The organism is Pontibacterium sinense, from assembly GCF_015209595.1.
In the GTDB taxonomy this organism is placed as follows: Bacteria; Pseudomonadota; Gammaproteobacteria; order Pseudomonadales; family Balneatricaceae; genus Pontibacterium; species Pontibacterium sinense.
Map to the genome: position 1 here is coordinate 57672 of NZ_JADEYS010000010.1, position 57671 is coordinate 115342.

Sequence of the window (57671 nt, forward strand, 5' to 3'; positions counted from 1 at the left end):
TCGCGAGTCTATCGCCAATGAACTGCGGGGGCTGACTGAGTATGTCGCCGGTTTGATGAACACCCAGACCGCCAGTGGCGAATATATCTTTGCCGGTTCGCAGGGGCATACTCAGCCGTTTGTACAGGATGGAAATGGTCACTATCCGTATCAGGGCGATGACGGACAGCGGCAGATTCAGGCGGGAGCCAGTTTTCTGGTGACCACCGGTGACCCCGGTTCAGAGGTGTTTATGGCGGTGCCGGGCACGCTGGATGTGAGTTTACTGGGAGTTGATACCGACGCCCTTGCCGTTGTCGTAACCGACGAAACTTCAGCAGATGCCATGTTCAGTGATGCGGGCGATCTTCATCTTAGTATTGCTGAAGATGCGTTAGGTCATTTCAGTTACAGCCTGAATGATAGTTCAGGCAATGCATTGGGTGATCCCGCTCTGAGCAATGTAGCGTTTACACCCCCGGACACCCTCGAATATGAGGGCCTGTGTCTGACCCTGAATCCAACCGGAGCTGCGGATATAACCTTGCGTGGTGAAACCCCACAGCAGTCGATTCTGGATGTAGCGCTGGATTTGGCTGATGCCCTGGAGCAACCGGTGACGGGCAGTGACGATCAGCAGAGGGTCAGTGATGCCGTGGCACAGGCACTGTCTGATATTGATAGCGCACAGGAACAACTGTTGTCGGTCCAGACGGCAATTGGAGCCCGTAGCGGTGCGCTGGAGCGGCAACTGGACAGCAATCAGGAGCTGCAACTCATCACGAAATCCACCTTGTCGAGTATCGAAGATACCGACCTCACCACCGCCATTACTGACTTGCAACTGGAGCAAATCTTGCTGGAGGCCTCACAGGTGGTGTTTGGTCAGGTCACCGGTATGAGTCTGTTTGATTACATCCGCTGATAAACCACCGTAAGCGGGAGGTACCTAAATGAGCACTATCGTGAATAGTCTGGGCGCCGGTTCCGGTATCGATATCACCGGGCTGGTGAACGGTCTGGTTGAAGCGGAACGTGCGCCAGCTGATCAGCGGTTGGATAACCAGCAACAGGAACTGGAAGCCGATATCTCGGCCTATGGCACGTTCAAGAGCAGCCTGTCTGAGTTTGAGTCGGTGATTGAACCGCTCTCATCGGCCGATACCTACAACGCCCGCAGCGTGTCCTTTTCTGATACCGATGCACTGACGCCAACCGAATTGGATTCCGGGGCTGCAACCGGTAGTTATCAGCTCGAAGTTGTCAGTATTGCCACTTCCCAGACATTAACCAGCGGCAGCTATGCCACGGAAAGTGATCCGGTGGGTGAAGGAACCATGACCATCCGTTTTGGTGAATGGACAGAAGATGGCAGCAGTTTTACCCATGATGGTGACAGCGATACGCTGCAGATTAAGATCGACGAGAGTAACAACACACTGGAAGGTTTACGTGATGCGATTAATGCCGCAGGGGAGGGGGGGCAGGCGTCAATAGTGTATGACGGTGGCAGCTATCGATTGATGCTCAGCTCTGAGAGTGGTTTGCGTAATAGTATGGAGATCAGCGTCGAGGAAGCAGGTGATAGCCCGAGTAATACCGATTCTGCAGGTCTGTCAGCGTTAGCCTTTAGTGACAGCAGCCAGAATTTGCAGCAAACCCAAAGTGCCAGTGACGCAGAACTGGTACTGAATGGGCTGGAGCTGACACGCGAAACCAATATGGTGGACGATGTAATCACCGGCCTGACCTTTGAGCTGAATAAGTCCAGCGAAGGGGAGATGATCAACTTTTCGATCAATCAGGATGACTCTATTGCTGAGCAGGCGATCCGGGATTTTGTCGAAGCTTACAACCTGTTCTATGAAACCACGGGAAATCTGACCGGCATTGATCCGGAGACCGGCGAAAAAGCAGCTCTGGCCAACGAAGCGACGGCTAAAACTGCAGTCAGCCAGATTCGTGCGACTACCACGGCGCAGGTAAGTGGATTAGTCAATGATTTCAACACGTTGGCCCAGCTTGGTATTGAGACGGAACTGGACGGCACCTTATCGATTGATGAAGAGCTGTTTCAGGATGCTCTGAGTAATAATTTTGATCAGATCGAAGCCCTGTTCGCCCCCACGATGACCTCCAGTAGCAGTGATGTTGAGGTAGGACTGGGCAGTTACGCAGCCAGTGCCCAGCCGGGCCAGTATGAGATTGAGATCACCCAGCAACCCAGCAAGGGCGGTTTTTCCGGTGAGGGTGTGGACAGCAACCTGACGAGCAGCGACACGTTTTCGCTTGATACGGGTAACGATAGTTTTAGCTTTGAAGTGACGGTTGATGGCGTCAGTTCGTCGGTGATCAATTTACCGGCGGATACCGACTATGAGTCAGGCGATGAGCTGGCGTCTGAACTGCAAAGTCTGATCAACGGAGATGATAGTCTCTCTGCTGCTAACGTTCGGGTGGTGGTGAGTTACGACGAAGGCAGTGAGTCTTTCCGCTTTGACTCTGAAACCTACGGAAGCAACTCTAATGTCTCTTTTTCCTCAACCAGTGCAGCCTTGAATACATTGGGCATTAGCGATGGCGGTGGAAATGCGGGTACGGATGTTGGGGGCACCATTAATGGCAAGGCGGGGTTTGGCGCGGGTGATATTCTGTTGCCGGATGTGAACGCTGATGCCTATGGATTGGTCTTCAACATATCACCTGGCGCAACCTCCGCCACGGTGGATTTTTCGGTGGGTGTAGCGGGTCAGCTGGTGCGTCAGGTCGAGTATCAGCTTGATGACAGCGGGCCGATTGAATATCGCGAAGATAATATCAACACGCAATTGGATGGCATTGCAGAGGACCGGGAGGAGCTGGACCGGAAGATGGCACTGTACGAAGAACGCCTACTCAACGAATATCTGGCGATGGAAGCAATCCTTAACTCTTTGAGTTCCTCCGCCTCTGAAATTGACGGTTTGTTGGCATCGCTGAACGCTGAGTAGTGATGTTGGGTGACGCCGTGATACAGCTTATCTAACCTATATCCCCCATGTAAAACCTTGCTACTTGTAGGCTGAATCGAGCGAGATGGTATACCGCGTGAGGTACCCTTTTAGAAACTCGAAATAGCGGGTTGTCTGAGCTGCAAGTGCCGTGGTGTCTGAGGTGTGTCAAATCTGCAGACGTTTCTATTCATAGTGTAAAAGGGCTGGTACGGGTCCAATTCAGGAGGTTTTTAGTTCCAAAGTACCATACTGGTTACCCCCTCCCGTTTCTATTATCAATCAGGTACCACTTCCATAGTAATAACAATCAGAGGGTATTGAGCAATGTGGACTAAACCTGCTTACACAGATCTGCGTATCGGCTTCGAAGTTACCATGTACTTTGCAAACCGCTAAGCACTGAAGCAAAAGCTGCGGGTCTCCAGCGATGCGTTTGCGTTCGCTCGTAGCTTTTGCATCCCCGTAAGGGGCATCTTCTACTCTCCGGCAGGAGCCGGGCCTGCAACATACAGGTACCGCATGACGCGGATCTGACGGTCAAAAGCAAAAAAATAATAATGAAAATACAAGTATTAGGCTCAGCTGCAGGCGGCGGTTTTCCTCAGTGGAACTGCAACTGTCGTAACTGCAAAGGCGTACGCGAGGGCACCATCAATGCGCAGCCCCGTACTCAATCTTCTATTGCCGTGAGCGCCGATGGCGAGCACTGGATTTTGTTTAACACTTCGCCGGATATCCGTGCCCAGCTGGAAAGCTTTGGCCCGATGCAACCGGCCCGTCAGATCCGTGATACGGGTATCTCCGCCATCGTCTTTATGGACAGCCAGATCGACCATACCACCGGTCTGCTGATGCTGCGTGAAGGTTGTCCGCACGATGTCTGGTGTACTGATATGGTGCATCAGGACCTGACCTCCGGTTTCCCGACGTTCAATATGCTCAAGCACTGGAACGGTGGCATTAACTGGAACCGTATTCCGATCGCCGAAGGCGATAACACATTTATTATCCCACAGGTACCGGAGCTGAAACTGACGGCGATTCCGCTGCTGAGCAGTGCGCCGCCATACTCTCCGCACCGCAATGATCCGCATCCGGGTGACAATATCGGTATCAAAATCGAAGATACCCGGACCGGTAAAACGATGTTCTATGCACCTGGCCTCGGCCAGATTGAACCCCATCTGCGTCCTGTGATGGAAAGCGCCGACTGCGTTCTGGTCGATGGCACTATCTGGCAGGAAGACGAGCTGATTGTGACCGGTGTCGGTGACAAGCTTGGCGTCGCGATGGGACACCTTCCGCAGTCCGGCGAAGGTGGCATGATCGAGTACCTGGATACGCTGGAAAAACCGCGCAAGGTACTCATTCATATCAACAACACCAACCCGATCCTCGATGAAGACTCTGCCGAGCGCGCCGAAGTACTGGCCCACGGTATCGAGATCTCCTACGACGGCATGAGCCTCGAGCTCTAATCGGGACCTGATCGATAACAGGAGCGTGCATATGAACACACAGGTCACAGACAACACCTTGCCGATGTCCCGCGATGAGTTCGAACAGGCATTGCGTGCCAAAGGCGATCTCTACCACATTCACCACCCGTATCATGTGGCGATGTACAACGGCAGCTGCACTAAACAGCAGATTCAGGGCTGGGTGGCGAACCGTTACTACTACCAGATCATGATCCCGATGAAAGATGCGGCGATCATGGCGAACTGTCCGGACCGTGATACCCGCCGTCAGTGGGTGCAGCGTATTCTTGACCATGATGGGTATGAGGAGTCTGAAGGCGGTATCGAAGCCTGGTTGCGTCTGGGCGAATCGGTAGGCCTGACCCGCGAAGAGATTATTTCGCAGGAACATGTATTGCCGGGTGTACGTTTCGCCGTGGATGCCTACGTGAACTTTGCCCGCCGGGCGACCTGGGAAGAAGCTGCCAGCTCCTCGCTGACCGAACTTTTTGCACCCCAGATCCATCAGTCCCGCCTGGATGCTTGGCCGGATCATTACCCGTGGATCGACGAGAACGGGTACCAGTATTTCCGTAATCGCCTGACCGAAGCGCGCCGCGATGTGGTACATGGCCTGGAGATCACACTGGATCATTACACCACCCGTCCTGAACAGGACCGGATGCTGGAGATCCTGCAGTTTAAGCTGGATGTACTCTGGAGCATGCTCGATGCCATGACTATGGCCTACGAACTGGATCGTCCGCCATACCATACGGTGACCGATGAACAGGTCTACCACAAAGGGCTGTTCCGATGATCACCACGGAGACGATTCCGACGCTGAATACCATGTTCCGCTTCCAGTGGGAGCAGGCACAGAACAGCTATGTGCTGCTGTATCCGGAAGGGATGATTCAGCTGAATGGTCCGGCCGGTGAGATTTTGTCACTGGTGGACGGTAAACGCAGTGTCTCGGCCATCGTGGGTGAGTTAGAAACCAAGTTTCCTGACGCCGAAGGTATCGGCGGCGATGTGCTGGAGTTTTTGCTGGAAGCTCAGAACCAGCGCTGGATTGCTGAGTAGACGTTTGCAGCCAACCGGCCCTTTGATTCGATGCAATACATCGTTTTTAGGGACAAGCTGGATGGCACAAAGGTTCTTTTAGCTCTGGGTTTCGCCCTGGTTGGGCGAGGTAAGGGGAAATATCGATTTCCCCTTACCAATCCCCTACGACCCCTAATACTTGCCGGACTTCGTCCGGTGCCCTGTGCGCTTCGTAAACAATCGGCGCTGCGGAACTCGGCCTAAGGCCTCAGACAGTCCTCGCGCTTTTCGATTGTGTACTCCAGTGCTCGGCTGCGTAGAAGGGGCTGAATATCCGTGCGAAATTTGGATTAGGGTGTTTTTTTGTACTATCAGATTGGCACGGTGCCTAATCCCTTCAGTGCAGCCGAGCATTGCAGAAATAAAACGATTAAAAGCAAATTCTGTTTGAGGCCAAAGGCCGAGTTTATTTGCTTCGTATTATATCGAAACGCGCAGGGATGTTGGCGTAGCCAACCAAACTGTAGGGCTGATGGGGATTGATAAGGGGAGTTCAGCGACTCCCCTTGTCTCGCCCAAAAAGGGCGAAACCAAAACAAAAACAGCGCTGTAATTGCCACATAACAACAAGAAAGAGGTATCTCATGTCCTCCTCATCCTGCAACGGTTCCCCCTCCCTCAATGCCGTCCCGACCCACGGCCAACCTCTATGGTTGCTGGCAGAGCTGACTTACAAGTGTCCGTTGCAGTGCCCGTACTGCGCTAACCCGCTCGACTTTGCCAACCGCACGACCGAACTGACCACTGCTGAGTGGATCAAGGTGTTTGAAGAGGGACGTAAACTGGGGGCGGTACAACTCGGCTTTTCCGGTGGCGAACCGCTGGTACGTCAGGATCTGGTTACGCTGATTAAAGAGGCCCGTCAGATGGGCTATTACAGCAACCTGATCACCTCAGGTGTTGGCCTGAATGAACGCAAAGTGGGTGAGTTCCGTGAAGCCGGTCTGGATCATATTCAGGTCAGCTTTCAGGCCGCCGATGAAAGTGTCAATAATATGCTCGCCGGTTCGAAAAAAGCCTTCGAGCAGAAGCTGAAAATGGCACGGGAAGTGAAAGCGCAGGGGTATCCGATGGTGCTCAACTTCGTTACCCACCGTCACAATATTGATCAGATCGATCGTATCATCGAACTCTGCGTTGAGCTGGAAGCGGATTACGTCGAGCTGGCCACTTGTCAGTATTACGGTTGGGCGTATGAGAACCGCGAGAATCTGTTGCCCACCCGTGCGCAATTGGAACGCGCGGAGCGTATCACCAACGAATACCGCCAGAAGCTGGAAGCCGCAGGCAACCCGATCAAGCTGATCTTTGTAACCCCGGATTACTACGAAGAGCGCCCAAAAGGCTGCATGAACGGTTGGGGGCAGGTGTTTCTGACGGTCACGCCGGATGGCACCGCATTGCCATGTCACAGTGCCAAAATGTTGCCAATAGAGTTCCCGAATGTGCGGGATCATACGCTGGATCATATCTGGAATGAGAGCTTTGGCTTTAACCATTACCGGGGGTATGACTGGATGAAAGAGCCGTGTCGCTCCTGTGATGATAAAGAGAAGGACTTTGGCGGCTGTCGCTGTCAGGCGTACATGATGACGGGTGATGCCACCAACGCCGATCCGGTGTGCAGTAAATCGGAACACCATCATCTGATTACGGATGCTCGGGCCGTCGCCGAGCAACCACTGCTGCACGAGGAGATGCTGTTTCGCAACGAAAAGAACTCAAAGGTGTTCTTCCGCTCATGAGAGCAGGTTATCTATCCTGAAAAAACCTTCTAAATGAAGTAGCTGCATGACTGAAACCTGAGCTACCCTCATAGCTATCAACGGCTTATAAGAGTGTATCTCAGGTGACCCTTCCTACATCCTCCGTACAACCCGGTTTCTGGTCTTCTTCGTTCACCGCCGAACAGGCGCTGGCCGGTATGAAGGAATATGGCCAGCTTGTTGCCGGACCTAATCACAGCCTGTACTGGGTTGAATATCAGCCGGAAAATAATGGCCGTACGGCCATCTGCTGTTGGCGGGATGGCGCGATCCGTAATTTGACGCCCGAGGATATAACCATCCGCAGCCGCGTGCATGAATATGGCGGTCAGAGCTGGTGCCTGATGGAGCAACAACTGGCGTTTATCAATGGGGATGATCAGCAGCTCTGGCTGCAGTCACTGGATGATCTGAGCCTACAAAAATTGACGGATACACCCAGTTGTCGATACGGTGCACCGGTCTGGGATCAGCCCCGTAATCGTCTGATTGCCGTGCAGGAAGAGCATCTGCCGGGTGATAACCCGGTAGATGTAGTTAATCGTCTGGTCGCTGTTGATCTGAGCAATGGCGACGTGTCGGTCCTGCATGAAGGATTCGATTTCTATGATCAGGTTTCGCTGAGTGATACGCCTGTCAGCGGCCAAATTGCATGGATCAGCTGGCATCATCCCCATCAACCCTGGACAGAAACCCAGTTGGTATATAGCCCGTTTGATGAGCAGGGGGCATTGAGTGATCCTCAGGTGTTGATCAATGATGGCTATGCTTTGACACAGCCGCAGTTTGATCAGCAGGGGCGTTTGCATGTGATTAGCGATCATAACAACTGGTGGCAGATATGCAGGGTCATCCGGCAATCATCTGGTACTGAATTGCATCCGTTGGAGGCGCAGTCGGAGGCGGAGTACGCTGCTGCTTCGTGGCAGTTGGGGCAATGCAGCTACCTGTTGCTGGATGATCTCTGTGAGGGTGGTTGGGTTGCCTTATCCCATCGTGATGGAATGGGTTATCTGCAGCAGTATCGTGAAGGATCACTGCAGTCTCTGGCAACGGAATACAGTAGTTTTCGCAGCCTCACACAGTCAGGGACGTTCCTGTTCTGCGTGGCATCATCAACGACCTGCAATGCGGCGTTGATCGCCATCGATCTGATGAATGCGGATGTGGAGGTGATCACTGGCGGTGGAAAGATCTTGTCCGATGCGGATATCTCTGCGCCTCAACATCTGACGTTTCCCGTTCAGTCAGAAGACGCACATGCACTGTTTTATCCACCGGCCAACGATGCAGAATCCACAACGGATGCTTTACCGCCGCTGGTCGTGTTTCTGCATGGCGGTCCAACGTCAGCGGCGTACCCGACCTTCAGTCCCAAGGTTCAGTACTGGACGCAGCGTGGTTTTGCGGTAGCAGACCTGAACTACCGGGGCAGTACGGGATACGGTCGTGATTATCGTATGAAGCTGGGTAAGCAGTGGGGCATCGTGGATGTGGAAGACGCTGTGGCACTGGTGACATATCTTACGGCACAAAACGCGGTGAATCCTCAACAGGTCTTTATCCGCGGCGGCAGTGCCGGAGGGTACACGGCGTTGGCTGCACTGGCAGCGAGTGACTGTTTTGCGGCAGGTGCGAGTCTTTATGGCGTGTCTGATCTTCAGGCGTTGTGTGTATCCACCCATAAGTTTGAATCCCGCTATCTGGACTGGTTGATCGGGGACCCGACGCTTGATCATCAGACCTATGTGGCGCGCTCTCCCGTAACGAATGCTGCGCAGATCCAATGTCCGGTGATCTTCTTTCAGGGCTTACTGGATCGTGTGGTACCCCCTGAACAGACCGAACTGATGGCTCAGGCGTTGCGTGTCAACGGTGTGACCGTGGATGTACACCGTTATGCCGACGAATATCACGGCTTCCGTGACCCGGAAGTGCAGCAGGAAGTGCTGGAGCTGGAGTTAGCGTTTTACCAGCGTTGGTTATAAAGCGTGGATTATAAACAGGCATAATGTGCGCGCACCAACCTTGGGCGCGCAACTAAAGTATTATCTGAATTCGTGCTATTGCAGAAGATTCAGGGCAGAGGGAATTGGGCAAAATAGCACTATGTTCATGGCTGATATCAGGTCAGCCGGTTGTTTTGGACACCCATTCAGGAACGGCATCACTTGCAGGTGCCGAACAGGTTCCGACCCGTATGGCAGTGATGCCGGAACCTGTTATCTCCTGAGCTCTGACCGTCGTATTTATGCCCGCTCCCCAAGCGGGTTTTTTTTGCATGTTTGTCCGCGTCTTAATAACGGATGCAATTTCGGCCTGCACTTTTTGCTTCGTAAAGCTTCTCATCCGCCGCATTGATCAGGTGTAAAAAGTCCGGATGTCCCTGGAAGACAGCAATACCAAATGAAACGGTGATGTTGATTCCTTGTTCATTGCCCAGCTGGATATGTTGCTGCTCGACTGAACGACGAATACGTTCGGCCATGTCGGCAGCCCCCTGAAGATCCAGTTCAGGTGTCAGAATCAGCACCTCTTCACCGCCATAACGGAACGCGTAATCGGTCAGCCGTATTTTTTCCTTGATCGTTTTACTGACGGTACTGAGCACCTGATCACCAACCTGATGACCGTATTGATCGTTTACCTGCTTAAAGTTATCGATATCAGCCATGATAATGGCGTAGGAGCTTCCGCTTTGAATCGCCAGCTTGGTTTCTTGTTGCAATATGGGATTGAGGAAGCGTCTTTCCAGTAGATGGGTGAGCGCATCCTGTTTTGATTCTTTGGCCAGGCTGGAATCGGCTTCGTCCGTGAGCAACCAGATCACTTCATTCAGGGTTTCGGTAAAGTCGCTCATCTCTTTGCGACCTTCCTCGCCGGTTTTACGCTCATTCAGCCGTTCTCTCAAGATATCGGCCCGATCGAGGCAATTGATCACTTTCTCATAACGTTCTGGCTTAGAGCAGATCAGTGGAAATTTATGTTTAATCCACAGGCCAAAATCGTTGGCGTATACCGAGTTTGTGAAGATCTCCTCGCCAGAGAAATAACACACCATTTTTCGTGTCATCCAGTTATAGAGACTGGTTTTGACCCGTTCGATCTCCAGCGCTAGCTCATGGGCTGATGACGCGCCGCGATACTCTAATGTGGAGCGCTCATTTTGTACTTTGCCACGCAGATAAGAGTCATTGATCAGGCTGACGGCACCGTCCAGAATTCGGTTGATCAGGACCACCGATCTGACCTTTTCCCGGTCGGTTAGATCGGATGACACCATCGTTTTGAACATCTCCTCTTTGATGATGGTCATCGCGGAATTAACCAGTGACATTGGTATCTCTACGCGTGCATGCACCTCACCGATACGTTGCTGAAAACGCAGGGACTCGACCATCTCTTCTGCTGTTTTAGGCGCAAAAGTTTGTGCCAGCCATTTTGCTAATTCGGTGGTGAGACGATGTTCCACTAGCTCGTTGCTGAGGAAGCGCGCGGTGGATTCGTCATCCATCAATTCTGAGTAAAACGTATGAACGTAGTGAGGCATAGCAGGCGTAAGAATCGGTAGCATAATCGCCAGCAGTGCGTTGGTTTCTGGAGTGAAGAGGTTACCGTAGTAATACTTGGTCAATTTTTTCATTGTGAAACGTCTCAAATGCTAATGTTCAGCGCTGAACTATCTGCTCATAAAGTTCTTCGGAGTGCAGTACATCCATGACCAGCAAGCAAAATTATGTACGGTAGGGCCGGACCGATGATCGCCCTTAGTGATTAGGGGGAAATAGTTTCTCAAACGCTTCGGCGGCGACAGGTTCTGAATACAGATAACCTTGTCCATAGTCGCAACCGGCATCATGCAAGATCAGCTCCTGTTCAGCCGTTTCGATACCCTCAGCGATGACTTTCATACGAAGTTTGTGGGCCATCACAATGATGGCTTCACACAGAGCAAGGTCATCGGAGTCCGTTGTCAGGTTTTGTACAAATGAGCGGTCGATCTTAATAAAATCAATCGCGTACTTTTTCAGGTAAGCCAGCGATGAGTATCCGGTACCGAAATCGTCGAGTGAAATTGAGATGCCTGCATCGTGCAATGCTCTGAGTTTCTCCGGCGCGGTACTGATTTTGTCCATCAGCACGCCTTCGGTCACTTCAATCGATACCGCTTCCTGCGGTAGCTCTAATGTACGCAGATAATCCAGCCAGAGGCTCATTCGGGATGTTTTATCCAGATATTGCACTGGAGAGGAGTTGATACTGACATGGAAGTTCGGGCTTAATGTTTTACGCCACTCTGCGGTTTGCCATGCAGCCTGACGGAATACCCAGTCGCCAATCTCAGAGATCAGGCCGGTCTCTTCCGCCGCTGAGATAAATTGGTCCGGATTGATCATGCCGCGTGTTGGATGTTGCCAGCGAATCAACGCCTCGGCTTTGACCAGCTTACCGGTGGATAACTCAACAATAGGTTGATAATACAAGCAGAACTGCTGTTCGCTGATGGCGCGGCGCAGGTCCCGCACCAGGCGGGCATGCAGTAAAGCTTTGAGCTGCATCGACTGGGTAAACTGCTGATAGTTATTTCGGCCCTGCGCTTTGGCTTCATACATAGCCTGATCAGCCGCTTTAAATAGGGTTTCACCCGTCGTGCCATCCTCAGGATAAAAGGCGATGCCGATACTCATGGTAACGTACAGGCAGTCCTCATTAAGGTGGAAGGGTTCTTTAAAGGCATTGAGAACATTGATCGCCGTTTGCTCTGCAATGCGATAATCCTCCAGATCAGAGAGCAAAATGGTAAATTCGTCACCACCCAGCCGGGCCAGAGTATCGTTGGGACGAATGCAGCTTTTCAGGCGGCGTGTTGCTTCCAGCAACAACATATCGCCCTTACTGTGTCCCAATGTGTCGTTCACTTCCTTAAAGCGATCCAAATCCATATACAGAATGGCCAGATGGCTGCCCCGCGTATGTGCATTCTGGATCTCGTGTTCCAACCGGTTTTTTAGAAAACGTCGGTTGGGAAGGTCGGTCAAAGAATCGAAATTGGCTTGCTTGCGAATCAGCGCCTCGCTTTCAACACGGTGAGTGATATCCCGGACAACCGCAAATAGGTAGGCGTTGTTACCCTGTGTGATGTAACTGATACTGCCTTCAACCGGGAAAGAGGTACCGTCTTTACGGGTATTAATCCCTTCCCGCAGAATATTGCCCTGCTGTTTCACGCGAGAAGTGAACTCAACCCAGTCAGCGCCAGTCGGTATTGTCTTGTTGATATCAAATACTTTCAGCTGGAGCATTTCAGCTTTGCTGTAATTGAGCCGCTTGTGCGCGGGCTCATTGCAGTCGAGGACCTGCCCACTGTCCGGATCAATAACGACAACGGCATCGTTGGAGTGATTGAGCAGGGTGGTTAGAAACCAGAGTGACTCTTCTGCCTGGCGTCTTTCCGTCAGGTCGACAACCTGGGCGATGAAACGTTTTATGCCACCCCGGGCATCAGGCTCTGCCACCATCGTTAGTAAGCCGGGGATGACCCGACCGTCTTTATGCAGATAGCGTTTTTCTACGGTCACCGGTAAAAAGGGACTGCGGTGCAAGCGATCCCGTATCTGCCGGTTTACCGGCAGATCGTCTGGATGGGAGATAACCACGTCCGCGTCGTAGATATCGTTGTCGTACCCCAGCATCTGTTTCATCGCCGGGTTGACGTATTCGAAGCTGCCATCGGGTCGGGACAGAATCATCGCGACCGGGGTCGCATCAAACACCTGCTTGACCGCCGCATTTATATCCGCTCTGGTGTCTACTACTGGTTGATCCAGTTCGAACATGTGTTTGACCTTCTGTCCCTGAATAATGGTGTTTCGGGTAGGTAATTCAAACGGAATGTTACATTATTTGGCGTGAGGTTTCAGGTGATTAATGAATATTCGATCTCATATTTTATGAAAGAGTTTGTGACATCCACAGGTAAAACGACTAGTTTAGCGGCCTTCCCAAAATAGCGGTATGCAATGGAGATCAAATGGCACTTCCGGGAAAAGAGATTTATCGCGGCTATGACGAGTATGGCGTGGTATCGGTCGTGGAAGATGGCCATAAACGGTACCTGGCATTTGGTGATAACGATGAACAGAGTTGCTGGCTGAAACATGAGCCGCTGACACCCCAGCATGAGTATGTGCGGGCGATGTTGCTGGTGCTGTTGTTTAAAGATCCCAAGCAGAGCATCAGTCTGGGGTTGGGGGCGGGGAGTTTAAACAGTTGTCTGCACGGACACTATCCGTCACTGAAACAGCAGGTTGTTGAGCTGAGACCGGAGGTGGTGAAAGCCGCCTATAAATATTTTCAGCTGCCGCGGGGAAAACGTCTGGAGGTCCATACGATGGATGCCAACGAATATTTACAAACCGTAGAGAGCAAAAAAGCCGACATCCTGTTCAGCGATATTTATGGTGCGGATGGGCTGGATGAGCAACAGCTTGATCCCAGTTTTTTGATGAACTGTCATGATCGCCTGAAACAGGACGGCTGGCTGGTATTGAATTGTTGGCGAGAGCATCAGGGCGATGACTCCCTGCAGACCCTGATCGAAATCTTCGACGATGTACGCAGTTGTGCAACACAAAGCGGAAATTGGATTGTTTTTGCAGGAAAGCGCGCGAGTAACCGCACGGCCAAACAGTTAAAAAGCGACGCGCGGGAGCTGAGTCAAAAGCTGGGCTTTTCCCTCAGCGCTCACCTCGGTCGCTTGAAAGAGCACGTTTAGGTCAGAGTATTCTGTGTTTTTGTATCTGCTTGTTGGTGCCGCTTGAACTTGATACCGCTGGCAAGCAGTACTCCCGCCATAATGATCAATACACCCCCTAGGGTACTCAGTGTCAAATGTTCGCCGAGGAGTGGAATCGCTGCCATGGCCGCCAGAGCCGGGGTGAAGGAACCCAACGCGGCTGTTTTTTCAGCTCCCAGATTATTGATCGCAATACCGTATGTCACCCCACCCACAATTCCGGCGCCAATACCCTGAGTCAGCAAAAACGGCCACAGTTCAGTCCACGTGGTCTGGCTGATATTTGATTCCACCCAACCCATGCCTAACATGATGCCCAGTACCGCAGTCGCACTGGTACAGAGCAGTGCCGTTGCTTCCAGCGGGTTGATACCTGCAACCCTGAGTCCCAGCGTATAGAGTGCCCACAATAGTGTGGCTCCCAGAAACGCCAGATGACCGCGCCAATAACCCTGTTCAAAATTGATCAGCGCACTGCCCAGTAATAGCAGGATCCCCAACAGAATTGTAGCCAGCCCGAGCAGACGTCGACGAGGCAGTGGTTCACCAAACACCAGCACGGCCAAACCTGTCACAAACAGCGGTGCGCTACCCGGTACTAATGCTCCGGCGTGGGCAGCAGGTGCGTATGCGGTGCCGAGTGATACCAGATAGAAGAATGGCAACCCGCCCAACAGGATCATCACGCTGTGACGCCACGGCATCCGGCGTACTTTGTGCCAGCTCTTGAGTAACCAAGGTAGAAACACGATTGCTGGTAAGCCAAATCGCATCAATCCCAGATCGCTGGACGTGAGCGGGGAGTGATTTTCTGCCCGCAGCGAAAGCAGGAAACCCACCCAGATCAGCAGGGTGATCAGCATGGCCGCAAGGCCTTTCAGGTTAACGGCGGGTTCGCCTCGGTACTGGTTCATCGGATGACGTCCTGTTCGTGTTGTATTGGCGGCTATTATCCGAGAAAAGAGAAAGTCGAAAGTTGTTATTTGGGTTGTATGTGTTTCTATTTTTGGTTGATAGTTGCGTTAATGAGTTTTCTTTTGGCATTTAATGCTTTTGTTTGAGTGTGGCGTATGAAAGTAGATGAGATCGATCTTAAAATTCTGAAGATTCTGCAACAGGACGGACGATTGAGTAACGCAGAGATTGCTGAACGGGTGGCCCTCTCTCCATCACCCTGTCTGCGGCGTTTGCGCCGGTTGGAAACGGAAGGTGTGATTCAGGGCTACCGGCCACAGCTCAATCGTCAGGTGGTCGGGTTGGGTATGACGGTCTTTGTGCAGGTGAAACTGCATGATCACAGCGCAGAATCGGTGACCGGTTTTGAGGATGCGGTACGCGAGATGGATGCCGTGGTGAATGCTCATACGGTGTCCGGGTCGGCTGATTATTTGCTGGAAGTTGTGGCGGAGGATCTGATCGATTATGACCGCTTAGTGAAGCAGATGCAGCGGTTGAATATGGTTAGAGAAATTGAGAGTAATTTTGCGTTGCAGGCGGTGAAGACGGAGGCGCCTTTGCCGTTGAAGTTGTAGGGATTCAGGTGGTCTTTTTCCACTGTTTTTCGCCCTATTAGGGCGAGATAAGGGGAGTCGCTGAATTCCCCTTATCAATCCCCGTCAGCCCCACTACTTGTCCCGCTTTGCGGGATTCCCTGTGCGCTTCACACTCAATCGACGCTGCGGAACTCGGCTGAACGCCTCAAACAGTCCTCGCTTAAATTCGATTGCGTGCTCCAGTGCTCGGCTGCGTAGAGGGGAATTAAATACCTCAGAAACCTGAATGTCCGCTGCAGTAGAAAGCAATTTAATTCGAACCACGAAACATAACATTGGCACGGACTAAATGCCCCTCTACGCCGCCGAGCATTGCAGAACTAAAACGGTTAAAGCGAATTCTGTTTGAGGCCGTAGGCCGAGTTCATTCGCTTCGTTTTATTTCGAAACGCGCAGGGAACCGGACTCAGTCCGGCAAGTAGTGGGGGTGGCAGGGATTGGTAAGGGAGGGCCAATACCCTCCCTTACCTCGCCCGACAAAGGGCGATAAGTTTTGTCTGCCGTAACTGGCCCAGAGCAAAACTGCAGGCAAAAAAAAGCCCTCACGAAGAGGGCAAAAGGCATCTTGTCACGAATCAAGTGACGGGGGATGTGATCAGAAAATCCTGATCAGAACTGTTCGGTGTCTATTGCACAGGCACCGGAAAGACCTGACATTACCGTGTCGGCGTGGCGATTCGCCCGCGGCAGGTAGTTGTCGATGTAGAACTCAGCGGTAATCAGCTTAGTACGCAGGAAGTCATCCGCGTATTCGCCGTTACCCAGCTGTTCGTGAGCGGCCAGTGCGCTTTTCGCCAGCAACCAGCCACCGCACAGGAAGCCGTGCATCATCAGGAAATCGAAGCAAACGCTACCGGCCAGATCAGGATTGCTGGCTGACTTGTCCAGCAACCAGGTGCGTACCTGCATAGAACGTTCAACGGCCATGCGCAGTTCGCGATTCATCTTGGCGAAAGCCGGTGAATCAACCGCAGACAAAGCGTTGACGGTGATCATCATCTCGGTTTGCAGGCTTTCCAGCGCAGCGCCTTTGTCCATCAGCATTTTACGACCAATGAAGTCCAGCGCCTGAATGCCGGTAGTGCCTTCGTAGATCGGCAGAATACGGGCATCGCGGTAGTGCTGTGCTGCGCCGGTTTCTTCGATGAAACCCATACCGCCGTGGACCTGAACGTTCAGTGACGTCAGTTCCTGCGCGAATTCGGTCATCCAGCCCTTCACGATAGGGGTCAGCAAATCTACACGCGGTTTGTAGTGCTGTGTTTCTTCAGCATCATCGCTGTGGGCTTTATCCACATCAGAGGCGGCAACGTACGCCAGTGCACGCATCGCTTCAGTGCCGGACTTCATCGCCAGCAGCATACGGCGTACATCGGCGTGTTCGATGATCGGCATTTTGCTGCCGTCTTTGCGGGTGCCCTGAATACGCTCTTTGGCATATTCAACGGCCTGCTGATAGGCACGTTCAGAGATGGACAAACCCTGCAGGCCAACTGATTGACGAGCGTGGTTCATCATGGTGAACATGTACATCAGGCCTTTGTTGGCTTCACCCACCAGATAGCCTTCAGCACCACCGTTGTCACCAAAGCTCATGACGCAGGTTGGACTACCGTGGATACCCAGTTTGTGTTCCAGCGACACGCAAACTGCATCGTTCAGCTCACCCGGTGCGCCGTTGGCGTCCAGTTTGAACTTCGGCACGATAAACAGGGAGATCCCTTTGACACCGGCAGGTGCGTCGGGCAGGCGGGCTAAAACCAGATGAACCACGTTGGAGGTCATTTGATGATCGCCCCAGGTGATAAAGATCTTCTGGCCGGTAATTTTGTAGCTGTCACCGTCCGGGATCGCTTTAGAGGCAACCGCTGACAGATCAGAGCCTGCATTCGGTTCGGTCAGGTTCATGGTACCGGTCCATTCACCGCTGATCAGCTGGGGCAGGTATTGCGCTTTCAGCTCATCGCTACCGTGGGCGATCAGGGCTTCAACCGCACCCTGACTCAGCATCGGGCAGAGGGCAAACCCCATATTGGCGGAGTGCCAGAGTTCGTTGACGGCGGTACCCAGAACGTTAGGCAGCGCCTGACCACCAAACTCTTCAGGACCGGTCAGCGTTGCCCAGCCGTTGTCGACATACTGTTGATAGGCATCCGCAAACCCTTTGGTTTCCAGAACCTTGTTATCTTCCAGACGTGCACCGTTCTGGTCGCCAGTGCTGTTCAGCGGCGCCAGTACATCGGCGGCCAGTTTGCCCGCTTCTTCGATAATAACTGACGCCAGTTCGCTGTTAACTTCTTCCAGACCGGCATCGCTGCAGTACTGATCAAACTTGACCAGCTCTTTGATAACAAAGTTCGCATCCGCGTAAGGGGCGGTGTAAGTGCTCATAGACGTATCTCGTTCCTTGTAGCGTGGGTGACTACGGTATTCGTGCCTTTGTTGCCGTGGGTGTTGATAGCGGCTTGAGTAGCCATACCAAAGTTGACGCTGTCAGCCCCCACGGCGACAAAGATGGTTTTACTCTTCAGATTCAGGGTTGTTCGCGCGATCACGCAGCAGGAACTTCTGAATCTTGCCGGTGCTGGTTTTTGGCATATCACCGAACACGACAGTTTTAGGCGCTTTAAAGTGGGCCATGTTGTCGCGGCAGTAAGCGATGATCTCTTCTGCGCTGATCGCATCGGCGTTGTCTTTCAGGGAAACAAAGGCACATGGGGTTTCGCCCCATTTTTCATCCCGTTTCGCAACAACGGCGGCTTCCTGCACCATCGGGTGGCTGAACAACACATCTTCCACTTCGATACTGGAGATGTTTTCACCGCCGGAGATGATGATGTCTTTAGAGCGGTCTTTAATCTCGATGTAACCGTCTTCGTGCCATACCGCCAGATCACCGGAGTGGAACCAGCCACCTTCAAATGCATCTGCCGTGGTGGTTGGGTTTTTCAGGTAACCCTTCATCACCAGATTGCCGCGCATAAAGACTTCACCCATGGTTTTTCCGTCCTGTGGGACAGGTTCCATGGTGACCGGATCGGCGACCATCAGATCGTCCAGCATCGGTGCGCGCACACCCTGACGGGATTTCAGACGCGCCTGTTCTTCGGCGGTTTTGTCGTTCCATTCGTCGTGCCATGCGCAGACCACGGACGGACCGTAGGTTTCAGTCAGGCCGTACACGTGGGTTACTTTAATGCCCAGGTTTTCCATACCTTCGATGACGGAGGCTGGTGGCGCAGCACCCGCGGTCATCACTTTCACCTGATGGTTGATACCATCTTTCAATGCATCATCGGCGGAGTTCAGCATGTTCAGGACAATTGGTGCACCACAGAAGTAGCCCACTTTTTCCTTTTTGATCATGTTGAAGATATCTTCAGCACGTACATGGCGCAGGCAAACGCTGACACCGGCCATTGCAGCAATCGTCCATGGGAAACACCAGCCGTTGCAGTGGAACATCGGCAGGGTCCACAGGTAGACCGGATGGTGATCCATCGCCCATGACAGGGCGTTGCTGTTGGCGTTCAGGTACGCGCCACGGTGGTGGTAAACCACACCTTTAGGGTCACCAGTGGTGCCGGAGGTGTAGTTCAGGGTGATCGCTTCCCACTCATCAGCTGGCAGGGCGTAGGCGTAATCTTCGTCGCCATTCGCGATGAAGGCTTCGTAATCGGTATCACCGATCAGCTCGCCATCGGTCCAGTACGGATCGTCGATATCGATCACGTACGGTTTTTCATCCATCAGTTCAAGCGCGCCTTTCACAACGGTGCTCAGTTCTTTATCGGTGATCAGCACCTTAGAACCGGCGTGTTTCAGGATGAACGCAACGACTTCTGAATCGAGACGGGTATTGATGGAGTTCAGAACAGCGCCACACATCGGTACCGCAAAGTGCGCTTCGAAGTGTTCCGGCAGGTTCGGGGCCATGATGGACACAGCATCACCCTTTTCGACGCCGTGGGCGTTCAGGGCACTGGCCAGCTTCTTACAACGACTGAATGTTTCTGACCAGTTGCGGCGAATCTCTCCATGCACAACCGCAGGACGGTTTGGATACACCTGAGCCGCGCGTTCCAGAAATTTTATCGGGGTTAGCGCGGCAAAGTTTGCTGCGTTTTTGTCCAAATTCGTCTCGAAGGCTGATCTGTTATTCATTATTGTTTCCCTCGTTATCGTTGTTTTAAGTGGGCCTGTACTCAGGCGCCGGTAAATTGGGCTTTACGGCGCTCGGTGAACGCAGTCATTCCCTCAGTTTGATCTTCAGTTGCAAAACTCAGGCCGAAGAGATCACTCTCCATGCGGCAGCCGTTTTCGATGCTCTGATCGGCAGAAGCCTGTACCAGACGCTTGCAGTGATAGAGTGCCTGCGGTGCGTTTTTGGCGATGGTGATAGCCATATCGATACCACGTTCCTGCAGCTGCTGCGCCGGATAGACCTGATTGCAGAGTCCGATGTTCAGCGCTTGCTCCGCGTTGACCTTCTCGCCGGTTAGCAGCAACTGTGCAGCCATACCCGGACCGACACGGCGAGGCAGGCGCTGACTGCCGCCAAAGCCCGGTGGCACACCCAGAGTCACTTCCGGCTGACCGAATAGGGCATTGTCGGCGGCAAGAATAAAGTCACAGCTCATCGCCAGCTCACAGCCGCCTCCCAGACAAAAGCCATTGACCAGTGCGATCACGGGCAGACGGGAAGACTCGATACGATGCATGGTGGTCATGCCCACCTGAGAGAATTCACGCGCCTGCTGGGCATTCATATCTTTCATTTCGGCGATGTCGGCACCTGCCGCAAATGCTTTGTCACCGCTGCCGGTGATCAGCAATACGCGCGCGTCCGGTTGGTTTTCGATCCAGACGATGGCGCTGTGCAGCTGCTCCAGCACCTGACGGTTCAGTGCGTTCAGAGCTTTAGGTCGGTTCAGCGTAATCAGCCAGATGCCGGGCTGTTGTTCGGTGATAAACAGTTGGGTAAATGCGGCGACGTTCATATCGGTCTCCATCATGCTTCGGCTCTTATTTTTATGGATTGCTGTCGAAATCAGTACTCGTAGAAACCACGACCGGATTTGCGGCCGAGATAACCGGCGTCCACCATCTGGCGCAGGTAAGGAGCAGGGCGATATTTGCTGTCGCCAAAGTTTTCGTACAACACGTTCATGATGCTCAGGCAGGTATCCAGACCGATCAGGTCGGCCAGCGCGAGCGGGCCAATCGGGTGGCTGGCGCCGAGTTTCATGATGGAATCTATCTGTTCGACGTCGGCACAGCCTTCGTCCAAAGCAAAGATCGCTTCGTTAATCATCGGTAGCAGAATACGGTTGAGTACAAAGGCCGCTTTGTCTTTGACCGGGATCGGTTCTTTGCCGGCACGTTTGGCCGCTTCAACCACTTTTTCGGTGGTCTCTGCCGAGGTCCGCAGGCCGTTGATTACTTCAACCAGCGCGAGGACCGGAACCGGATTCATAAAGTGCATACCAATTACTTTGTCCGGGCGCGATGTTGTGGCCGCGAGACGGGTAATCGACAGGGAAGAGGTGTTACTCGCCAGAATCGCATCAGGTTTACAGAGTTCATCCAGCTGCTTGAAGATCTTGTTTTTGATCTCTTCATTTTCAGTGGCGGCTTCGATCACCAGATCGCAATCAGCCAGCACGTTCATTGAGGTTTCGCAGCGGATACGGCCCAGTACAGCGGATGGACGTTCTTCGATCAGACCTTTGTCCTGCAGCTTAGTGAGACTGCTTTCGATCACGGACAGTGCCATGTGCAGGGCATTTTCGCTCAGGTCGACCAGTACCAGCTCATAGCCAGCGGTTGCCATTACCTGTGCAATACCACGGCCCATCTGGCCAGCACCAATAACACCGATTTGCTGAAAGGACATGTTTAAACCTCGTAGTTACAACTGAGAGAAGCAGAGATCAGCCCGGACATATCTTCAGATATGCGGGGCGATAGACAGGGGAATAAGACCGGTGGTAACTGCATGGCGGACAGGGCAGTGCCTGCCGTTGTCGCAGCAACGGAAACAGAACGCTTGAAGATCGGGTTAAAGCCCCGGGAAATGAGAAACATCTGTTCGCAACCAGTCTTATTGTTATTCGGTTGCGAATTAAATTACGGGTAAATGGTTGCTCAACTATTTGGAAATTCTAACGAAATGTAACAGGGCCTAATCTGGCCTTTACTTTATGCTACATTCAGCTATTAGCATGTGCCTGACTGGGTTTCTCTGTGTACCGTTATTCCCCGATTACCTTCCGTTTATTCCTGATGTTATTGCTGCTGATCAGCGGTATTTTTGTGTCGATTTACTGGCTTACGGTGCCGATGATCAAGCAAAACGTGTTTGGACTGGAGCTACATTCCAACCGTCAGGTACTTAACATTGTTTACGATCTGGCGAATCGGATGTATTTCAGCACCGAGTCCTATGTGGAGCAGGCGCTGGATGCGGAGGAGCAGAAGCTCAAAGCAGTGGTGGATCTGGGGGAAAGTTATATCCGGACAGGATTGGCTGATTCTGCAGAGCCTCCGCTGGACAAAAACGCCCATTGGCAGAAACTGTATGCCGAGCTACGGCGACTGAAGTTTGATGGTGATAACTATCTCTGGATCTCTGACTTCAATAGGCGGCTGCTGTCCCATCCGGATGATAAGTTTCAGGGTAAAAACATCTCCGAACATATCGTCGCGGGTGAGCAGTCGGCACTGCCCGGCATCATCCAGCAGGTGTTGAAACAGGGTGAAGGGTTCTACAAGTACAAGTGGTACCGCCTGCAAGATACGGAAGTGATCGATAAATACTCCTACGTCCGCAGCTTTCCCGAATGGGGCATTGTGTTGGGGGCGGGTGTGTATGCTGATGATCTCTATAAAGAAGCTGAGGCTTATAAAACGCATTTGTTGGGCGAACTGAGTCAGGCGCTGGAGAGTGTGAAGATCGCCAGTAATGGCTATCTGTATATCTTTGATTCCAACGGGGACATGATCTTTCACCCCAACTCTAATATTCGGGGCACTAACTTTAAGTCGCTGCTTAACCCCGTCACCGGCAATCCGATCTATCAGGATCTGATCGCCGTGTCAGATACGGATGAAGAACTGTATTACAAGTGGGACACGCCCCACGACCCCGGCAATTATGCCTATGAAAAACTCTCACTGGTGCGCCACCTGTCTGGGTTTGACTGGTATATCAGCTCCTCTGTGTACCTGGATGATCTGAAAGCCAGTTCGGTACAGCTGAGTCAGCGTTTGCTGGCGATGGGCTTTTTTGGTTTGTTGGCAGCGATCGTTGCCGCGTTTCTGTTTGCTGAATACCTGACGTCCCCGATTAAACAGCTGTCGGCTACCGCGTATAAAATCAGTCGTGGTCAGTTTGGGGCCAAAACCGGTATTAATCGCCACGATGAACTGGGCACGCTGGCGGAGTCTTTTGATTTCATGGTCGATCAGCTGCGCGACAATATTCAGGGGCTGAATACCCGCGTCGCATCGCGTACGAAAGAGCTGTCCGAATCCAACCAGCAGTTATTGCAGGCGGTCAGCTCGCTGAAAACGACAAAGAGTGAACTGACCGCATCGGAGACCCGGCAGCGCCTGATTCTGGATGCGTTACCCGCGCAGATCGCCTATCTGGACGCGCAGGGACGCTATGTTTTTGTGAACCGCGAATACGCTGAGATGTTTAACCGGCATAAAAGCGAGCTGGTGGGTGAGCTGATGCAGGATGTGATGTCCACCGCGATGTATAAAAACACGCTGGACTATATCCGACAGGCCCTGCGCGGTGAAAAGGTGATGTATGAGTACAGCACCGAAGTGCAGGGCAAGACCATGGTGACACGGCGTATACTGCTGCCGTTCTATGGAGAGCAGCGCCAGACCGTGGAAGGTGTACTCAACCTGTCGATTGATATTACGGCGGAGCGTGAGTCTGAGCAGCGTCTGGCTGAAGCCAGCAAGATGAAAGCGGTTGGGCAGATGTCCGGTGGTCTGGCACATGACTTCAACAACCTGCTGACCATTATTCTGGGTAACTTGCTGGAAGCGCAGGGGCATCCCGATCTGCCGTTGGATCTGAACGGTAATCTGGTACCGGCGATTCGTGCGACCCGACGTGGTGCTGATCTGACCAAGCGTCTGTTGGCCTTTTCCCGTCGCCAGCCGCTTTCGCCTGATTGCATCAAACCCGATCACCTTATCGCCGATGTGATCAGCTTATTGTCTGGCCCGTTAGCGGAGAATATCCGTATTCAGACCCGTATCGATGACAGCGCGCCGGTCGTGTATGTTGATGAAGCGCAGATGGAAGATGCACTGGTGAATCTGGCGCTTAACGCCGCTGACTCGATGGAGAAGGGCGGTACCCTGAGCTTTGAGGTGCGGTCGTTCTATTGCGCTACCCGTGAAGGGTTTGATGAGTCCGTACCGGCCGGTGATTATGTGATGTTATCCGTAAAAGACACCGGCTCCGGCTTCAGCGACGAAGCCTTACAGAAAGCCTATGAACCGTTCTTTACCACGAAATCGACGGGTGCAGGTTCGGGGCTTGGCTTAAGTATGGTGTACGGTTTCGTGAAGCAATCGAAGGGCTATATCCGCATTCGAAACCGCCGTGCTGCGGGTGCTGCCATTGAAATATTGTTACCGGTGGGCACGGAACGTCAGTGCGAGACAACACTACAGGATCCGGAGCGCAACAGTTATGCGGCAACGGCGGATGCAAGCTCGCTGGTACTGCTGGTGGAAGATGATCCGGATGTACGTAAAGTTGTCAGACATCAGTTGGTCGATATCGGGTTTACCGTATTGGAAGCCGAGACTGCGGATGAAGCGGATACTCTGTTATTGAATTTGAATGAGTTGGCGGGCGTTGTGACGGATATCGTGATGCCCGGCGCCAAAGACGGTTACGCTGTGGCTCAGCGGGTTAAAGAGCGTTATCCAGCGGCGTTTATTGTATTGATGACAGGGTATAGCGAAGCTTACAGCGAACATGATGCAGAATTCTCTTTGTTGCAGAAGCCGTTCGATCAGGCCGCGCTGGCAAAAGTGATCTTCCCGGAAAGCAAATAACGATAACAATTAGAAGAGGCCACACCATGGCTCAGGAAGCAGCGATGAAAAGTAATAACCTGATCTACGTGATAGAAGATGAAGAAGATCTGGGGCAGCTGATGTGCAGGGCGCTGGAAAATTTTCGCTATCAGGTGCGTTATTTCACCAACGGTGTGGATGCGTTGACGGCTGCACCCAAAGACAACCCGGATATCTGTATTGTTGACCTGAATCTGCCTGATATGGATGGCCTGGAGCTGGTGAAACAGTTCGACAGCCAGCACCGTGGCGTGATCATCGTCTCCGGTCGGGATGACCTGACGGATCGAGTGTTGGGGCTGGAGTTTGGTGCTGATGATTACGTCACCAAACCGTTTGAACCCCGTGAGCTGGTCGCACGAGTGCAGAGTTTGCTCCGGCGGTTGCAGCGCAGTGTTGAAGCGGAAACCGTAGTGGCCAAAAAAGCAGAGTTTTCGGGCTGGGTCTTCCGTCCGGATTCACTGGAACTGAGCTATCAGGCTCAGGATAAACAGTCTCTCAGTCGCGCTGAAGGTGACATGCTGCTGTCGCTGCTCAAGCATCCCTTTCAGATCCTCTCCCGTGATCAACTGCTTGGGGATAACTGCACGCCGTATGACCGCAGTATTGATGTTCGTATGTCCCGCTTGCGTAAGAAACTGGAGAGCAGTGGGGATGGCAATGAGCTGATAAAAACGGTGTATGGCGCAGGGTATATGCTGACGACCGCGGTGGTGTGGAGTTAGTTGGGGCTGGATGTTGGGAATCGCTATCCTCGTCCCAACAAAACGTATGACAAACACTAAAAAGGGGAGCTAATCAGCTCCCCTTTTTTATACCTCAGAGACAGAGATCAGGCGGTCTCTTTCTCTTTTTTCGTCTCCTCTTCACCATCGGCAAAGATGATCTCATCCTCTGGACGGTGACGACCCATCAGCTTCGGACGTTCGATCAGGAAGTACAGCACCAGACCAATCACAACCGCATACACGGTGGATTTCGGATCTGGCATCGCCAGTGTCACGGCAACGATACCCGCAACACCACGCTCGGTTGGGTTCTTCAGCTGTTCCATGCCCACCATGATGCAGATGTAAGCGGTCAGGATCAGTGTCAGCGACAGCGCAATCGGCAGTACAGGTTTAAACAGGGTGACGAGTGGCAAGATGAACAGTGCTACCAGACCGGTGATCCAGAATGTACCGCCACCACTGTAGATGGAGTCCATCGCTTTACGGCCCATCGCATAACGTTCAGCAACGGTCGCGTGTGCAGCGGTCCACAGAGGACCGGCCAGACCCGGCCAAGGCGCCAGAAAAGCATGCATACCGTTACGCAGTGCGGTAACCAGGTGTACACGGTCAACGCTCTCTTCAATGGATTCATCTTTACGCAGGTGGTCAACACGTTTTACCAGTGTGAAACCAACAATGATGTCACCAAATGCAATGACGTACGCGATGATTGCAGTTGGGATCGCCAGCAGGAATACATCCCAGCCTGGGAAGCCAACAGTGAATGTCAGGTACTGGAACATCAGTGCGAAATCTGGCTGAGTGATACCCCATTCGATCTCTGGAACAGCGTATTCGCCGCTGGTCCAGCCAATGATCATCGCGATAATCATGCCCGGTACCATACCAAAGGTCGCGATACGTTTTGCCAGCGAACTTTCTTCCATAATGTTCTTGAATGACAGCGAGAACAGGATGTAAGCAGAGATGATGGAACCGACGATCAGGGAGATAGGTGTTGCGTCAACACGGCCACCCACTTTCAACTCACCCATCATTGCTGCGATACCCGCGCCGATGATAATGCCCGCTTTTAGTGAGTTCGGAATGACTTCAACCAGTTTAGAACCCCAGCGAGTGATGCCCAGAATAAAGAAGATAATGGTCACTTCCAGCTGCAGCGCAAACAGAGCTTTAATCGCTTCAGGCCCGGGTTCGAACCCTTTGAGATACAGCAACACCACCGGGATTGCGGGGGTGATCCAGCCCGGAACCAGAGGGACACCCATCAGTGCCGGTAGGCAGTAACCCAGGCCAGCAACGAAGGTGAAAGCCAGTGCCGCTTCGTACGGCATGCCAAGGTATTTTTGCAGAAGAGGAATCATCGCCAGACCAACCACAAACATGATCAGGCCTTGGATCATCTCTGGGGTTTCCCATTTGTAATGTACAAACGGCAGACGGATTTTAAACGGGCCTAACGGCCAGTAGGGTTGTTCCTCGCCGAAGGGGCGTTGGATCAAAGGCATTTTTTTTTCCTTATTAGTGGCTCGCTCTATCACAAGGGCCGTTTTGTCGGAGGGGCAATACATGCAAGGTGCACTTGCCACGGTCGAACAAAATGGTGATCCCGCGAGGCAGTAAACAGGAAAACTACAAATAGACTTTGTCGTAAATCTTACGAATTGTAACGGCGTGGATGAAGCGCCGATTGCGGATGGTACTTTTTTTACTTTGAGTGAATGCTCAATTGATGAATATCAAACACATCTTTTAGCCTCAGGCGTACTGTTCTCAATGTGACAAATTGTCGCAGTTTATATTCTTGTTATATGGAGTGTGTGTTGGTGAAGACGTTGACTAATCTATCTGTGGCGGTTGGGTTATCTGCTTGTTTTGCTCTCACTAGTTTTCAAGCCGTTGCGCAGGATTCCGGCGCTCACTCCATGCATCAGCATTCGGCAGCTACAGCAGAGACTCAGGTGGCTGAAGTCGTTACCTCTGGGGTTGTGAAAGGTATTTTGCCATCGACGAATCAGCTCAAAGTTCGGCATCAACCGATTCCTGAATGGTCGATGGGGGCGATGCAAATGAAGTTTTTTCTGGCTCCCTATCTAGAGATTACCGACTTTCATGAAGGTCAGAAGATCAAGTTCCGACTGCATCAGAAGAACATGATGAAGTACACCATTCTGGAAGTTCTGGAAAAGTAACACTAAGCGGTTAAATCACAGGGATGTCCCCGTTTGACAGCAAGTTTGGGGTCTGTGATTCAGCGAAGGGTTATCGCCCGTGAATCACCAACCGCAGTGAGGAGACTCACTGTTTATTTGCAAATCGTAGCGTGTTCATTTGGCTGATCGTTGATGAAACTACGCTTTAAGGTACCAAAATGGATCTGAACGTTCGTTTTCTCCGTCCCGTGTTTGTGTTTGTTGTCTTAGTGCTGGTATCACTGCTGACTTCAACTTTCGCTATGGCGATGGCCCCTGTGTCTGAAACTCAGAAACTGGAGACTATTCAGCAGGCGTTTCTACAAACCAGCACGATTCGCGAAAAGTCTCCTGTTGCCGAAGGAAAAATGTCGGCATGGACGGTCTACAACGGTGAAGACATTGCCGGGTACGCCTTCGAAACGAACGATGTTGTGAATATCCCCGCCTATTCTGGCAAGCCAATCAATACACTGGTCGTGATGGACGTTAGCGGGAAACTGTTGGCGACTCGCGTATTGGAACACCATGAGCCTATTTTGCTGGTGGGTATCCCCGAACAGAAACTGTTCGATTTTGCCGCAGCCTACGAAGGCCTGAACGTTACTGACAAGGTACGTGTCGGTGCGAGCAACAACCCCGATGTCGTTAACGTCGATGTGGTTTCCGGTGCGACCGTTACCGTTATGGTGGTGAATGAAGCGATCATGCGCTCGGCACGAAAAGTCGCGCAGGTGCTGGGGATTGCAGGCTTATCCGAACAGGCTAAAGTGCCACCGGCCACTATCAAACCGGATCTGTTCAAAAAGGCGAGCTGGACTGAACTGACCGGTGATGGATCGATCCGCCGGCTGAGTCTGGTTGAAGGTGATATCGACAAGGCCTTTGAAGGTACTGCGGCCGCGACAAAAGGCCGTCATGGTGAAGGCCGTAAGCAACGCCCCTTCATCGATATGTACTATGCACCGCTCAATATCCCCACCATTGGCCGTAACCTGCTTGGCGATGATCAGTTCAAATGGTTGATGAGTGAGCTGGAAGAGGGTGATCAGGCGGTAGCTGTGATGGGCAGCGGGCAGTATTCCTTCAAAGGGAATGGCTATGTACGTGGCGGTATCTTTGACCGCACCCAGTTGCAGCAGTCCGACAAAGTGATCAGTTTCCACGATACCGATTACTACCGTCTCGATGATGTGTACATCGACGGCTTCCCCGGTTTTAAAGAGATGGCGATCTTTATCGTGCGCAACCAGTACGAGTTTGATCCCGGTACTCCGTGGCAGATTGAGTTGCTGGTACGCCGCCAGGTTGGTGCACTGGACAGCGTATTCACCAGTTTCTACGGCGACTACCTGACCTTAGAGCAGTATATCGACCGTCCGGCTCCGGTGGTGGAGCCTGAACCTGAAGCGTTATGGGTCTCTATCTGGAAAGACCGCGCTTTTCAGATCGGTGTCCTGAGTGTCGCACTGGGTGTGCTCTTTATCGTGATCTTTATTCAGGATGTGTTGGTGCGTTATCCGCGTTTCCTGCATGCCTTCCGCCGTGGTTACCTGCTCTTCACTGTGTTCTTTATTGGCTGGTACACCCTCGGCCAGCTGTCGGTGGTGAATGTCTTTACCTTCGTGCATGCGCTGAAAGGTGATTTTCAGTGGGAGCTGTTCCTGCTTGATCCGGTGCTGTTCATTCTCTGGGGATTTGTGGCAATGACCATGTTGCTCTGGGGGCGCGGTATTTTCTGCGGTTGGTTATGCCCGTTTGGTGCCTTACAGGAGCTGATTAATGAGCTGGCCCGACGCTTTAAGGTGAAACAGTTTGAACCGCCGTTTGCTGTGCATGAACGCTTGTGGGCTGTGAAGTATGTGATTTTGCTGGGGCTGTTTGCGATCTCGCTGGAGTCGCTGGCCGAAGCGGAAAAATATGCCGAGGTCGAGCCTTTTAAAACTGCTTTCCTACTCAAGTTTCAGCGCGAATGGGGCTACGTGTTTTATGCCATATTCCTACTGCTGATCTCTATTTTTACCCGCAAAGTGTACTGCCGTTACATCTGCCCACTGGGGGCTGCATTGGCGATTCCAGCACGCTTGCGACTGTTTGACTGGCTGAAGCGTCGTAAAGAGTGCGGTCAGCCTTGTAAGGTTTGCGCTAATGAGTGCGAGATTCAGGCGATCCATCCGGACGGGTCGATCAATGGCAATGAATGCCACCAGTGTCTGGACTGCCAGATGACTTACTACCGCGACGACAAATGTCCGCCGTTGGTACAGAAAAAACGTAAGAAAGCGAAACACGATGCAGCTATGAAGAAAATTCCGGCCATGGAGATCACCGATCCGGCGTAATCGCTAGCTGCGAACAAAGACTCAATCGACGCCGACCGGAGAGGCCGGACGTTATTTTCACTGGAGATCGAAGACGATGATAGATCCAAACGACAAGAACCTCCCTAAGATTGATACCGAAGATCCAAAGGCTACGGAACATGTGAAGCTTAGCCGCCGTTTGTTCCTGGGTGGCTCTGCTGCGCTGGTCGGCGCTGTAGGCACCATGGGCGCAACCATGGGTTCGGCGCTGCTGCCGTCGACGGCACATGCATCGTCTGACAGCAAGCACACAGTTGGTCCAGGTGAATTGGATGAATATTACGGCTTCTGGAGTGGTGGTCACTCGGGTGAGGTACGTATTCTGGGTCTGCCATCCATGCGTGAGCTGATGCGTATTCCGGTGTTTAACGTGGACAGCGCCACCGGTTGGGGTATCACCAACGAAAGTAAGGCAGTGCTGGGTGAAAACGCGCCAATGAACGGCGACTCTCACCATCCGCATATGTCGATGACCGATGGTCAGTACGACGGTAAATACATCTTCATCAACGATAAGGCCAACACCCGTGTTGCCCGTATCCGCGGTGACATCATGAAGACTGATAAGATCACCACAGTGCCGAACTGTCAGGCGATCCACGGTCTGCGTGTACAGAAGGTACCGCACACCAAGTACGTCTTTGCTAACGCAGAGTTCCGTATGCCGCATCCGAATAACGGCCTGAATATGGATGACATCGAAGGCTACTACACTATGTTCTCTGCCATTAATGCAGAGACCATGGAAGTGGATTGGCAGGTGATTGTCGACGGTAACCTGGACAACACCGATGCGGATTACACCGGTAAGTATGCGTTCTCTACTTGTTACAACGCCGAAGGTGCCGTCGATCTGGCCGGTTCCATGCGTCTGGAACGTGACCACCTGGTTGTCTTCAACATCGCGCGTATTGAAGCCGCAGTGAAAGCGGGTAAGTTCAAGAATCTGGGTGATTCCAAAGTCCCTGTGGTTGATGGTCGCAAAGGTTCCGATCTGACCCGTTACATCCCAGTACCGAAAAACCCGCACGGTATCAATACCGCACCGGGTGGTAAGTACGCCGTAGCAAACGGCAAGTTATCGCCAACTGTGACTGTGCTGCAGCTGGATAAGTTTGACGCACTGTTCGAAGATAAGATCAAACCACGTGATGCAGTCGTCGCTGAAGTGGAGCTGGGTCTGGGGCCGTTGCACACTGCCTTTGATGGTCGTGGCAACGCATTCACCACTCTGTTTATCGATAGCCAGGTATGTAAGTGGGATGTGGAAAAAGCGATCCGAGCTTACAACGGTGAGAAAGTGGACTACATCCTGCAGAAACTGGACGTTCACTATCAGCCGGGTCACAACCACACCACGATGGGTGAAACCCGTGATGCTGATGGTAAGTACCTGGTTTCTTTGCAGAAGTTCTCTAAAGACCGCTTCCTGAAATGTGGTCCTCTGCATGCCGAGAACGATCAGTTGATCGATATCTCCGGTGATGAGATGAAGCTGATCCATGATGGCCCAACGTACGCAGAGCCGCACGATTGCATGATCGTTCACCGTTCTAAGGTGAAAACACGCAAGCTCTACGACCGTAAAGATCCAACCTTCGCTATGACTGTTGAAATGGCGAAGAAAGATGGCGTGACACTGGAAACCGACAACAAAATCATCCGTGAAGGCAATAAGGTCCGTGTTTACATGACCTCGGTTGCACCAAGTTTCGGTATGAACGAGTTCAAGGTAAAGCAGGGTGACGAGGTGACTGTGGTCATCACCAACCTTGACCAGATCGAAGATGTGACCCACGGTTTCTGTATGGTAAACCATGGCGCACAGATGGAGATCAGCCCACAGCAGACTGCATCTGTAACCTTTATGGCGGATCAGCCTGGCGTGCACTGGTACTACTGCAACTGGTTCTGTCACGCGCTGCACATGGAGATGCGTGGTCGAATGCTGGTTGAACCGGCGTAAATCACTGCAACAGGTATGACTGTGATTGAATAGTCACAGGTTGTTCGCTCAAACCCCGGCCCTGAATACGTTGTCCTCGTGATTCTGGGCCGGGTGTTTTTTCTCCACACCGGAGGCTGAATTGGAGGCTTATATGGGTGTGTGGTTTGCTCGGTTTGTTTCCGCGCTGAGCATCAGTGTGATGATTTCTGCTCAGGCGGAAACCATACATGTTTCCCCGACAGAAAATCTGCAGGCCGTGCTGGATAACAGTCAGGCTGGCGATCAGATTGTGCTGTCCAAAGGTATCTATCAGGGCAACTTTGTTCTTCCCCAATCTATCGAGCTGACGGGTGAAAAAGGTGCGGTATTAGATGGTCAGAACAAAGGCCATGCGCTGCAAATCAGTCAGCCATTAACCTACGTTCATCACCTGCGCATTCAAAACTGGGGTGATGATCTCACCGACATGAACGCCGGTATATTTGTCGCTAAATCGGCAGCAACGTCTCGTATCGAACACAACTATTTGCACGGCGGCGGTTTTGGTATCTGGGTTGATGCCACTCCGGATGTGCAGATTATTTCCAACAAGGTGGAAGGTGATCTGAATCTGCGCTCTTCCGACCGCGGTAATGGTATCCACCTGTTTAATGTTAAAGGGTTGCTGGCTCAGGATAATGAGGTCTGGCACACCCGTGATGGTATCTACATCGATACCAGTAATGGCAATAAGTTAATCGGTAACTATCTGCACGACCTGCGTTACGGTGTGCACTACATGTATTCCTATCACAATCTGGTGCAGGATAACTTTACTTATCAGACCCGCACCGGATACGCGCTGATGCAGTCCAAGTTTCTGACGGTCATTGGCAACCGCTCTAAGAATGATGCCAACTACGGCATCCTGATGAACTACATCACCAACTCGACGATCGAGAACAACCGGGTCGAGGGGATTCAGAATACGCGCAACCCCCATATGCAACAGAGCAGCAGCCAGGCTGGGCTGGAAGGCAAAGCCCTATTTATTTACAACTCGCTGTTCAACAAGATTCGCGACAACCTGTTTGCCGAAAGTGATATGGGTATCCATCTGACCGCGGGCTCTGAAGATAACGTCATCAGTGGCAATGCGTTTGTCAGCAACAAAGAGCAGGTGAAGTACGTCGCTACCCGCAAGCAGGATTGGTCCGATGAGGGCGTGGGTAATTTCTGGAGTGATTATCTGGGTTGGGATATGGACGGCGATGGCATTGGGGATGTGGAGTACGAACCCAACGACAGCGTAGACCGCTTGTTGTGGAAGTTCCCATCGGCCAAGTTATTGCTCAACAGTCCGGCCGTTGAAACCCTGCGTTGGGTGCAGCGCCAGTTTCCGGTGTTGAAGTCGCCCGGCGTGGTTGATAGTCATCCGTTGATGGCAGTTCCCGATTTGTTAGAACCTTCCGGCAGTGCCCTTGGCACAGCGGCAGGACAGGTAGCTGAGAATTAATATGAATATTGTTGAATTGCAGCAGGTTGAGAAATCCTACCAAGGCGTTACTGCTCTGCATCAGCTGGACCTTAAATTGCAGCAGGGTGAAGTGCTGGGCCTGTTTGGTCATAACGGTGCCGGTAAAACCACCACCATCAAGCTGATTTTGGGGTTGATCGGTGCGACCGCTGGACAGGTTAAAGTGTTTGGCGAAGACCCAACTCAATCTGAAGCGCGTAACCTGCGCCGTCAGTTGGGTTTTCTGCAGGAAAATGTCAGCTTTTACGATCAACTCACCGGTCTGGAAGTGTTGCAGTATTTTGCCCGTCTTAAGGGCGTTTCAAAAAAGAGCTGTTTGAGTCTGTTGGAGCAGGTCGGTTTGAGTCAGGCAGGTCATCGCCGGGTGAAAACCTATTCCAAAGGGATGCGTCAGCGTCTGGGGTTAGCACAGGCATTGTTGGGTGAACCCAAATTACTGCTGCTGGATGAGCCAACGGTGGGTTTGGACCCGATTGCGACACAAGATTTTTACCGTCGTATCGAGCAGTTGAAAGCACAGGGCTGTACAGCGATTCTCTGCTCCCATGTATTGCCAGGTGTTGAGAAGTATATCGACCGGGCGCTGATTTTGGGACGCGGTAAGCTACTGGCCGAAGGGAGTGTGAACGACCTTCGTCACCAGGCAGATCTGCCTGCGACCTTCCATCTGCAAGGCAATCTGACGTTGCCTGATCATCTGGTGCCTCATGCGCAACAGGATGAAACCGGGACCCGTATGGAGGTCGCTCTGCAGGACAAGATGAGTACCATGCAGCAGTTGATTGGTTTGCCAGGTCTGGAAAACATGGATGTGCATCTGCCCTCGCTGGAAGACCTCTACACCCACTTTATTGAGTCTCATGGTCAGCATGATGTGCGTCAGGAGGCCATCCGATGAGTGCTATTTTTACCGTTGCGAATAAAGAGTTTCACGATGGCTTGCGTAACCGCTGGGTGCTGTCGATCTGCATTATCTTCTCTGTACTGGCCATCGGGCTGGCCTATTTTGGCGCGGCTGCGGCCGGTAAAGTCGGTTTTACCTCACTGTCATCCACCATCGTCAGTCTCGCCAGTCTGGCGGTATTTATCATTCCGCTGATCGCCCTGATGCTGGCGTATGATGGCATTGTCGGAGAGGATGAAAACGGTACCTTGCTGTTGCTTATGACCTATCCGCTATCCCGCTGGCAACTCTTGCTGGGCAAAATGATGGGGCAGGGCGCGGTGATGGCGTTTTCTACGCTGGTTGGATTTGGTTCATCGGCGCTGATGATGGGGGCTTTCTCCGATACCACCAGTTGGAGCGAGCTGTTTGGTCCGTATGCGGTGTTTATCTTCTCTGCGATGTTGCTCGGCTGGATCTTTATCGCGATTGCGTATGTGATCAGTGCATCCGTCTCGGAAAAGTCCAAAGCTGCCGGAATCGCCCTGATTGTCTGGTTCCTCTTTGTACTGGTGTTTGATCTGGGCTTGTTGGGCATGCTGGTAGGGACGCAGGGTAACGTGGATGAAACTTTGTTCCCGTACCTGTTATTACTGAACCCAACGGATATTTTCCGTTTGGTGAATATCACCTATTTTGCGGACCAGAACCTGACGGGTTTGATGGCGATTGCCCAACAAACTCAATTCTCGACCGTATCACTGTTTGGTGGTTTGTTAGTGTGGCTGGCACTGCCCGTCACGCTGGCGATGGCGATCTTTAATCGCCGTGGCCTGTAATTAGAGGGATTTGTATGAAACGCCTATTTTGCATCTTATTTATGATATTGCCTCTGGGTCTGCTCTCAGGTTGCGGGGAGGACGATAAAAAGGCCGCGATGGTGCAGCAAGCGGTGGCGATCGAAAGCAGTGACGAATGCCATCTGTGTGGCATGATCATCACCAATTATCCCGGCCCTAAAGGTCAGCTATATTCGCGGGGAATACAGGGCAATATGAAGTTCTGCTCCACACGGGATATGTTTGCTTTTGTGGTTGACCCGGAAAACCAGCACAACATCCAGCAGGCGTTTGTTCACGATATGGCAGTAACCCCTTGGGGCCATCCTGAGGAAGATACCTATATCGATGCGAAAAAAGCCTTTTACGTGATCGGCCACGGCAAAAAAGGTGCGATGGGACCGACCTTAGCCAGCTTTGCTAAAAAGGCGGATGCGGATGCGTTTGCAGCATCGCAGGGTGGGCGGGTGCTCACGTTTGAAGAGATTACATTGGATGTGCTGGTGAGTATGAATAACGTCATGGGGCACTCAAAGTAACACTGCAATACAGGTGCTTGTTCAAGTGCTTGTCCAGGGGAGCTAAGCTCCCCCCATCATCTGATACCCCGAGCGGGCTAGCCCGATGACCGATACAGAGATCAGTAACACCAGCGCAAGGTTACGAAAGCTCTTTTGGCCTGACCGTTTGAACAGGAACCGACCCACACTCAGGCCTATAACCATCGGAACCAGAAAGACGATGCCCAGAGTGATCACTTCGTCCGTTAACAGGTTCTGATGACCGGTCCAGATCAACGCGTAGATGTCAGTGAATGCAAAAAAAGCAACCAGCGTTGCGCGTGTAGCAATCGGTGACATCTGGGTATAAAGCATCATCAACACAACCGGTAATCCACCGATAGCAGCCGCCCCGTTGGCTAATCCAGAGACAAAACCAGTGGCCATTGGCAGGCGTGGGTTCGCATTTTTCTGTTCAAATCCCAGCAGCAATAGAATCGCGCATGCCAGCACCATCAGGCAGATCATCAATCGGGTATGGGCTTCCGGTAGGTGGGTCAGCAGCCAGACGCCAATGGGTGTGCAGATGAGCGTTCCGACCAACAGTTGTCCTAACAGTTTACGGTCAACCTGACGAAATACGCCCGGCAACAAGTGGATACTGGCAGCGATCTCCAGCATAAAAATTGTTGGTACCACCATTTTTGGCGGCATAAACAGTGCAAGACTGGTCACGGTCAGTGAGGAAAAACCAAAACCGCTATAACCGCGTAGCACGGCGGCCCCAAGAATGATGGCGATGGCGGGTAACAGTTGCCAGAGGGGCAGATCCAGTTGCAGTCCAAACATAAGAGGTTCCAGCTCAAAAAGTGTGTGTTCTTGAGGCTAGGAGGATGGTTGAAGTGCCGTTAGCACCAACGTGCAGGGGGCTCTGAGGCCAGTATTATTTGGTTACGATAGTGTATTGCGGCCAGAATAAGAAAAGCCGTAGCTTCAAGGAAGGGGGACAGAAGCTACGGCAAGGGTGTGCTTTTTAAAAGGGCTGGATTACCAGCTCAGGGAAGCACCTACAGCGATCTGATCAGTTTCAGCGCCTGCTACGTCGTGCATATCGTATTCAACGATGAACTTCAGGTTGCTGTTTACATCGTAGAACCATGCAACGGAATCCAGTTCAGCGGTTGTTGTAACGTTAGTTGCGCTGGTGGTGTCAGTTTCGCCGTGGGACAGGACGAAGCGGTGTGCACCAGTGGTATAAGAGGCCTGAACAAGGTAGCCGTCACTGTCCAGTTCGCTGGTCAGCAGTCGATCTGCAAGTGCAGAGCTGATGCCTTCCTGGTCAAAACCTGATGCAGTCAACTGGAAGCCAGCCATGGATACGCGAGCACCGTACGCCAGGCCCGTTGCATCGACATTGTTGGCTTCATTTTCGCCGGAAGCACCACCGATCCATGCGTTAAATTTACCGCCATCGAACTCAGTTGCATACGTTGCTTCTGCTTCAAAACGTACAGAGTTGTTGGTGTTCGCATCCGCAGACTCACCGCTCTGTGGATCCAGAATGGATGCCGCTACCTGGAAGCCGCTCATGTTTGGCGTGCGGTAAGTGATCTGTGCTTTAGGCACTGCATATGGGTAACCGGTAGAGATGTTACCGAAGGTCACGCCGCCAGAGTTTGCCATAGGTACACCGGTACCCAGCAGCAGTTCGTCACTGAAGATATTGGTACGGGCGTAAATGCCGAAGTCTTTACCGAACAGAACCTGACCGAAGTCACCGTCTACAGTCGCGTAGAACTGACGAACATCAATCGCTGTATCAGTAACCTGGTTGCTACCGTCGTTGATGGTTACCCAGAAAGAGGAGCGACCGCCCACTTTCAGATCACCCATATCTTTATTGACGTTGAAGCCGATGTAGTTAGGCAGGAAGCCCATACGTACACGCTGTTGTTTTTCGTTGGTTGCTTCGTTGTCTGTAGCTGTGAAGAATGCGTTGAAATGACCATCAGCAGAGAAGTTAGTGCCGTCCTGATCGTAAAGGGTAATGCCTGCGTGTGCCTGTGTTGCCATAGCTACGGACAGTGCTACCGGGCAAAGCTTCAGCATCAATTTATTATTTTTCATGGTGTCCCCATTCGAAGGTAAAAGAATGTTGGTTTGCGATAGGCCGATTATTCGGAACGGGGGCGTTTCAAGGAATCGCGCTTTCGGGCTGATTTCCCGACACTTTGGGGGATGTTCCCAAGGGGGAGAGTATTAAGACTGATGGTGTGGGTCGGGAAGTAAGACCAGAGGCGCGCGACGCGAACTAGCGCTTTAGGTGGGTCGGTAGTAGTGCTTTTTTTTGCGAATGCACACAGAGTGGTTAACGCAAATTATCCCTGTCTAATGTTACGCACCCGTTGCAGAACAGGATAGTAAAGTTGGCCTGTCAGGGCGCTCGCTTTAGGTCAGAAACGAATGCAATGCAGTAACTTAGAAGTATTCGCATCTGAAGACTGGTGTATTATCCTTGTCTCTATAGAGAATTGTCCGTTATATAGAATTGTAGAGTGCGAAACAGCGCATATAAGTGTCTGTGGAAACAGACCATAACAATAAAAAGGAAGCCGGTATGCCACGGGATGGGCATTCTACCGGTTAAGAGTTAGCCTCGATGAGTAGTGACATTTCAAGTCTTCGAAAGTTCGTATCACCCGAGATCATCTTTGGTGAAGGCGCACGTAAAACTGTTGCCAATTATGCGCGTACCTTTGGTGCCCGCCGCGTGCTGCTGGTGTCTGATCCCGGTGTGGCTCAGGCGGGTTGGGTACGTGACGTTGAACTGTCGCTAGAAGAACAGGATATTGATTACGTCACCTTTACGGAAATCTCGCCGAACCCGCGTGCGGAAGAGGTGATGAAAGGTGCACACTTCTATAAAGAACACGACTGCAACGTCATTGTTGCTGTTGGTGGTGGTAGCCCGATGGATTGCGCCAAGGGCATTGGCATTATTTCCGCCAATGGTGGCGACATTCTCAGTTACGAGGGGGTGGACACGATTCATCTCCCAATCCCGCCACTGATCTTTATTCCGACGACGGCGGGTACCTCTGCCGATGTTTCCCAGTTTGCGATCATCTCCGATCAGCAGGAGAAGGTGAAAATCTCCATCGTCAGCAAGGCGGTTGTCCCTGATGTCGCGTTGATCGATCCGGAAACCACCATGACCATGGATCCGTTTCTCACCGCGTGTACGGGTGTCGATGCGCTGGTACATGCGATTGAAGCCTTTGTATCAACCGGTGCCGGTGCGCTCACCGATATGCATGCGCTGGATGCGATTCGTCTGATCAGTCACAACCTGAAACCGCTGGTGGCTGACCCTAGTAATCTGCAGTTGCGTGAACAGGTAATGCTGGGTGCGATGAAAGCAGGTCTGGCATTTTCCAATGCGATCTTAGGTGCCGTACACGCGATGTCGCACAGTCTGGGTGGCTGGCTCGATCTGCCGCATGGCTTGTGTAATGCCATGCTGTTGGAACACGTAATCGCCTATAACTATCCCAATGCGCAGGATCGTTTCAAGGTGGTTGCCGAAACCATGGGATTGGATACACGCGGTCTCGGCCCGACAGAGATCAAAGCACGCTTGATGAGTGCGGTAATTGAACTGAAGCGGGACGTCGGTTTAAGCCAGAAACTTGCAGAAAATGGCGTGGGTCTAAGTGATATCCCGGTATTGTCGGATAAAGCGATGAAAGACCCGTGCATCCTGACGAATCCGCGGAAGTCCAGTAAGCGTGACGTCGAGGTTGTCTATGAAGAAGCGCTCTGATCAGGCCACTGTTGATGACCTGATTGGTCTCGGTAACCAGTCTGCGCGTAAAAGTTACTACGCTGAACTGGTCACCAAGCTTGAAGAGCTGGAGACCGAGCGTAACCGTTACAAATGGCTGTTTGAGAATGCCCTGCACGGTATCTTTCAGGCCGACTTTTCGGGTGGCTTGCGGGCAGCCAATCCTGCTATTGCTAAAATTTGTGGCTATGACTCTGCCGAAGAGATTCTCGATCAGATTCAGCATATCGATGATCAGCTGTTTGTGTCCGTACGGGACTACGAATTTGTGACCAGTTACCTGAAAGCCAGTGGGCAGGTCTTCGGCTTTGAGACCCAGCTGCGCCGCAAAGATGGTAAGACTGTCAACGTCTCGCTCAACGTATTGCTGAAACAGGATGGCGATACACCGGTTATTGAAGCCTTTGTTCAGGACATTACCGAACGCAAGAAAGCGCAGGACAACCTGAAGCAGCTGAACGAAGAGCTGGAAGGACGGGTTGAAGAGCGCACCCATGAACTGGTTAGCCTGAACGACAAACTCTGGCGGGAGATCGCCGAGCGTGAATCCGCGCAGAAAGAACTGAAAGTCGCCAAAGAGATCGCGGAGCAGGCCAACACCAGTAAAGATAAGTATCTGGCCGCGGCCAGCCATGACTTGCTGCAACCGATGAATGCCGCCCGTTTGCTGGTATCAACATTACGCGAACGGGAACTGGCGGGTGAAGACGGGCATCTGGTCGAGCGTGTGCATATGGCGCTGGATAATGCTGAAGAGCTGCTAACCGACCTGCTGGATATCTCTAAACTGGATCAGAATGCAGTAAAACCTGACTTGGGTGAATACAGTATTCAGGCCCTGTTATCACCGTTGGTGTCCGAGTTTCAGACAGTGGCTCAGGATTCAGGCCTCGTGCTGGCATTTGTTCCTTCCAATTTAGTGGTCACCACCGATCCACGTTTGTTGATACGTATTCTGCGTAACTTCCTCTCCAATGCCATCCGCTACACCAACGAGGGCCGTGTCCTCATAGGGTGTCGCCGTAGTGGCGATAGGGTACAGATTCAGGTTTGGGATACCGGCATCGGGATTCCAGATGACCGTCTGAACGATGTTTTCAAAGAGTTTCACCAGTTACATCAGAAGAAAGCCAAGCGTGCAGGCGTTGGTTTAGGATTGGCGATAGTGGATCGGATCGCCCGGATGCTGGAGCATCCCGTGAAGGTCAGATCGGTGGTTGGTGCCGGATCAGTATTTTCGATCGACGTCCCGTTATCGACCAATCAATCCCGTCAGGTTCAGGTGTCGTCACAAATGGCCGTACCGATGGACCAGCTGGATCAGACGCGGGTGTTGGTGATCGACAATGAGGAAAATATTCTCGTCAGTATGGCCGCATTGCTGGGGCAATGGGGCTGCGAAGTGATGACGGCAACTGATGAGCTGGATGCGTTACAGCAGATCGAACGTACGGGTATCGTGCCGGAAGTGATGATGGCCGACTACCATTTGGATGATGATAAAACTGGTACGGATGCCATCGGTTATGTGCGTGATATGTTGGGCATTGAGATTCCGGCGATGGTGATCACTGCTGATCGCAGCGACGAATGCCGACAGCTGTTCCGAGAGTTGGGGCTGCCGGTGCTGAACAAACCCGTGAAGCCGGGTAAGTTACGGGCGTTGCTAACCCATCTGCTGCAGGCGTAAAACAACTGTCTGGCGCTGCGTGACATCTGAAAGATCGTCGAATAAAAACCAGTACTTAAGTACTGGTTTTTTTATGGGCGAATATTGGTAAATCTTTCTGAATCAACAGGTTGTCATATTTTTGGCGAGTAAGGAAAAACCCATATTCAGGTCACAAGTAGTATTCAGGTCGTTTTGGCTGCCCCCTACAATAGTTGTATTCAGGCTAAATCCCGGTGGTATCAGACGATGCGCTCTACATCCGTTTTTACTGCAGCTTCGTTCAGTCGGTCCCCCGATCAGGCTGCCGCAGAACTCCGACAGCAATTTCTGCATGATGAACTGGAGTTCATCCTATTTTTCTGTTCGGCAGAATACGATCTGGAGCAGCTTGCATCTGCCATGAACAGGGAGTTTGGCAGCATTCGCCTGGCGGGTTGCACCACTGCCGGGGAGATTACGCCGCAAGGTTACGGTCAGGGTTGTATCACCGCGATAGGCTTTCGGGCCGGGCGTTTTGCGGTGGCCGCTGCCGGTGTCCAGAAACTGGATAACGTCAGCCTCACAGATGCGCAATCGATGGTCGACAATCTGATTAGCGAGTGTCGTAAGAAAGAAGTTGCGCCGATCAAAGGCAACAGTTTTGCGCTAACCCTGTTTGACGGTCTCTCCATTCAGGAAGAGATGGTACTGGTGTCTTTGAACGCTGCGCTAGGCAGTATTCCAAGCTTTGGCGGTTCTGCCGGTGATGATATCCATCTGACAAACACCCATGTTTTTTTTGACGGTAAATTCCATACCGAAGCCGCTGTCGTCCTGCTGTTTAATACCGGTTGTGACTTTGAAGTATTCAGTACTCACCATATGCTCAATAGCAGCGAAAAGCTGGTGGTCACGGCTGCTGACCCGGATGGACGTTGTGTACTGGAACTGAATGCTGAACCCGCTGCGTTGGAATATGCCCGTGCGATTGGGCTTACGCTGGAAGACCTTAACCACGAAGTGTTTGCGCTGAACCCCATCGCGGTGAAACTGGGTGATGAATACTTCGTCCGCTCTATTCAGCAGGTCAACGATGACTTGAGCCTGACATTCTACTGTGCGGTGGAGAAGGGCATCGTTATGACGGTGATGGAGCCCGGACCGATTATTCCGAATCTGGAGAAAGAGCTGGCCGGGATCAAGGAGGAGGTCGGAGAGCCACAGATCATTATTGGCTGCGACTGCTTCCTGCGCCGTCTGGAGATTGAGCTGTCAGGTATTCGTGATGAAGTATCCGAGATCCTGCGGCGTAATAAGGTGGTCGGATTTAACACCTACGGCGAACAGAATGCCGGGATGCATGTAAACCAAACCTTTACCGGTGTGGCGATCGGTCAGTGCCCGCAGGGTGACGGCCATGAATGAATCTTTGAAGCAGGCTCAGCAACAGGAGCACGCGGCAGATCAGTTGCAGCAACGGCTGGCAGAGCTGGAACAGGAGAACGCCAAACTCAAACGGATCAACAAGGTGCTGATCGAGCGGGTTGAATCCGGTAGCTCTCAGGTGGCGAACCCTTACGCAGCCTTTGAACATTCCGTGGTACTGGCCGAGCAGGTACGAGAGCGGACCGAAGCTTTGAATGCCGCGCTTTCTGATCTGAAAGCCACTAACCGCAAACTGCAAGACGCCAACCAGCAAGCCGCCATCTCCCATCAACGCCTGATCGACGCTATCGACAGTATCTCTGATGCTTTTGTCCTGTTTGATGCCGAGCGACGGGTGGTGTTGTTTAACAATAAATTCAGCGATATCTGGCACGATGTGTGTGTCGAAATTCAGACGGGGATTACCATTCAGGACATCTGGGATCTGGGTCACGAGTCGGGCCTGATCGCAGAGACGTTTAGTGAAAGCAGCAGCTCCAGCAAGGTGTTCCGCCTGAGCAACGGTAAGTGGTTCCAGATGAGCCAGCGCAGCACGATGGATGGCGGCTTAGTGGTGCTTTATACCGATATTTCTGAGCTGAAAGCCCGTGAAACCGCAATCCGTGAGCGGGCGCTGGAGCAGAAGAGCAAGCTGCTACAGGCGACCGTGGACAACTTATCGCAGGGTGTGGCACTAGTAAATCATGAAGGTGTGCTGGAGGTCTGGAACGACCGCTTCCTGGAGCTGACCGGTGTGGAAGAATCAACCGCAGAAGAGCGTCCGCCGTATGCCGCTTTGATGGTGTCGCATAAGAACATTCTGCAGCATGCGTTATCGGCTGCGCAGCAGGGTGAAGTGGTGGCGTCGGAACAGCGTGAACACAATGGCAAAGTGATTGAGGTGCGCACCCATCCCATGCCATCCGGTGGTTTTGTGAATACCTACACCGATATCACCGAACGTCACCAGTATGCTGAAACCTTGCGCGAGAGTGAGCAGTGGATTCGCCTGATTACCGATAACGTGCCTGCGATGATCTGTTACGTGGGGCAGGATGGACGTTATCAGTTTACCAACAAAGTGTATGACGAATGGTATGGGCAACCGCGTGGGGCACTCAATGGTGCGCTGATCACCAAGGTGCATGATGCGGAACAGATGAGAACGCTGACGCCATATTTCCAACAGGCGATGACGGGTGAATGTGTCACCTTTGAAATGAGCGAACCCAATCTGCTTGGGGAAGAGCGTATCCTGCTGAAATCCTATGTGCCCAACCTGGATGCGGATGATAAGCCATTAGGGTGTTTCGTGATGATCCGCGATATCACCGAGCGTATCCGTACCGGGGAAGAGCTGCGTCAGGCGTATCAGATGATGGAGCAGAGGGTAAAAGAGCGAACCTCCGAACTGACCCACCTGAATCAGCAGTTACGTCTGGAGATTAACGAACGCTCACTGATTGAATCCCGTCTGCGTGAAGCCAGTCAGGAAGCGGAACGGGCCAATCTGTCGAAAACTAAGTTCCTTGCTGCGGTCAGTCACGATCTGTTGCAGCCACTCAACGCCGCGCGCTTGTTCACCAGCGCATTGATTGAGCAAGAGATGGAGCAGAAAACCCAGTCTCTGGTGCACTCCGTGTCTAACTCGCTGGAAGATGTGGAGTCGCTGCTCAGTACACTGGTGGATATCTCCAAGCTGGATGCGGGTGTGGTGGTGCCGGATGTGATCTCGTTTAAGGTCAGCGATCTGCTGGAAAACATCGCCAACGAGTACCGCCAGATTGCGCAAAGCGAAGGTCTGGATCTGCACTTTGTGCCTTGTGATGCGGTGATCAGCTCCGACTCGCAATTGCTGGCGCGGATTCTGCGCAACTTTCTTTCCAATGCCATTCGTTACACCGAATCCGGCCGGATTCTACTGGGGTGTCGTCGCCGTCGGCACGGATTGGAACTGCAAGTCTGGGATACCGGTGAAGGTATTCCTGCGACGAAGAAGCAGGAGATCTTTCAGGAGTTTAAGCGTCTTAAACATACCCATTGTGGACAGGATAAAGGTCTGGGTCTGGGATTGGCGATTGTGGATAAGATCTCCCGTGTATTGGGGCATCCTATCCATGTGGAATCTATCGAAGGGGCTGGTTCGGTCTTCTCTGTTGAAGTTCCGTATGGCAACAAACTTCCGTCAGCAGATGAGTTACATGGGCCGAATTTGCCTCAGCGTCTGGAGCGTTTACAGGATGCGCGCATCTGGATTATTGATAACGATCGGGCGATCTGTCAGGGGATGGAAACCCTGCTGACAGGCTGGGGCTGTCAGGTAACCACCGCCTTGTCGGTGGATGATCTGACCGCCAAAATCGACCCGGCGAGTACACCCGTCGATCTGTTGATTGCCGACTACCATCTGGATAATGGCGAAAATGGTATTGATGCCGCAGAAGAGATCTGCAGCATGCTCAGCTATAAGATTCCGGTGTTGATGATCACCGCCAACTACTGCAAAGAACTCAAAGAAGAGATCCGCGAACTGGGTTACATGCTGATGAATAAACCGGTGAAACCCCTGAAGTTAAAAACCACCCTGACCCACATGTTGGAGGTCAGGGAGGAAGACCCGGTTTAACCGCTGCTTACGGTTGCTGGCGGGTGGCGGCCAGCACAATCTCGCGAATACAGAGGTTTTGTGGCTGCTGATAGGCAAACAGCGTAGCACGGGCAATATCATCCGGTGTGATCGCGCCGCCCATACTCTCTTTCCAGCTTTCGTAACCTTCGATAATCTCATCGGAGGTGGTGTGTGACAGCAACTCGGTTTCTACCGCACCCGGTGCGATGGTAATGACCCGCACATTATCGTCGGCCACTTCTTCTCGAAGATTCTCGCTCATCGCATGGACCGCAAACTTAGTGCCGCAATAGGCTGCGTGACCTGGAAAGGTTTTGCGACCCGCCACCGAACTGATGTTGATAATCGTGCCACCACGTCGCGCTTTCATCGCCGGTAGTACGGCCTGAGTGCCATTCAGCAGACCCATCACATTCACATCAAACATCCGCTGCCACTCGCCCGGCTCCTGCTGATCCAGCTGGCCCAGCAGCATTACACCGGCATTATTGATCAGCGCATCAGTTGCACCGTATTGTGCTTCGGCTTGCTGGATAGCGGTGTTCATCGCTGCACGGTCAGTCACATCAACCTGGGTACACAAGGTGTTTGGTAGGTCCAGCGCTTCGAGTTTGTCGATACGGCGGGCCAGCAGTAGAAGAGGGTGTCCTGCCGCGCTAAATGCCTGAGCGGTCGCCGCGCCAATACCTGAGCTGGCGCCGGTAATCACGATCAATGGTTTGTTCATGGTGTCTCTCATGTGGCTTGAACTGGATACTTAAAACGGTGCTGAACGTTCAGCGATGTGGAGAGATTTTAAAGATTGGGTTATTTTGATAAATAAGCCTAATCTGAAATTACTGTTAGAAAATCATGAACAATATCCATTGGAGTGGTATACGCTCATTTATCGCGGTGGCTGAGCACGGCAGCTTTACGGCTGCGGCGGACGCACTGGGGATGTCCAAAGCGAGCCTCAGTCAGCAGGTCACGGCACTGGAAAAAGCGCTGGGTGTGCAGTTGCTCTATCGTACGACACGTATTCTGCGCCTGACCGAGATCGGGCAGGGGTATTACGAGCAGTGTCGCACGGGTGTGGATCAGTTGGATAACGCCCGAGAATGGGCAACCCAATCGACCCAGGCACTGAGCGGCAGTATTCATATGAACTCGGTGGGTGGTTTGATTGGTGAAGAACTGATTGCGCCCATGCTGATCGACTTCCAGCAGGCCTATCCACAGATCGATGTCAGTCTGGATTTCTCCAGTCAGCGCGTGGACCTGATCGAGAGTCAGTACGATCTGGTGATGCGCATGGGGGAACTGCCCGATTCCAGCCTGATCGCGCGTCGATTGCACGCCATTACCACACGGTATGTCGCCAGCCCCGCGTTTCTGGAAAATCAGGGGGCGATCCAGCATCCCAATGATCTGCGCGAGTTACCGCTGATCTATGGCAGTGTCAGTGAATGGTTGTTTGTAAAACCGGACGAACAGGTTCGCATTCAGGCCAGTCGAGGGTTTCAGATCGCCAACGGGCGGGTGATGTGTCGGGCCGCAGAGCAGGGGCTTGGCGTGGCGCGATTGGCCGACCCTTATGTGAATGTCGCCTTGCGCGAAGGCTCTTTGATAGAGGTGTTATCCGAATGGCGTCAGACCACACCGCTTTCACTCATCTGTCCGCCCGCCCGATACCAACTGAATCGGGTGCGGGCGTTGGCGGATTGGCTGATTGAGCATTTTCCAGCCCGGTATCAGCCGTTTGCATAAGGTTGATCAAAGGCGGTTTGCGGCCCGCGCAGCTTGTGTCTGGCCGTCGTAACCCCAGTTCACCGCCGGAATCTCGTCGATTACCACGTAGCAGGCTTCCTGTAAGACACCAATCTGTTCACGCAACATGACGATGGTTTGCTGGATCATCCGGTTTTTGTCCTCTGCGCTGTTGGTGCCCGCCGTGATTTTGATATCCACATAGGCGGCGGTGGGCGCCGATATGCTCAGGAATTCGGCATTCACTGCCCAGTGTTCAGGATGACTTTCTTCTATCTGTACCACGGTCACTTCACGACGTTTTCCCATCAGCTCATCCATCAGTTGAGTGGTGGATTTCTGCAGTGCCTGGCGTGTTTTCTGAGTCAGCGGTTGGTTCACACGAATGTTGATGTAAGGCATGGTCGAACTCCTTTCCGTTAGTGAGTTTTGTCATATAGTTGTATGTGCAACTATGTGGCCAAATAAAAGCTCAACTGTCGTCGAGCATCATTTGAACCTTGCGAATATCGGCCACCATTGAGGTCAGATCGTCAGTGCCAACCAGCGCTCGCATTTGGTGGGTCAGTTCGGCACCGGTGGCATCCAACTGTTGATGAATCGCCTGTGCTTGTTCGGTGGGGAATACCTGCAACTCACGGCCATCTGTACCCGCAGGTTTGCGGGTTAGTAGCTCCCGTTTTTCCAGGCTGTCCAGAAATCGAGTAATCGTGGAGCGGGATAAACTGAGCTCAGCCGCCAGCTCACGTGGGAGCAGCCCCGGCTTTGCTAACACCAGCCGTAACAGAAAGGCGTGCGGTGGTGACAGATCGTATACCTTGTAGGCATCCGTCCAGATTTTGGTCACCGCGCGGGCCAGCGCATTGCTATTAAAATACAGGCATTCTTCAAACATAAGCGCAGCTTAGAATAGGGTGGTTGTATATGCAACTAGTTTTATTGCTGTAGTTTATCTGTCCCCCGGTATCTTTTGTTCCCGCGCCTGTTGGATCAGGGTATCAATGGCTTTCATCGGTAAGCTGTTGCGGTGGTAGATCAGGGTGGTGGGGATGTTTGCCAGATGAGGGGCGATGGTCTCAATTTCAAGATCATCACAGTGGCGGTTGTTGGTCACAATCCAGCGCGGCATCAGCGTACATCCCAGCCCCATCGCTACGCAGCCCAGAATACCGTCCAGCGTGCCTAACTCCATCATGTCGCCTGTCTGGTATCCGGCTTCACGTTGCCATGCCAGTGAGCGTGCACGATAGGCACACCCTTCACGGAACAGAATCAGGGGTAATTTCTCTTGTCGGTTGTGTTTGGCACGCACCAATACCAACTCTTCCTGCAACACTTCAACCGCAATCAGATCAGGGTGATTCACCGGTCCGCCAACAAAGGCACAGTCCAGTTTATGGTTTGAAACCTGATCGACCAGCTCACCGGAACGATCGGTCTGTACAAACAGATCCACACCCTTATGAGCATCCCGCAGGGATTTCAGCAGGGGCGGTAAACGCAGGGCGGCAAAAGACTCCATCGAACCGATACGCAGCTCGCCGCTTTGTTCGCCCACCTGGCGTACGGCCGCGCCTGCACGTGATTCCAGCTGCAATAGTTGATGGGTGTATTCCAGCAATACTTTGCCAGAGGGGGCGAGTTCCAATCCCCGGCCTTTGCGGTAGAACAACTCAGAGCCGAGTTCTTCCTCCAGCCGTTTAATCCGGTTGGTGACGTTGGACTGAACTGTATTTAACTTGCGGGATGCTGACAGAATACCGCCTTCTTCAACGACGGCCTGAAAGGTACGCAGGGCGATAAATTCCATTATTTATTCCTATAAGGGAATGATTGATATGAAACGTATCTTAATATGAGAATGGAGTTATGTCTTTAAGGGTGCTGATCTACGCATCAAACGTTCAGTGCGTAGATCAGCTATTCAGTGATTATCGGCCTTTTTTACGGAGCGTGGCTTCACTTTGTACTGAGCGGTAAAAACGACCCAGTGAGCGGTCTTTCGCCCGTTTTTCAGCGAGGCTGGCACCGTTATGTGCCTGTTCACGCATCAGTTTCAGGTAATTGGATAAACGGCGTTGATCGATCTGCGATGCGTCCAATGCCATCTGGATGGCACAACCTGGTTCCGACTGGTGTTGGCAATCGCTGTACCGGCACTGTGTTGCCAGTGCACTGATATCAGAAAAAACCTCTTCCACTCCAGACTCACAATCTGCCAGTTGTAGCTCGCGCATTCCGGGTGTATCCAGTAAAACGCCACCGTTAGGTATCAAGTGTAATGAACGGGATGTGGTGGTGTGCCTGCCTTTATCATCGGCATCCCGTGCTGATCCAGTCTGCTGAGCAGCCTGTCCTAGCAGCCTGTCCTAGCAGCGTATTCACAAGGGTTGATTTACCCACCCCTGAAGAACCCAGTACAGCAACTGTGTTGCCCGCTTTGCACCAGGGTTGCAGTCCCGTCAGGGTATTGGCATCAAGTGCATTGATCGCTTCAACCATCAGCAGAGGATCAAGCGCCTGAACCTGACGGCGATAACTGTCCGGATCGTCACACAGGTCTGACTTTGTTAATACCACCACCGCTTCCGCACCCGCTTCTTTGGTCAATGCCAGATAGCGTTCGATACGATTCAGTGAGAAGTTGTGGTTTAACGAAGTGACCACGAAGACTGTATCGACGTTCGCGGCGATCAGCTGTTCAGAGACTTTACTGCCTGAGGCCTTGCGTGCAAAACGTGACAAGCGGTCCAGCAAACGCGAATAGGTGCCGTCATGGTGCAATAGAATCCAGTCACCCACAGTTAACGGGGGCAGCTTATGCGTAACGGGTAAGTCTTGTTTGCCGTGTTCGGTATACAGCTCAAGATGAGAGCGGTGCTGCGCAATGACTCTGGCAGGCACACACTGAGTGCACTCTTCAAGTGTGAGTTGTTGCTGGAAATAAGGTGTCCATCCCAGTTGGGACAGTGAGTAAATTGTAGTCATAGGAAGCCCTGACGCGTACGTAAGTCGCGTCCGATAGGTAATTCATCGGGGGGCTAAGATGCCCCGGCTTAAACACCGGGCAGAGAAATCAGATTAAGCTAATTTCAGCGTACTGCCCGGAAGGTTTTGACTACAATCATGTTTACCCTCCAGCGTGATTTGAGTTATTCAGTGTTTTAATTTATCAGAAGTTACCCCTGTGTGAAACATCCGCATTGCGAATGCGGGACGGGTCGTGACAGGGTGTTGAGCTTGAATTCCAGCAACCCGCTTCGAACCACGTCTTATGCCCGTAGCTCGAAACATTAGCATGAAGGGGGGCTAACTTTCGTCTGACGGTGGAATCAGGACAAACTTCCCCACATGCTTTTTCAAGAGAAATTCCTGCTGTGCTTCTGCAATAGAGGACAGCGGAAACGTCTTCGCCAATAATGGCTGGATTTCACCCTGTTCGATGTATCGTACAAGGTTGGGGAATACCGGTTCGTCCCACACCGTTGTGCCGATCAGCGTGATATCGTTGAGATACATATCACGCATATCCAGATCGACAATCGGTCCTGCAATCGCACCCGAGGATACCAGTCGGCCACCGCGTTTTAAGAGCTTGAGCATCGTAGGAAATTCGCTGCCAGCAACGTTATCCACCACCACATAAACGGATTGTTCGCCTAACACCTCCAGCAGATCTGCGGAGCGATCTAACAGGATATCAGCACCGATTTTGGCGACGGCTTCGAGCTTCTCTTTTCCCGCTACCGCAATCACTTTCGCGCCTCTGCGCTTCGCCAGTTGCACCGTTGCAGACCCGACTCCACCAGAGGCGCCAGTGACCAATACCGTTTCCCCTGCCTTTAGCTGTGCTCGGTGCAGCATGTTCTCGGACGTACCATAGGCACAAGGGATGGTGCCCAGTTCAGCATCCGTCCAGTCACAGGTAATTGGGAACACTTCACTGGCGCGGACTTTCACATATTGAGCGAACGCGCCGTCAAAGTCAGAACCCATCCAGATATTATCCAGCGAGTTGAAATCAGACTCACGGGTGCACGGGCGGACTAACACGCGTTTATTGAGGAGATCAGAATCTACGCCATCGGCGGCACCGACAACCTGACCACAGCAATCGGTCCCTTGAATAAAAGGGAAGGGGGTTTCTTTGTTCCAGCCACCGTCCGAGCTTTGAAGCGTGTCATCCTCATCTGCGGTTTCGTTTGTGGACTCAGTCACGGAGGAGGAATACCAGCCCAGTCGCGTATTGATCTCGGTATTGTTCACCCCGGCCGCAAGCACCTTAACCAGCACTTCACCTGGCTGAAGGGTAGGAATGGCAACATCTTTGTAGACCAGCTTTTCATATCCGCCATTACCAGTGGTAACAATGGCTTTCATTAAACTACGCGTCATATTTTCTGAGTCCTGCTGGCTTGGGTGTACCCATATTGCGTGCTTGGAAACGGTTGGGTTTGAAGGATTTCATCCTAAGAGCTTTAGGCGATGCAGGCAAACCCGTAAACATGATTAGAGCCTTAAGGTTTCCAGATAGATTGCGGGTTTAATATCGAGCAAGGGCGTGCTGTTCAGACAATCCAGTCCTCGAACGGTAATTCGTCCGGTTTCGATTTTCTCGATTGGTAGCGTTGCAGTGCCTATCGGGTTGGGCCGATCAGGGGTGCGCAGTGCAAATGTACCGAACTCTGCTGTATCCGCCGTCAGTTTGGGTGCGATTGATGTTTGCTCCGGTTTACCCAGCCAGTAAAGGATCAGAATATCCTGCCCTTCACAGAGGCCGGCCAGCTCATCCTGATACTCGGTGTTCAGATTGAGTTGGCAGAGCGGCCCATCAAACTGAGTATTATTGGGACAGTCTTCAAGCGTCCTGTAGGGCGTTGTGATATGCCCGATAAAATTAAGAGTGGCTGACATTGTCCGTTCCTTATTGGTCTTGTTTCGCTGTGGAGATCGCATACATCAGAATCGTTCCCAAAATGATCGCGCTGCCGATGATGCTGGCCATTGGAGGAACTTCACCAAAGAAGCCAAATGCCCATAAAGGCGCAATCACCGCTTCTATCATCAGAATCATGCCTACTTCGGGGGCGGTGATGTAACGCGTTGCAACCTGTGACAACACCCGACCAAACGGTGCAGTAAAAAGCCCCATAGCCGCCATGATGATCCAGGTACTGGTGCTGAAGGTTGAAGGTGTCGCAAGGAAGAACATGACCGTTGCCAGAAATAATCCACCCAAGCCCACACTGGCCATGCGGCTTACATCCTGATATTTGCGCAACAACGTTTGATTCAGCGACAGGCAGGTCACGGCAAAAACGGCGAGTCCATCACCCAGCCAGTTGCCGGTTTTGAATGAACCGGATACCACAATGGCGATGCCGATCATAACCGCAGCAATTGCGAACCAGGTTGAACGTTTTGTTATCTCTCCCAGAAAGATTCGACTGAATATCGCCGCCAATGCTGGTGCTGCGCTGAGAATGACAAAAGTGTTGGCGATGGAGGTGTTTTTGATGCTCAGCACCAGAGCAGACGCACTGCCGAGCATGAGCACTCCGGAAAAAATAACGGGCCAGCCACTGGCTTTCAGCGCGGTCACCAGTCCTCGTTCATCCCGTAGCTGGATAAAAACAGGCATAGAAATCGCGGTGAACAGACCGAAAAGAAAAGCTGTATCGAATCCACTAACACCCGAAAACCGGATGAAAATAGGGTCAAAGCTCATCAGTAATGCGCCAAGTAAGGCAATGAGAATACCGGTTGTCCGAGCGTTTTTTTGTGTCAGTGAGTGAGTGATGGAGTTGGTCATTTTTGTCTATATAAAATCATACTTGTCGGTATGATTTTATATCGTTGCGGCAATGTTAAGAAAATCATACTATTGGGTATGGTTTTTTTGTGGCGATAGCAATGAGCAAAATCGAGCAGAACAAAGCGAAAAAGAAGCGGGCGATTCTTCTGGCCGCGCAGAATGTGTTTTTATCTGAAGGGTATTTGCTCGCCAGTATGGACAAAATTGCGGTAGAAGCTCAGGTTACAAAACAGACGGTTTATCGGTATTACTCGTCAAAATCCGATCTGTTCAAGGCAATGTTGGAGCAGATGGGCGAGAACTCAGAGGTGGATTTTCTTGATCATCTACAACTACCGGATACAGAAGAAGCGCTCTATCAGTTTGCCAGAGGCTTTATTCAAGCCCATTTGTCGGATGATCACTTGGCAACATTCCGTCTTCTGGTAGCTGAAGGAGGCAAAGCGCCTGAAATGACCCGCAGTTTCTGTGCGGTGGGGCTCGATGACACCGATGTGAAGCTGACTGAGTTCTTTGCGGAAAGGCTGGGCATGAATAACGCTGAAACAACCGTACAGTTGTGGACGGCGATGTTACTGGCACATCGTGCGGCGGTGTTGATTGGTATGGAAAAACCCACTGAGCAGCAGATCGATCAGCACGCAAAAGACGCGACCGCTTTCCTATTGGCGGCGATTTCTGGACATTAACGATCTCGTTCCCACGCTGCCTCTTCCCACATTTATGCGTCGTAATGCAGACAGTGCTTAATTTCAGCATAGTATTGACCGGAACCTTTGATATGGATTCCCACGGAGGACCGTGGGAACCAGAGGTGTGCTTACGCTGTGTGAGGGGGGATCGCCCTCGTTCCCACGCTCCCGCGTGGGAATGCAGACAGCGCTTAATTTCAGCACCGTACTGACCGGAACTCTTGATATGGATTCCCACGGAGGACCGTGGGAACCAGAGATGTGCTTACACTGTGTGAGGGGGGATCGCCCTCGTTCCCATGCTCCCGCGTGGGAATGCAGACAGTGCTTAATTTCAGCACCGTACTGACCGGAACTCTCGATATGGATTCCCACGGAGGACCGTGGGAACCAGAGGTGTGCTTACACTGTGTGAGGGGGTATCACCCTCGTTCCCATGCTCCCGCGTGGGAATGCAGACAGCGCTTAACTTCAGCATCGTACTGACCGGAACTCTTGATATGGATTCCCACGGAGGACCGTGGGAACCAGAGGTGTGTTTGCTCAGTGTGGGCGCTTACCTCGTTCCCACGCTGCTTCTTCCCACATTTATGTGTGGGAATGCATATCAGCTAAGTAAGCGGTTACTCAGCGCTTAAGAGGCATCGCGGGGTTCGCGGGCCATGGTGTAAAACTCGCGGTTCGCCTGCATAGAGGTGATGATTGCCATACGGTTTGAAAGACCAAAGAATGCGGTGATACCGGCAATATCCCAGATATCTTCGTCGTCAAAACCGTGCATGTAGAGGGCTTCGTAATCGTCTTCACTGATCACTTCCGGTGACTGTGACAGCGACATCGCAAAATCCATCATCGCTTTCTGGCGTGGAGAGATCGGCGCGTGCAGGTAGTTGATCGCAATCTGGTCGGCCAGCAATGGCTCTTTCGCAAAGATACGCAGCAGCGCACCGTGGGCCACCACACAGTACTGGCAGCCATTCGCCGCGCTGGTCGCAACGATAATCATCTCTTTCTCAGCAGGCGTCAGGGTGCTTTCTTCACGCTCCATGATCGCATCGTGATACGCGAAAAAGGCGCGGAACTCTGCCGGGCGGTGGGCCAGTGTCAGGAAGACGTTAGGAATAAAACCGGCTTTTTCCTGTACTGCCAGAATACGACTCTGGATATCTTCAGGCAGGGTATTCAGTTCTGGTACCGGGTAACGGCTGATATCGGACTGGCTCATGCATTCACCTGTAATTCTGTTTAAACGGTTAGGTTCTTCAATCGAGAGATTGTTGAACGTTTTGATTTTGGAAACTATGAGTGCCATCCTAGCAAGTCAAAACGATCATAATCAGTCACCTGAACGCCAAATAACGCGCATATTCGGTCATCTATGAATAAAGTACTCGGATTAGTCTACGACGACTATCAGGCCTCCGGCATCGCCACCACGTTTGATGTATTTAACGTGATCAACACCATCTGGAAACAACGCGGCGGCGAAGAGCCGTTATACGAGTGTTTTCTGGTCTCCGCAGGGCAGGATGAAGTGCGGGCCTCCAACGGTTGCCGTATGCGAGTCGATTACACGCTGGATAACGCCCCCGAGGCCGATCTGATCTTTGTGCCGGGTATCCATCATGAAGATGGCAATGACCTGATCAATCACCTGACGGGCCTCAAGCGTGAGACCGAATGGCTGCGTAAACAGTATGCGGCAGGCCAGCAAATTGCCGCCAATTGCAGCGGTGTATTTCTGCTGGCGGAAACCGGACATCTCAAAGGGCAGTCCGCTGCGACTGCGTGGTGGCTGGGCGGGTTATTTCAGAAGCGTTATCCCGATGTCACCCTGCGCAAAGATACGCTGCTGGTGGAGAATGATCAGGGTTACTGCACCGGCGCAATGACCGCCAATCTGGGGGTGATGTTGCAGGTGGTGGAGAAGCAGGTCGGGCGGCAGTTGGCGCAGATTTGCGCAAAAACCATGCTGATCGACGCCAGCCAGAGTTACGCCTCTCCATACGTCTTTTTGCAGGAACAAACCGAACATCAGGATGCGATGGTGCTGGCGGTGGAAAGCTGGATGCAGCGCCATATCAGCCAGCCGCTGGATCTGGAATCGTTAGCGAATTTGCATTGTGTCAGTGAGCGTACGCTATCGCGCCGTTTCAAGAAAGCACTGGGGGTCAGCCCCTCCGAGTACCTGCAAAAACTGCGGATCGAACATACGAAACTGTTGCTGGAAACGACCAGTCTGAATATCGAACAGATCGTAGAGCGGGTGGGGTACAGCAGTGCCAGCTCACTACGGCGATTGTTCCGCAATGCGCTGGGATTATCACCGCGAGATTATCGGGCGCAGCTCAGCCAAACCTGATCTGACTGACTTGAAGGCGAACCACGCCGGATCGTGGTTCAGTGCATCACACTGTAGCCGTCTTCAATGATCTGTTTTCGAGCTTTGTCTAAGTCCAACTCCTCAATCGGAGACGCCAGATAGTAGGGCAGGCTGACGGGTGTTTCGCTCAGCTTAATCATATCCCCGTCCATCAGTCGCTCGATGACTGAGTGCAGCGTTTTTTCGAGATTAGAGGGCGGAGACGGGTATCGCTGGCCCATATAGTTAATCATTTCCTGAATGGTGTGTGCGCCATCTGCCAGCGTAACCACCGTGCCAAGCCATTCATCCAGCGGTGTGACGTTCTCTGGGTAATTGATGTCGGCCAGTGCAACTTGATTGTTTTTGCGGGTGAAGATGATCGTGCGATAGAAGTACTGTGAATTGTCCATCAGTAGAACCCATTTAAGATTTTTAAAAGTGTCGGGTGTGAATGGCTGCTGTGTAAAAAGCCCAATCCGCAGCCACCATTAAGCGCCGTATAAACGGCAGCTTCGGCACTTTGAAATAAAGACTGATGACAACACGGCACGCTACGTTAAAACAAACATCGCGACCCATCACGTTATAGGTATCGTAGCTGAAGCCTTTGATAGTGACGAGCGGACATCCGCCTTTGCTTGCGCCAGCGCAATCAACCACCCTCGTCAACACGGCGAACGGATGGGTTTCTGATGGAAAACCGTACGATGACTGCCACAATATTCTTGAGATATTGCTCTGGCGATACAGCTCTGGAGATACAGCTTCAGATATAGAGAACAGGTGGGCCGAAACCTGTTCTCTAACATTGATAGGTGGGGGGAATGAGCGTTAGCTCAGTGCACGTTCGATCCACTCCATGCGATCCTGCCCGAAGTGCATCTCATCATCCACGAACATGGTCGGGGCACCAAACACACCCCGCGCAACCGCCTCTTCAGTCGCGGTGATCAGCGCCTTTTTGATCTCGGGTTGGGTCATCGCTTCCATCACAACCTGCGCATCAAAACCGGCCGTGTTCAGTACTTCAGCCATCACTTCAGGGGATGAGAGGTCTTTTCCGTCGGCCCAGGCCGCGGTGTACATTGCGCGGTTATAGTCTTCGATTCGTCCTTCTGCCAGCGCCCACATGGCGCCACGCATCGCGTTGACCGTACTGAAGATGAAGTGCGGGTTTAGCTGATAGGGAATATCGTAGAACGCTGCGTAGCGGGCAAAGTCTTTTTGGATCCATTCCCACTTGGCCGGGATCGTTACCGGCGAGGTATTTCCACCGGCCTTAAACACGCCGCCCAGCAGCATCGGTTTGTAATTGATGGTTGCGCCGGTGCGTTCGCACAGCTCGGTGAGTCGGGCTAACGCGATGTACGATGCCGGGCTGATAAAGTCGTAATAGAAATCAACGGTTTTACTCATCCAATAATCCTCTGTCCGTAATTAAATATAGCGCGGCTTACCACGGTTCTGCGTAGGGGCGTACGTCCTGCTCGAACGTCCATGCACTGCGCGGTTGTTTGTGGATCTGCCAGTAGATTTCGGCCATGTCGTCCGGTTGCATAACGCCGTCTTCCCCTTTGCTGGCAAATTGTTCTGCGAGAAATGCTTTGGTGGCTTCGTTATTGATCAGGCCATCCACAATGACATGAGCCACATGGATTCCCTGCGGCCCGAGTTCACGCGCCATGCTCTGGGCCAGTGCCCGCAATGCATGTTTTCCGCCCGCAAAGGCCGAAAAGTTGGCGCTTCCACGCACACTGG

The 57671-nt window shown here is 52.2% G+C and carries 50 protein-coding genes (2 of these 50 cut by a window edge); 26 read left to right on the top strand and 24 right to left on the bottom strand.

From position 1 onward, the window contains the following. The 8 genes from flgL to IOQ59_RS21625 form a co-directional block, all read left to right on the top strand. On the top strand, positions 1 to 904 hold the 3' portion of the coding sequence (gene flgL / locus IOQ59_RS11210; RefSeq protein WP_193953382.1) for a flagellar hook-associated protein FlgL. 317 nt of this gene lie to the left of the window's left edge; 904 of the gene's 1221 nt are visible here — the last part of the coding sequence; its start codon lies off the left edge, out of view; it ends in the stop codon at positions 902 to 904. A 28-nt stretch (positions 905 to 932) separates the two neighbouring features. Continuing rightward, positions 933 to 2969 carry a flagellar filament capping protein FliD gene (gene fliD / locus IOQ59_RS11215; RefSeq protein WP_193953383.1) on the top strand — a complete coding sequence of 679 codons (2037 nt, stop codon included), beginning with the start codon at positions 933 to 935 and terminating at the stop codon, positions 2967 to 2969. Positions 2970 to 3296: 327 nt separating this feature from the next. Beyond that, entirely contained in the window at positions 3297 to 3368 is a 72-nt protein-coding gene (pqqA, locus tag IOQ59_RS11220; RefSeq protein ID WP_003243383.1) for a pyrroloquinoline quinone precursor peptide PqqA, read from the top strand. Positions 3369 to 3529: 161 nt separating this feature from the next. Then, positions 3530 to 4450, top strand: a complete 921-nt coding sequence (pqqB, locus tag IOQ59_RS11225; protein WP_193953384.1) for a pyrroloquinoline quinone biosynthesis protein PqqB — start codon at positions 3530 to 3532, stop codon at positions 4448 to 4450. Positions 4451 to 4481: 31 nt separating this feature from the next. After that, positions 4482 to 5252, top strand: a complete 771-nt coding sequence (gene pqqC, locus IOQ59_RS11230) for a pyrroloquinoline-quinone synthase PqqC (RefSeq protein WP_193953385.1) — start codon at positions 4482 to 4484, stop codon at positions 5250 to 5252. Next, the gene (pqqD, locus tag IOQ59_RS11235) at positions 5249 to 5518 is read left to right on the top strand and encodes a pyrroloquinoline quinone biosynthesis peptide chaperone PqqD (RefSeq protein ID WP_193953386.1); all 270 of its coding nucleotides are present in this window, start codon (positions 5249 to 5251) and stop codon (positions 5516 to 5518) included. Before pqqC ends, pqqD begins: the two co-directional genes overlap by 4 nt. A gap of 605 nt (positions 5519 to 6123) precedes the next feature. Further along, positions 6124 to 7284 carry a pyrroloquinoline quinone biosynthesis protein PqqE gene (gene pqqE, locus IOQ59_RS11240; RefSeq protein WP_193953387.1) on the top strand — a complete coding sequence of 387 codons (1161 nt, stop codon included), beginning with the start codon at positions 6124 to 6126 and terminating at the stop codon, positions 7282 to 7284. Between the two features lie 104 nt (positions 7285 to 7388). Continuing rightward, positions 7389 to 9293 (top strand): alpha/beta hydrolase family protein, encoded by a 1905-nt coding sequence (locus IOQ59_RS21625; RefSeq protein WP_193953388.1) that lies wholly within the window; start codon positions 7389 to 7391, stop codon positions 9291 to 9293. A 308-nt stretch (positions 9294 to 9601) separates the two neighbouring features. Here IOQ59_RS21625 and IOQ59_RS11250 read toward each other — a convergent pair whose 3' ends face one another. Both IOQ59_RS11250 and IOQ59_RS11255 read right to left on the bottom strand, forming a co-directional pair. Next, the gene (locus tag IOQ59_RS11250) at positions 9602 to 10948 is read right to left on the bottom strand and encodes a GGDEF domain-containing protein (protein ID WP_193953389.1); all 1347 of its coding nucleotides are present in this window, start codon (positions 10946 to 10948) and stop codon (positions 9602 to 9604) included. A 124-nt stretch (positions 10949 to 11072) separates the two neighbouring features. Next, positions 11073 to 13142: a putative bifunctional diguanylate cyclase/phosphodiesterase gene (locus IOQ59_RS11255; RefSeq protein WP_193953390.1), complete on the bottom strand. Its 2070-nt coding sequence runs from the start codon at positions 13140 to 13142 to the stop codon at positions 11073 to 11075. A gap of 194 nt (positions 13143 to 13336) precedes the next feature. Between IOQ59_RS11255 and IOQ59_RS11260 the strand changes: the two genes are divergently transcribed. After that, positions 13337 to 14080, top strand: coding sequence for a spermidine synthase (locus IOQ59_RS11260; RefSeq protein ID WP_193953391.1), 744 nt, complete (start codon positions 13337 to 13339; stop codon positions 14078 to 14080). Here the strand turns inward: IOQ59_RS11260 and IOQ59_RS11265 are convergent. After that, positions 14077 to 15015, bottom strand: a complete 939-nt coding sequence (locus IOQ59_RS11265; protein WP_193953392.1) for a DMT family transporter — start codon at positions 15013 to 15015, stop codon at positions 14077 to 14079. The two genes, IOQ59_RS11260 and IOQ59_RS11265, sit on opposite strands and share 4 nt — an antisense overlap. A gap of 156 nt (positions 15016 to 15171) precedes the next feature. On the opposite strand from IOQ59_RS11265, the gene IOQ59_RS11270 reads away from it, so the two are divergent. Further along, positions 15172 to 15633, top strand: coding sequence for an Lrp/AsnC family transcriptional regulator (locus IOQ59_RS11270; protein WP_193953393.1), 462 nt, complete (start codon positions 15172 to 15174; stop codon positions 15631 to 15633). A 630-nt stretch (positions 15634 to 16263) separates the two neighbouring features. On the opposite strand, the gene IOQ59_RS11275 is transcribed toward IOQ59_RS11270, so the two are convergent. The 5 genes from IOQ59_RS11275 to IOQ59_RS11295 form a co-directional block, all read right to left on the bottom strand. Beyond that, entirely contained in the window at positions 16264 to 18045 is a 1782-nt protein-coding gene (locus IOQ59_RS11275; protein ID WP_193953394.1) for an acyl-CoA dehydrogenase family protein, read from the bottom strand. Positions 18046 to 18174: 129 nt separating this feature from the next. Next, complete coding sequence (locus IOQ59_RS11280; RefSeq protein ID WP_193953395.1) at positions 18175 to 19818, bottom strand: acyl-CoA synthetase; 1644 nt, start codon at positions 19816 to 19818, stop codon at positions 18175 to 18177. A 41-nt stretch (positions 19819 to 19859) separates the two neighbouring features. Continuing rightward, positions 19860 to 20669 carry an enoyl-CoA hydratase-related protein gene (locus tag IOQ59_RS11285; RefSeq protein ID WP_228050850.1) on the bottom strand — a complete coding sequence of 270 codons (810 nt, stop codon included), beginning with the start codon at positions 20667 to 20669 and terminating at the stop codon, positions 19860 to 19862. A 35-nt stretch (positions 20670 to 20704) separates the two neighbouring features. Beyond that, on the bottom strand, positions 20705 to 21550 hold the full coding sequence (locus IOQ59_RS11290) for a 3-hydroxybutyryl-CoA dehydrogenase (protein ID WP_193953396.1): 846 nt from the start codon (positions 21548 to 21550) through the stop codon (positions 20705 to 20707). Positions 21551 to 21552: 2 nt separating this feature from the next. Next, complete coding sequence (locus IOQ59_RS11295; RefSeq protein WP_193953397.1) at positions 21553 to 21741, bottom strand: hypothetical protein; 189 nt, start codon at positions 21739 to 21741, stop codon at positions 21553 to 21555. 159 nt (positions 21742 to 21900) lie between these two features. Between IOQ59_RS11295 and IOQ59_RS11300 the strand changes: the two genes are divergently transcribed. Beyond that, positions 21901 to 24747, top strand: a complete 2847-nt coding sequence (locus IOQ59_RS11300) for a cache domain-containing protein (RefSeq protein ID WP_193953398.1) — start codon at positions 21901 to 21903, stop codon at positions 24745 to 24747. Positions 24748 to 24773: 26 nt separating this feature from the next. After that, positions 24774 to 25493, top strand: a complete 720-nt coding sequence (locus IOQ59_RS11305) for a response regulator transcription factor (protein ID WP_228050851.1) — start codon at positions 24774 to 24776, stop codon at positions 25491 to 25493. A 107-nt stretch (positions 25494 to 25600) separates the two neighbouring features. Here the strand turns inward: IOQ59_RS11305 and IOQ59_RS11310 are convergent, their stop codons facing one another. After that, complete coding sequence (locus IOQ59_RS11310; RefSeq protein ID WP_193953399.1) at positions 25601 to 27010, bottom strand: solute carrier family 23 protein; 1410 nt, start codon at positions 27008 to 27010, stop codon at positions 25601 to 25603. Between the two features lie 318 nt (positions 27011 to 27328). Here IOQ59_RS11310 and IOQ59_RS11315 point away from each other — a divergent pair, with 318 nt between their 5' ends. The 7 genes from IOQ59_RS11315 (at position 27329) to IOQ59_RS11345 (ending at position 35782) form a co-directional block, all read left to right on the top strand. Further along, on the top strand, positions 27329 to 27694 hold the full coding sequence (locus IOQ59_RS11315) for a copper-binding protein (RefSeq protein ID WP_193953400.1): 366 nt from the start codon (positions 27329 to 27331) through the stop codon (positions 27692 to 27694). 179 nt (positions 27695 to 27873) lie between these two features. Continuing rightward, the gene (gene nosR, locus IOQ59_RS11320) at positions 27874 to 30036 is read left to right on the top strand and encodes a transcriptional regulator NosR (protein WP_193953401.1); all 2163 of its coding nucleotides are present in this window, start codon (positions 27874 to 27876) and stop codon (positions 30034 to 30036) included. Positions 30037 to 30112: 76 nt separating this feature from the next. Further along, entirely contained in the window at positions 30113 to 32023 is a 1911-nt protein-coding gene (nosZ, locus tag IOQ59_RS11325) for a TAT-dependent nitrous-oxide reductase (protein ID WP_193953402.1), read from the top strand. A 133-nt stretch (positions 32024 to 32156) separates the two neighbouring features. Further along, positions 32157 to 33500, top strand: coding sequence for a nitrous oxide reductase family maturation protein NosD (locus IOQ59_RS11330; protein WP_193953403.1), 1344 nt, complete (start codon positions 32157 to 32159; stop codon positions 33498 to 33500). Position 33501: 1 nt separating this feature from the next. After that, complete coding sequence (locus IOQ59_RS11335) at positions 33502 to 34419, top strand: ABC transporter ATP-binding protein (RefSeq protein WP_193953404.1); 918 nt, start codon at positions 33502 to 33504, stop codon at positions 34417 to 34419. After that, entirely contained in the window at positions 34416 to 35243 is an 828-nt protein-coding gene (locus tag IOQ59_RS11340; RefSeq protein ID WP_193953405.1) for an ABC transporter permease subunit, read from the top strand. The genes IOQ59_RS11335 and IOQ59_RS11340 overlap by 4 nt, the downstream gene beginning before the upstream one ends. Positions 35244 to 35257: 14 nt before the next feature. Next, positions 35258 to 35782 (top strand): nitrous oxide reductase accessory protein NosL, encoded by a 525-nt coding sequence (locus IOQ59_RS11345; RefSeq protein WP_193953406.1) that lies wholly within the window; start codon positions 35258 to 35260, stop codon positions 35780 to 35782. A 42-nt stretch (positions 35783 to 35824) separates the two neighbouring features. Here the strand turns inward: IOQ59_RS11345 and IOQ59_RS11350 are convergent, their stop codons facing one another. Both IOQ59_RS11350 and IOQ59_RS11355 read right to left on the bottom strand, forming a co-directional pair. Beyond that, positions 35825 to 36592: a sulfite exporter TauE/SafE family protein gene (locus IOQ59_RS11350; protein WP_193953407.1), complete on the bottom strand. Its 768-nt coding sequence runs from the start codon at positions 36590 to 36592 to the stop codon at positions 35825 to 35827. A gap of 198 nt (positions 36593 to 36790) precedes the next feature. Continuing rightward, positions 36791 to 37870, bottom strand: coding sequence for a porin (locus IOQ59_RS11355; protein WP_193953408.1), 1080 nt, complete (start codon positions 37868 to 37870; stop codon positions 36791 to 36793). Between the two features lie 532 nt (positions 37871 to 38402). Between IOQ59_RS11355 and ercA the strand changes: the two genes are divergently transcribed. The 4 genes from ercA to IOQ59_RS11375 all read left to right on the top strand — a co-directional run bounded on the left by ercA (position 38403) and on the right by IOQ59_RS11375 (position 45289). Then, on the top strand, positions 38403 to 39566 hold the full coding sequence (gene ercA, locus IOQ59_RS11360) for an alcohol dehydrogenase-like regulatory protein ErcA (RefSeq protein ID WP_193953409.1): 1164 nt from the start codon (positions 38403 to 38405) through the stop codon (positions 39564 to 39566). After that, a complete protein-coding gene (locus IOQ59_RS11365) occupies positions 39550 to 41277 on the top strand; it encodes a PAS domain-containing hybrid sensor histidine kinase/response regulator (RefSeq protein WP_193953410.1) in 1728 nt (575 codons plus the stop codon). Before ercA ends, IOQ59_RS11365 begins: the two co-directional genes overlap by 17 nt. Before the next feature lie 228 nt (positions 41278 to 41505). After that, on the top strand, positions 41506 to 42663 hold the full coding sequence (gene nosP, locus IOQ59_RS11370) for a nitric oxide-sensing protein NosP (protein ID WP_193953411.1): 1158 nt from the start codon (positions 41506 to 41508) through the stop codon (positions 42661 to 42663). Next, entirely contained in the window at positions 42656 to 45289 is a 2634-nt protein-coding gene (locus IOQ59_RS11375; RefSeq protein WP_193953412.1) for a hybrid sensor histidine kinase/response regulator, read from the top strand. The genes nosP and IOQ59_RS11375 overlap by 8 nt, the downstream gene beginning before the upstream one ends. Positions 45290 to 45296: 7 nt before the next feature. Here IOQ59_RS11375 and IOQ59_RS11380 read toward each other — a convergent pair whose 3' ends face one another. After that, positions 45297 to 46019: an SDR family oxidoreductase gene (locus IOQ59_RS11380; RefSeq protein WP_193953413.1), complete on the bottom strand. Its 723-nt coding sequence runs from the start codon at positions 46017 to 46019 to the stop codon at positions 45297 to 45299. Positions 46020 to 46144: 125 nt separating this feature from the next. Between IOQ59_RS11380 and IOQ59_RS11385 the strand changes: the two genes are divergently transcribed. Further along, on the top strand, positions 46145 to 47041 hold the full coding sequence (locus IOQ59_RS11385) for a LysR family transcriptional regulator (protein ID WP_193953414.1): 897 nt from the start codon (positions 46145 to 46147) through the stop codon (positions 47039 to 47041). A gap of 6 nt (positions 47042 to 47047) precedes the next feature. Here the strand turns inward: IOQ59_RS11385 and IOQ59_RS11390 are convergent, their stop codons facing one another. The 8 genes from IOQ59_RS11390 to IOQ59_RS11420 form a co-directional block, all read right to left on the bottom strand. Then, positions 47048 to 47443, bottom strand: coding sequence for a tautomerase family protein (locus IOQ59_RS11390; protein ID WP_193953415.1), 396 nt, complete (start codon positions 47441 to 47443; stop codon positions 47048 to 47050). A gap of 70 nt (positions 47444 to 47513) precedes the next feature. Beyond that, on the bottom strand, positions 47514 to 47936 hold the full coding sequence (locus IOQ59_RS11395) for a MarR family winged helix-turn-helix transcriptional regulator (protein ID WP_193953416.1): 423 nt from the start codon (positions 47934 to 47936) through the stop codon (positions 47514 to 47516). A gap of 54 nt (positions 47937 to 47990) precedes the next feature. Beyond that, the gene (locus IOQ59_RS11400; protein WP_193953417.1) at positions 47991 to 48851 is read right to left on the bottom strand and encodes a LysR family transcriptional regulator; all 861 of its coding nucleotides are present in this window, start codon (positions 48849 to 48851) and stop codon (positions 47991 to 47993) included. A gap of 121 nt (positions 48852 to 48972) precedes the next feature. Then, positions 48973 to 49278 carry a ribosome small subunit-dependent GTPase A gene (locus IOQ59_RS21365; RefSeq protein ID WP_255512542.1) on the bottom strand — a complete coding sequence of 102 codons (306 nt, stop codon included), beginning with the start codon at positions 49276 to 49278 and terminating at the stop codon, positions 48973 to 48975. A 76-nt stretch (positions 49279 to 49354) separates the two neighbouring features. After that, positions 49355 to 50029, bottom strand: a complete 675-nt coding sequence (gene rsgA, locus IOQ59_RS21370; protein ID WP_255512543.1) for a GTPase RsgA — start codon at positions 50027 to 50029, stop codon at positions 49355 to 49357. Between the two features lie 321 nt (positions 50030 to 50350). Further along, positions 50351 to 51436, bottom strand: a complete 1086-nt coding sequence (locus IOQ59_RS11410) for an alcohol dehydrogenase family protein (protein ID WP_193953418.1) — start codon at positions 51434 to 51436, stop codon at positions 50351 to 50353. 114 nt (positions 51437 to 51550) lie between these two features. Further along, on the bottom strand, positions 51551 to 51955 hold the full coding sequence (gene tsaA / locus IOQ59_RS11415; RefSeq protein WP_193953419.1) for a tRNA (N6-threonylcarbamoyladenosine(37)-N6)-methyltransferase TrmO: 405 nt from the start codon (positions 51953 to 51955) through the stop codon (positions 51551 to 51553). Between the two features lie 10 nt (positions 51956 to 51965). Further along, on the bottom strand, positions 51966 to 52853 hold the full coding sequence (locus tag IOQ59_RS11420) for a DMT family transporter (protein WP_193953420.1): 888 nt from the start codon (positions 52851 to 52853) through the stop codon (positions 51966 to 51968). A 101-nt stretch (positions 52854 to 52954) separates the two neighbouring features. On the opposite strand from IOQ59_RS11420, the gene IOQ59_RS11425 reads away from it, so the two are divergent. Continuing rightward, the gene (locus IOQ59_RS11425; protein ID WP_193953421.1) at positions 52955 to 53545 is read left to right on the top strand and encodes a TetR/AcrR family transcriptional regulator; all 591 of its coding nucleotides are present in this window, start codon (positions 52955 to 52957) and stop codon (positions 53543 to 53545) included. A 637-nt stretch (positions 53546 to 54182) separates the two neighbouring features. Here the strand turns inward: IOQ59_RS11425 and IOQ59_RS11430 are convergent. Beyond that, positions 54183 to 54773, bottom strand: coding sequence for a peroxidase-related enzyme (locus IOQ59_RS11430; RefSeq protein ID WP_193953422.1), 591 nt, complete (start codon positions 54771 to 54773; stop codon positions 54183 to 54185). A gap of 153 nt (positions 54774 to 54926) precedes the next feature. On the opposite strand from IOQ59_RS11430, the gene IOQ59_RS11435 reads away from it, so the two are divergent. Further along, a complete protein-coding gene (locus tag IOQ59_RS11435) occupies positions 54927 to 55910 on the top strand; it encodes a GlxA family transcriptional regulator (RefSeq protein WP_193953423.1) in 984 nt (327 codons plus the stop codon). Positions 55911 to 55948: 38 nt separating this feature from the next. Here IOQ59_RS11435 and IOQ59_RS11440 read toward each other — a convergent pair whose 3' ends face one another. From IOQ59_RS11440 to IOQ59_RS11450, 3 genes are all read right to left on the bottom strand, one after another. Beyond that, complete coding sequence (locus IOQ59_RS11440) at positions 55949 to 56323, bottom strand: hypothetical protein (protein WP_193953424.1); 375 nt, start codon at positions 56321 to 56323, stop codon at positions 55949 to 55951. Positions 56324 to 56744: 421 nt separating this feature from the next. Continuing rightward, positions 56745 to 57329 carry a 2-hydroxychromene-2-carboxylate isomerase gene (locus tag IOQ59_RS11445; RefSeq protein ID WP_193953425.1) on the bottom strand — a complete coding sequence of 195 codons (585 nt, stop codon included), beginning with the start codon at positions 57327 to 57329 and terminating at the stop codon, positions 56745 to 56747. Between the two features lie 37 nt (positions 57330 to 57366). Continuing rightward, positions 57367 to 57671 carry the final stretch of an SDR family NAD(P)-dependent oxidoreductase gene (locus tag IOQ59_RS11450; RefSeq protein WP_193953426.1) on the bottom strand. Its footprint extends 427 nt past the window's final position, so the window shows 305 of its 732 coding nt (coding positions 428–732); its start codon lies beyond the right edge, outside the window; it ends in the stop codon at positions 57367 to 57369.

Coding starts and splice junctions, on each gene's coding strand:
- IOQ59_RS11250 (WP_193953389.1), bottom strand. CDS start 10,948: ATGAAAAAATTGACCAAGTATTACTACGGTAACCTCTTCACTCCAGAA.
- IOQ59_RS11425 (WP_193953421.1), top strand. CDS start 52,955: ATGAGCAAAATCGAGCAGAACAAAGCGAAAAAGAAGCGGGCGATTCTT.
- IOQ59_RS11305 (WP_228050851.1), top strand. CDS start 24,774: ATGGCTCAGGAAGCAGCGATGAAAAGTAATAACCTGATCTACGTGATA.
- pqqB (WP_193953384.1), top strand. CDS start 3,530: ATGAAAATACAAGTATTAGGCTCAGCTGCAGGCGGCGGTTTTCCTCAG.
- IOQ59_RS11260 (WP_193953391.1), top strand. CDS start 13,337: ATGGCACTTCCGGGAAAAGAGATTTATCGCGGCTATGACGAGTATGGC.
- IOQ59_RS21365 (WP_255512542.1), bottom strand. CDS start 49,278: ATGCGCGAGCTACAACTGGCAGATTGTGAGTCTGGAGTGGAAGAGGTT.
- IOQ59_RS11270 (WP_193953393.1), top strand. CDS start 15,172: ATGAAAGTAGATGAGATCGATCTTAAAATTCTGAAGATTCTGCAACAG.
- IOQ59_RS11355 (WP_193953408.1), bottom strand. CDS start 37,870: ATGAAAAATAATAAATTGATGCTGAAGCTTTGCCCGGTAGCACTGTCC.
- nosR (WP_193953401.1), top strand. CDS start 27,874: ATGGATCTGAACGTTCGTTTTCTCCGTCCCGTGTTTGTGTTTGTTGTC.
- IOQ59_RS11345 (WP_193953406.1), top strand. CDS start 35,258: ATGAAACGCCTATTTTGCATCTTATTTATGATATTGCCTCTGGGTCTG.
- IOQ59_RS11290 (WP_193953396.1), bottom strand. CDS start 21,550: ATGTCCTTTCAGCAAATCGGTGTTATTGGTGCTGGCCAGATGGGCCGT.
- IOQ59_RS11310 (WP_193953399.1), bottom strand. CDS start 27,010: ATGCCTTTGATCCAACGCCCCTTCGGCGAGGAACAACCCTACTGGCCG.
- IOQ59_RS11380 (WP_193953413.1), bottom strand. CDS start 46,019: ATGAACAAACCATTGATCGTGATTACCGGCGCCAGCTCAGGTATTGGC.
- rsgA (WP_255512543.1), bottom strand. CDS start 50,029: ATGACTACAATTTACTCACTGTCCCAACTGGGATGGACACCTTATTTC.
- IOQ59_RS11285 (WP_228050850.1), bottom strand. CDS start 20,669: ATGATGGAGACCGATATGAACGTCGCCGCATTTACCCAACTGTTTATC.
- IOQ59_RS11340 (WP_193953405.1), top strand. CDS start 34,416: ATGAGTGCTATTTTTACCGTTGCGAATAAAGAGTTTCACGATGGCTTG.
- IOQ59_RS11385 (WP_193953414.1), top strand. CDS start 46,145: ATGAACAATATCCATTGGAGTGGTATACGCTCATTTATCGCGGTGGCT.
- nosP (WP_193953411.1), top strand. CDS start 41,506: ATGCGCTCTACATCCGTTTTTACTGCAGCTTCGTTCAGTCGGTCCCCC.
- nosZ (WP_193953402.1), top strand. CDS start 30,113: ATGATAGATCCAAACGACAAGAACCTCCCTAAGATTGATACCGAAGAT.
- IOQ59_RS11375 (WP_193953412.1), top strand. CDS start 42,656: ATGAATGAATCTTTGAAGCAGGCTCAGCAACAGGAGCACGCGGCAGAT.
- pqqC (WP_193953385.1), top strand. CDS start 4,482: ATGAACACACAGGTCACAGACAACACCTTGCCGATGTCCCGCGATGAG.
- IOQ59_RS11335 (WP_193953404.1), top strand. CDS start 33,502: ATGAATATTGTTGAATTGCAGCAGGTTGAGAAATCCTACCAAGGCGTT.
- IOQ59_RS11365 (WP_193953410.1), top strand. CDS start 39,550: ATGAAGAAGCGCTCTGATCAGGCCACTGTTGATGACCTGATTGGTCTC.
- IOQ59_RS11275 (WP_193953394.1), bottom strand. CDS start 18,045: ATGAGCACTTACACCGCCCCTTACGCGGATGCGAACTTTGTTATCAAA.
- IOQ59_RS11435 (WP_193953423.1), top strand. CDS start 54,927: ATGAATAAAGTACTCGGATTAGTCTACGACGACTATCAGGCCTCCGGC.
- IOQ59_RS11430 (WP_193953422.1), bottom strand. CDS start 54,773: ATGAGCCAGTCCGATATCAGCCGTTACCCGGTACCAGAACTGAATACC.
- IOQ59_RS11255 (WP_193953390.1), bottom strand. CDS start 13,142: ATGTTCGAACTGGATCAACCAGTAGTAGACACCAGAGCGGATATAAAT.
- IOQ59_RS11265 (WP_193953392.1), bottom strand. CDS start 15,015: ATGAACCAGTACCGAGGCGAACCCGCCGTTAACCTGAAAGGCCTTGCG.
- IOQ59_RS11280 (WP_193953395.1), bottom strand. CDS start 19,818: ATGAATAACAGATCAGCCTTCGAGACGAATTTGGACAAAAACGCAGCA.
- IOQ59_RS11440 (WP_193953424.1), bottom strand. CDS start 56,323: ATGGACAATTCACAGTACTTCTATCGCACGATCATCTTCACCCGCAAA.
- IOQ59_RS11350 (WP_193953407.1), bottom strand. CDS start 36,592: ATGTTTGGACTGCAACTGGATCTGCCCCTCTGGCAACTGTTACCCGCC.
- ercA (WP_193953409.1), top strand. CDS start 38,403: ATGAGTAGTGACATTTCAAGTCTTCGAAAGTTCGTATCACCCGAGATC.
- IOQ59_RS11330 (WP_193953403.1), top strand. CDS start 32,157: ATGGGTGTGTGGTTTGCTCGGTTTGTTTCCGCGCTGAGCATCAGTGTG.
- IOQ59_RS11400 (WP_193953417.1), bottom strand. CDS start 48,851: ATGGAATTTATCGCCCTGCGTACCTTTCAGGCCGTCGTTGAAGAAGGC.
- IOQ59_RS11410 (WP_193953418.1), bottom strand. CDS start 51,436: ATGACGCGTAGTTTAATGAAAGCCATTGTTACCACTGGTAATGGCGGA.
- IOQ59_RS11295 (WP_193953397.1), bottom strand. CDS start 21,741: ATGTTTCTCATTTCCCGGGGCTTTAACCCGATCTTCAAGCGTTCTGTT.
- pqqE (WP_193953387.1), top strand. CDS start 6,124: ATGTCCTCCTCATCCTGCAACGGTTCCCCCTCCCTCAATGCCGTCCCG.
- IOQ59_RS11395 (WP_193953416.1), bottom strand. CDS start 47,936: ATGTTTGAAGAATGCCTGTATTTTAATAGCAATGCGCTGGCCCGCGCG.
- tsaA (WP_193953419.1), bottom strand. CDS start 51,955: ATGTCAGCCACTCTTAATTTTATCGGGCATATCACAACGCCCTACAGG.
- IOQ59_RS11390 (WP_193953415.1), bottom strand. CDS start 47,443: ATGCCTTACATCAACATTCGTGTGAACCAACCGCTGACTCAGAAAACA.
- fliD (WP_193953383.1), top strand. CDS start 933: ATGAGCACTATCGTGAATAGTCTGGGCGCCGGTTCCGGTATCGATATC.
- IOQ59_RS11445 (WP_193953425.1), bottom strand. CDS start 57,329: ATGAGTAAAACCGTTGATTTCTATTACGACTTTATCAGCCCGGCATCG.
- pqqD (WP_193953386.1), top strand. CDS start 5,249: ATGATCACCACGGAGACGATTCCGACGCTGAATACCATGTTCCGCTTC.
- IOQ59_RS11420 (WP_193953420.1), bottom strand. CDS start 52,853: ATGACCAACTCCATCACTCACTCACTGACACAAAAAAACGCTCGGACA.